The sequence below is a fragment of the Bacillus sp. Cr_A10 genome, assembly GCF_029222665.1.
Lineage (GTDB): Bacteria > Bacillota > Bacilli > Bacillales_A > Planococcaceae > Psychrobacillus.
The window spans coordinates 1-57,671 of record NZ_JARHXR010000021.1 but is presented as its reverse complement, the minus strand read 5'-3'; the positions used below and the strand labels follow the sequence as shown (position 1 = coordinate 57,671).

Here is a 57,671-nt window from a genome sequence, read left to right as displayed (position 1 = left end):
TTGGTCATTGTGCCTTCTCAAGAACTGGGCATGCAGATTGTGGAAGTATTTCGTGAATGGGTGGCAGGTACCGATATTACTGTAGCGCAACTTATTGGTGGTGCAAATATTCAAAGACAACTCGATGTACTTAAAAAGAAGCCAACAATTGTAGTTGGAACACCTGGACGTTTACAAGAACTTGTGAAATTAAAAAAATTAAAGATGCATGAAATCAAAACAATCGTACTAGACGAAGGAGACCAGTTGTTAAGTCGAGAAAATCGTACGACTGTTAAGGGGTTAATAGATGCAACTGTTGAAAGACAACTGGTTGTTACATCTGCCACAATTACGGAAGAAATTGAACTAGTTGCAGAAAGAATCATGAATAATCCTGTCCGCATTCAAGTTACAGCAGAGGAAATTCCTTCAAAGGGTGAAGTTATTCATAGTTTTGTCAAAACGGAAGTGCGAGACAAAACGGAATTATTAAGAAAGCTTTCTCACTTAGAAGGTATGAAGGGACTAGCCTTTGTAAATAGTTTAGATCAAGTTTTAATGAAGGATACAAAGCTCTCTTATAGAGATGCTCCTATTATTTCTCTACATTCAGAAATGAAAAAAGAGGAAAGAAAAAAAGCATTAGATGACTTTAAAAATGGTAAAGTAAATATACTTATAGCAACTGACGTTGCTGCTAGAGGTCTGGACATTTCTGGATTAACACATGTAATTCATGTTGATGTTCCGCATTCTATAGAACAATATTTGCATCGTTCTGGCCGTACTGGACGTGCTGGAAATGATGGAGAAGTATTGACCTTATTAACTTATGGGGATGAAAAAACGTATAAGAAATGGACAAAGGAGCTTCCGAGCAAGCCAGTTCAGAAAATATGGTATCGTGGGGAGTTAATAGAAGGTTCATCGAAAACAGTACAGAAAAAGGGGAAATAAACAATGAATTTTCAACAAAAATTAGAGGAATACGCTGAGCTTATCGTTAAAGTAGGTTTAAATATTCAAAAAAATCAACAGTTACTTATTAATACAACTACGGAAACGATTGAATTTACCAGACTTGTTGTAAAAAAAGCGTATGAAGCTGGTGCAAAGCGAGTAGATGTAAATTATTCTGATGGACCAAATACAAGATCATTTTATGATTTGGCTCCAGACGAAGCATTCCACGAATATCCGAAATGGGCTGCTATGCAACGAGATGAGTTAATTGAAAACAAAGGTGCTTTATTATGGATAGATGCGGAAAATCCAGATTTACTTGAAGGTGTTTCGGTTGAAAAAATATCAAACTTCCATAAAGCAAGCGGGAAAGCACTTGAAAATTATAGAAAAGCAGTGATGAATGATGTCATTACTTGGTCAATTGTTGCGATGCCTTCTGAAAAATGGGCAGCAAAGGTATTTCCGGATTTACAAGCAGAAGAGCAAATGCAAGCTCTTTGGAATTTAATTTTTCAAGTAGTAAGAATTGGTGAAGGAACAGCGGTTCAACAATGGAAAGAGCATATCGAAAATTTAGAAAGCCGTGCTTCACTATTAAATGCGAAGCGTTATAAAAAATTACATTACACAGCAGAAGGAACAGATATCCAAGTGGAACTACCAAAAGGTCATATTTGGATGTCAGGGGCTAGTAAAAATGCGCAATCCGTTCCTTTTATAGCTAATATGCCTACAGAAGAAGTTTATACTGCTCCATTAAAAACAGGAGTTAATGGCTATGTGAAAAACACTAAACCGCTAGCATATAAAGGGAATGTCATAGATAATTTTACATTAACTTTTGAAAACGGTGCTATTACGAAAGTTGAAGCAACTACTGGTGAGGAGCTTTTAAAAGAATTAACACAAACAGATGAGGGTGCAAAATATTTAGGGGAAATTGCGCTAGTTCCACATGAATCTCCAATTTCTGCATCTAATGTTTTATTTTTTAATACCCTATTTGATGAAAATGCTTCGAATCATTTTGCTATTGGAGAAGCTTACCCGACATGTGTGGAAGGTGCGCGTGGATTATCTCCAAGTGAGCTTGAAAACTTAGGGCTCAATACTTCCATTGTTCATGAAGACTTCATGATTGGTTCTGCTGATATGGATATTATGGGAGAATTAGAAGATGGTACAATAGAGCCTATCTTCAAAAAAGGTTCTTGGGCTTTTTAAGGAGTAAATCTAGATGAAAAAGTGGATAGTTATAATCTTACTCCTTGTGGTTCCTTTCACGTCTTTTTCTGTAAAGGCAAATGGTGCTGAAGTATATATCGCTTTAGGAGATTCTCTAGCTGCCGGCCAAACTCCGAACAGATCAATAGATACTGGTTATACAGATTTAATAGCACAAGAGTTGAAAAGATCTCATCAGCTTGCTTATTATTCGAAGGCACTTGCATTTTCAGGATATACAACAGCTGATGTGTTAAAAACAGTTCGCACAAATGAAGCAAAGGAATTACTTAAAAATGCATCAATTGTTACCATTTCAGCAGGGGCAAATGATTTACTAAGGCTTGTGCAATTAAATGCAGCGAATGGTTCAATTTCGTACAAGCAAATTCAAGTAAATTATGCCTTAAATATGGTACGCAAAAATATGGAAGCAATTGTGAAAGAAGTTCAAGTGACTGCACCAAACGCAAAGATATATGTGTTGGGTTACTATTTTTCCTATCCTCATTTACGAGATACACAAAAAGTAGGTATAAGAAAAGAGTTAAATGCACTGCATTCCATATTAAAAACGGAAGCGGAGGCCAATGGAGCAACATACGTATCAGTTGAGGAAGATTTTTCTAATAAAGAAAAAGAGTTGCTACCTAATGTATCGGATGTGCATCCTACAATGGAAGGATACCGTCTGATGGCTAATGCTTTTTTCAAAAAGTACAATGCGAATTTACAAGTAAATCCAAAGGAATTGCCTGCTCCAAATCCTTTAACTTTTGAACAAATCCTTAATAGTCAAAAGGAAAAAGCAGAGACTCCCGTTTCAAGAGTAGAGGGTCTTGATCGTTATTTGTCACTTACGGAATTAAAGCCATTGATATAATAAAGTCTCTATTATTGGGTAATTTTGAATAAAATTGACTGTTCAGTACTTAGAGATTAGAAACACGGTTGTTCGCGACGTATGAGCTCTCCGCAGGATGAGTAGCTCCTACGTCGCTCACATACTCGACTTTTATTTTGGACCCGTTAAATTCCGTTCCAGGCGGACGCGTTCCGCCGGCATGGCTTCAGCCGCTTCCCTTGCTCCTGCGCAAAGCTCGTCGCAAAAAACAATGCTCCTGCGCAAGCTCGTCGCAAAAATTAATTTCGCTACGCTCAGTCCAGGGTCTTTTTCCACCTGATACGAAAATCAACTATTATCCGCTTTTCAATTAGAAAACCATCATGCCATTAATAGAGCAAGTATTTATAGAAAATCGTTGAAAAAGGCGACACTCCTGCGGGAAAAGCGTTAGCCGAAGACCCCGCAGTTGAGGGGGAAGGCAATCTAAGTTCGCCGCATCCTGCTCCTGCGCATAGCTCGTCGCAAAAGAACTTTTGCGGCAACGATTGCATGACCAACATCGTGTTGGCCTAGGAGGCTAAGGCAACGCCCGCGCAAAGGGAGCCGTTTCAACGATTTTCTTATTTATCGGACGACATTATTTAGTAAAGTGAAATTCTATCTAATTTTTCAGTGCCCTCCAAGACATGCCGTATGAGACAGGCGAAATGTGCTAGCACATTTCACGGCTCATGCAGACGTGCGGCCAGCGCGAATGCTTATAGATAAGTAGAATTCGATTTAACCTATAACCTATTTAATCCCATTGCGAATGCGCATAGATTAGTGCATTAATATAAAATCTGCTCCCATAAAGTTATGTGGGAGCAGATTTTTTATTTTATCGTCTTTTTTGATTTCATTAATTTACGAATAATCGGATAGACTACAGGTGCCCATTTTATTGCAGTCTTTGCTATGGTTTTTATATTCATTAGTATCGCTCCCAAGTTTAATTAGTACTAATTCTTTTCCCGTTTTAACGATAGTATAAACATTATCTTAGTACCTTTACACCTTGGATAATATTCCATACAAGGATAATAATATAACTGACTAAGTACAATAATATGAACAAAAACGGTGCTGATGCCATAAAAAGCGATTGCTCATTAACAGCTGCATTCATAAATACTGAAAAAAAGCTTGAGAATAGAGCTATAAACAATATAATCATAAATCCAAAGGGTATCAGATGCGAAATTAGCGAACGTTTCGCATGATGTTTCACTTCGGTATCCTGAGAAACAAAAAATACAATAATCGGAAGTATAAAAGGCGCAAACAATACACTAAAATAAGACAGTGCAGATAAAATTCGGTTGTTTTCTATTTGAATACACTCCTTTCCGATTAGATATCTAATATACGTCTCTTTACATAATTAGTTTCAACTTTTGGCAAAGGAGACTAAAATATCTTTATATGTTTCTACGGATGAAATAGAGACATACTCTTTTTCTCCATGCCAATCCGCTCCTGACGGACCAAACTCTACAGCTCCTGCTCCATTTTTTGCATAGAAACGGGTATCCGCTGATCCGTGTTGTCCAAATAAGTTAGTATCTCGTCCTGTTTTTATAGTAGTTTCGGATTGTAGCTGAATAATATAGGGATTATTGTCGTTAGTTGTGACCGCTGGCTCAGAGGCATAAATGAGCACTTCATTTCCAGGGAAATGTTTGTGCGCAACATCTGTTATTTCTTGAATTATCTCTGCAGGGTCTTGTCCAGGCACATAGCGAATATCGTAGCTTATGATACACTCATCTGGAACGATATTGTATCTTTCACCTGCATGTATTTTAGCCAAGTTTAAAGAAGGATAATCATAAAATTTATTACTAGCAGTTAAAAAAGAGAGTTGTCGAATTTCTTTATCTAAAGCAATTGCTTCTTCTATTGCATTTATACCTTCCCAAGGACGACTGCCATGACTGGATTTGCCTTTCATTTTAATATCCATTTGGACAATTCCTTTTGCTTGGAGGCCAATATGAAGGTGAGTTGGTTCTCCGCAAATAACGAAATCACCATGATATCCTTGTTCAACTAAATACTCGGACGTTTCTCCATTTGTTTCCTCATCGGTAACAATATGTAGTTGGACTCTCTTCGTTAGTTGATCTGACGCTTTTGAAAGTTCATAGAATGCTTGCATCATAGCAGCAACTCCCGCTTTCATGTCTGCAGAGCCACGACCAAATAATTTGTCACCTTCTATAAAAGGATTAAACTGCTCTTTGTTGCCAGGAACCACATCAACATGGCCATTCCAAATGATGCATTCCTTTCCAACGCCGATTTCTGATACAAGCATAAGCTTTGAATTTTTTTGATGTAAAGTTGTACCAATTCCCTTTTCTTCCAGCCAATTTTGACAAAATAAAAGTGCTTCATTTGCTCCATCCACATCATCACTTTTTATACGAATTAAGTCTTTCAATAAATCTATCATGCATGAACCTCCATTTACATATACTATTTTCATAATTATAACAATGTACGAGGTCACTGAAGAAGTACTTAGAATTTAATTTTACTAAATAATGTCGTCCGATAAATAAGAAAATCGTTGAAACGGCTCCCTTTCCGCTGGCGTTGCCTTAGCCTCCTCGCTGCGCTGCGGGGTCTTCGGCTAACGCTTTTCCCGCAGGAGTGTCGCCTTTTTCAACGATTTTTCTATAAATACTAATTGAAAAGATTTAAGTGATAAAAACTTGCTCTATTAATAGCATGATGGTTTTCTAATTGAAAAGCGGATAAAAGTTGATTGGAGTGGAAGGCGGCGACTCCAGCCGGAATAGCATGAGGTGAAGACCCTGGACTGAGCATAGCGAGGGAAGCGGCTGAAGCCATGCCGGCGGAACGCGTCCGCCTGGAACGTAAACTAACGGATCCAAAATAAAAACGAATATGTGACCAACTTGTCGTTCACATATTGTTATAAAATCTCATGGAGGACTTTTTCAGTGCCCTCACAATGTACAGTGGGGGGTTGCATAACTTATTTCATTGGGCTACAATGAACTCGAACTAAATAATTTATCACCACAAGGGGCGTCGCTTATGCGGCTGAGATAGTACCCTTCGAACCTGTAAGTTCATGCTTGCGTAGGGATGTGGATGGAAACTGACAATCGCGCGATGTCTGGGTCTATCCCGACGTCGTTTTTTTGTGGTCGAAAAAGGAGATTACTATGAAAAATCAACGCGTTTTATTGTTAGTGGAAATCGCAATTTTTGCGGCTCTTGGATATATTTTGGATATTATAGGATTTGGTATGCCACAAGGTGGTACAGTCACATTTGTGCTTGTTCCTGTAATTTTAATAGCATTTCGTCGTGGGATAGTCGCAGGCATTATAACAGGATTTTTAATAGGAATGCTGCAAGTAGTAACAGGCCGTTTTTATGCAGCACCATTATCATTGGAAGTTGTCATTCTACAAGTGGGAATTGATTATTTTATTGCTTTCATGGTAGCAGGATTTGCAGGATTACTTAGACCTGCCTTTTTAAAGGCATATGAAAACAAAGATAAAATGAAAATGGCTACTGCGGTAATTATTGGAGCTTTTATTGCAGCATTTCTTCGCTATCTTGCACATGTGACTTCTGGTATTCTGTTTTTTGGTGAATTTGCTGGCGATCAAAACGTTATCCTTTATTCATTAATCTATAATTCTACTTATATGATTCCAGTATTTTTACTAGCAGCATTCGTTTGTATGATACTATTCCTAAAGGCTCCTCGCCTTATACTGCCGAATAAAGCATAAATATGATATGATTGTTGTACAGTTTAACCAGTTTTAGAATATGCTAATACAGGTTAAGCCTTCGGTGGACGTCACAGATTTTTGGATAGGGACTTAATCGTTCGTCATGATATAATATCTAGACGCAAATACTCCGGGGCGCATTAGATATGAGAAGGGATCTTATAAAGATGATTGTACAAACAAATGAAGAATTAGAAGCTTTAAAAAAAATAGGTCGTATTGTTGCTGAAATTCGGGATGCAATGAGAGCTGCAACGAAGCCAGGTATTACAACAAAGGAACTGGATGAAATTGGTGGTAAGCTCTTCAATGAGCACGGAGCAATTTCAGGTCCAATGGGTGAGTATGATTTCCCAGGATACACTTGTATAAGTGTTAATGAAGAGGTTGCTCACGGTATTCCAGGTTCCCGTATCATTAAAGATGGTGATGTTGTCAATATTGACGTATCAGGCTCATGTGATGGTTATTTTGCTGACACAGGTATTTCCTTTGTTGTTGGTGAAGGTTATGAGGAGAAAGAAAAGTTATGTGCAGTGGCAGAAAGCGCATTTAACCGGGCAATGTTAAAAGTAAAAGTCGGTTCTAAATTGAATCAAATTGGAAAAGCGGTTGAAAGAGAAGCAAAAGAAAATGGTTTGCACGTCATTATGAATCTTACTGGTCATGGAATTGGTAAATCACTGCATGAAGCTCCGCAGCACGTGCTCAATTATTATGATGCTTGGGATCCGACAATTTTAAAAGAAGGTATGGTGCTAGCAGTAGAGCCATTTATTTCTCAAAAAGCTGAACATATAGTGGAATCAGGAGATGGTTGGACATTCGTGACACCAGACAAATCGTTAGTTGCCCAAATTGAGCATACGATTGTCGTAACAAAAGAGGGCCCGCTTTTATTAACAAAATTAGATTAAGAAAAATTAAATAGTAAAATGCCTCGGAAATTATGATTTCTGAGGCATTTTTTTTATAAATAATATTCCTACTATAAGTACACAGCTTAAAAAAATGGATGCGGCAGTTATTAATAATTCATCTAACATATGTCGACAGGCAATCCCTAAAAACGCCCAAATAAAGACTAACACGATTGTCGGGTCATTATAATGGTAGCGAAAATGTAAAGCAATTGCTGTAGCAATTGTTAGGAAAATAACAGCCCAGAGTGATTTCGTCATGCCCCAACCACCAAATTCTACATAAGTAAGATAGTAGTCGATATTTGCAAATGTAGCGACGAATATCCATCCTAAATAAATAGAAATAGGGAGCCGCTTTATCCATAATTGCTCTTCAGAAGAATACGTTTTATAAAATAAAAACAAGACTCCTAATAAAGCAAATATATCTATAAGCGATAATAAAAATAACTCATAATGCCACAAGAAAATCCAAAGAATATTTAAAATGGAGCTACAAACAAATAATATAACTCTTATCGTGGATATGGACTCTCCATTTTTAAATTCTTTAACATTATTCCAAATCCAATATGCTAGTAATAAATATATGGGGATCCATATGAGAAATACGTAGCTTGCGGGAGTAAATAATGAAGGTAGTCTATTTGAAATTTCTCCGGTTGTATGATGATTAATCGGTAGAGTATTTGCGAGTAAATTTACCAAGATGGTAGAGAACAAGCTTATAATCAAAATGATTATTTTAATCATACGCATCCCTCCTATTATTATAGTATACCTTTGAAATTTTATTGCGACAAATTGATTTGTGAATGTTTCATGGCAAATACAGAATAAACGGAACATAAAAATCATGATATAATATAATTCGAACTAGTATGAATTTTTAAGGGGGAAAAATAATGAGAGAAGTAGTATATCCAATTACATGGGATTTAGATGTGTTCTTTGAAGGTGGAAGTGAATCTAAAGAGTTACGAAACCATTTAGATCAAGTGAAAGAAAAATTAAAGGATTTTGGAGAAAGATTAGAAAGTTTTACCACTCCGACATCAGTTCAGGAAGCAAGTAAAATCGTTAGTATCATTGATGAATTAAAGGACATTGCGACTAACTTATCTCAAGCTGGAGCAGTTATTGGTTGCTTTCAAGCACAAGACACTACAGATAAAAAAGCTTCTCTTTTGGAAGGAGAGATAGGAAGTATCTATGCAAAGTTTTCTTCCTTGCTGTTAGGCATACAACAAACGATCAGCAAGACACCAGATGAGGTATGGGCAGAATTAATAAAAACAGATGAATTACTCGAATTTTCTTTTGTTCTAAATGAGTGGAGAGAAGAAGCAAAGAGAATGCTTTCTGAAAAAGAAGAGTCTATGATTACAGCCCTTGGTGTAGATGGCTACCATGCATGGGGGCAGCTATATGATTTGTTGGTAGGGGATATTAGAGTAAAAGTTAAAGTGGATGGAGTAGAAAAAGAACTTTCAGTAGGTCAAGCTAATAACTTAAGCTCTCACGAAGATGCTACTACACGTAAAGAAGCATTTGAAGTATTAGAAGCAGCTTGGACAGAGAAAGAAGAATTTTTTGCTAAAACTTTAAATCATTTAGCAGGTTTCCGTTTGTCTATTTATGAAAAAAGAGGCTGGGAATCTGTGCTACAAGAACCACTTGAGATAAATCGTATGAAGCAGGAGACATTAGATGCGATGTGGGGTGCTATTTCCAAAAATAAAGCTCCTTTCGTCGAATATTTAAATGTAAAATCGACAATGCTAGGAAAAGAAGGTATGCATTGGTATGATTTGGATGCACCGGTAAGTGCTTCAACCGAGAAAATGGATTACCAACAAGGTGCAGAATTTATATTAAAGCATTTTAAAGAGTTTGGACCAAAATTAGAATCCTTTTCAAGAAATGCCTTTGAAAAAGGGTGGATTGAAGCAGAAGACCGCCCAAACAAGCGCCCAGGAGGGTTTTGTACAGGAATGCCGGTTTCAGAAGAATCCCGTATTTTCATGACGTACAGTGGAACTATGTCCAATGTTTCTACACTTGCACATGAATTGGGACATGCTTTTCATTCATATGCTTTAAGACCAGTACATTGGATGAATCGCCAGTACGCAATGGGGGTAGCGGAAACGGCATCTACTTTTGCGGAAATGATTGTAGCAGACGCAGCGGTAAAAGAAGCAAAAACGAACGATGAAAAGATTGCTTTACTAGAGGATAAAATCCAAAGAAGTGTTGCTTTCTTTATGAATATTCATGCTCGCTTCTTATTTGAAACAAGATTTTATGAGGAACGTAAAAATGGGATCGTTTCAGCTACAAGATTAAATGAGTTGATGGAAATTGCTCAAAAAGAAGCATACGGTGAGGCACTAGAAACAACACATCCTCATTTCTGGGCTTCTAAATTGCATTTCTATATTACAGGGGTACCTTTTTATAACTTCCCATACACATTTGGTTATTTATTTTCATTAAGTATATATGCGAAAGCAATTAACGAAGGTGCAAATTTTGAAGAAAAATATATTGCACTTCTTCAAGATACTGCCGTAATGTCAGTAGAGGATTTAGCGATGAAGCATCTTGGTGAAGATATTACTGAAGAGGAATTTTGGATTAAAGGGATTAATCTTTGCATTCAAGATGTAAACGAGTTCATTCAATTAACTAATGCAAAAGGGTGACGATGTTTGATCTATTTAGAAGGTGACAGATGTTATTTACGGACATTAAATGTAAAGGACGCACCCAATCTTGCAGATCTTGTTTATAGAAACAAAAAATATTGGGCTGTATATGAACCATTGCATCGAGATGATTATTATACAACCTCTGTGCAAAGAGAGAAAATTCGAGAGTCGCTATTATTAATGAATGAAAAAAGAGAATTCAGCTTTGGGGTATTTCAACATGATACCGATCGGATGATAGGTAGTATTTCATTGTATAGCTTAAAAAGAATGCCTTTTTCTAGTGGACTAATCGGCTATTCAATAGACGAAAATTTAACGGGTAAAGGTATTGCATCGGAAGCTGTACACCTTGTTAAATTGTTTGGGTTTGAACATGCTCATTTGAATCGTATAGAAGCTTATGTATCACCTAGAAATCTTGGGTCAATTAAAGTCTTGGAGAACAATGCATTTCATCGAGAAGGATTACTTCGAAGTCTTCTCTATATTAATGGGAAGTGGGAAGATCATTATATTTATGCATGCATTAGTGAGGACTTCTGAAAGGGTAAGAGTATTTATAAAAAAATTCTTTCCAAAACGAAAAGCTGGTTATTCATCAATTGATGGATAACCAGCTTTTGTCGATTTCCCGGGAAATATTCTATTTTACGTCGAGATTGCCATCTTTCACTAAATCTAATCTACCAGTATTAGGATCAATGATGAGCCCATGAACAGGTACGCTACCTAGCATTAGTGGGTGATTTCTAATCATATCGACGCTATGTAAAACACTGTCTTTAACATCAGAAAAACCTTCTAACCATTTTTCTACTTCTACCCCGGAATTCTTCAATACATCAAATATTTTTGGATCTATACCTCTTGTAGTCATTTTGCCGATGATTTTATCTGTTTGAATAGCACTCATACCGCAATCATAGTGACCAATAACGTATATTTCGTCCGCTTGAAGTTCATAAACTGCTACGATTAGACTGCGCATGATGCCACCAAACGGATGGTTTATAACAGCGCCAGCACTTTTTACAATTTTAACATCACCGTTTTTAAAGTTCATGGATTTAGGAAGCATTTCTACGAGCCTTGTGTCCATACATGTTAATATTACAATTCGTTTATTTGGAAATTTTGTCGTTAAAAATGGTTCATACAACTTATTTTGTACAAAGGATTCATTGTAAGATAATATTTCTTTTAAACTAGGCATGTAATTCCCCTTTCAATTTTCTACATTATTATTTTATATGAAAGTAATTGATATTTCCTCTATTATGTATTTTAGTGTAATAACTATTAATAAATTTTCATGAAAAAAACCACTCAGGAGAGAGAACTTGAGTGGCATTTTTTATTATTTGGCACTATTAATATGATTGTCATTTTTATTGTCGTGAAAATTAGCGAGACTTCTGTGGAAAGCGAGCGAAATTTCGTCAATGACAACTTGTATGTTAACAGCGCCAATTTTTTATTTTGCTACTCTTTGTTTTCTCTCAGAGATAAAAAATGATTTTCCTGTACCGATAGCTACTGATTGTAGAGGTTCAGGGGCAATATGAACAGGTACTTCAATAACTGTTGAAAGCCACTCTTTCATATCTTTTAATAGAGCGCCTCCACCTGTTAATACAACGCCATGATCTACAATATCACCAGCCAACTCAGGAGGACAAATTTCTAATGTAGCCCTAATAGTTTCTAAAATAGTTTCCAGTGATTCTGCTAAAACTCCCTGAATCTGTGTAGATGAAAGATGTATTGTTTTTGGTAAGCCTGTAACAACATCTCTTCCTCTTACATCCATTTGTTCTACTGAATGTGGCACCAATGCATGTCCGATTGTTTTCTTAATTTCTTCAGCAGTTGGTTCTCCAATTAAAATATTATATTCTTTACGAATAAAATTGATAATAGCTTCATCCATTTTATCTCCAGCAGCTTTTACAGTGTTCGAAGCAACAACTCCACCAAATGAGATAATTCCAACCTCTGTAGTACCACCACCAATATCAACCACCATGCTTGCAACTGGTTCATTTACAGGAAGTCCTGCACCAATTGCTGCAGCTACCGGCTCTTCCATCAGTTGGACCTCTTTTGCTCCACTTTGTCTAACCGCATCTTGGATTGCTCTGCGTTCAACGGATGTAGCACCAGAAGGGGTACAAACAATAACAGTCGGTTTTCTTAAAGCAGTGCCTAGCTTCTTGCCAGCTTTTTGCATTATCAGTTTTAATAATTCTGTCGTAACATCAAAATCCGCAATGACACCATCTTTTAAAGGTCGAATAACTTCAATAGAAGCTGGGGTTTTACCGATCATTTGTTTTGCTTTCTCACCAAATGCGATAATTTCTTTTGTTTTAGTGTTTATTGCGACAACAGTCGGTTCATTTAAAAGTAAGCCTTTGCTTTTTGTATATACTAATGTATTTGCTGTTCCTAAATCTATTCCAATATGAGTATTTGAAAACATATATTAAACCTCCCATTCAATCATACTTATATAGTATAAAGGATAAAGGAGGGATTGCCATTTGTTACTTTTTGGAAGTTTACAATTGTTTCAAAAGATAATAGTGCGTTTATCCTGTTAGTTTTGTTTAAAATAAATAGATAGACCTTGTTGGTCATTGATTTGACATAAAGTTGTATTGAAAATGAAAAGAAAAAGAGAAATAGTATCAACTTTAAACTATTCACCCATAAAAAAACAACCGCAATATAATTGCGGTTGTTTGAATTATTTTGAAGGTTTTGGATCAACTGTAATTGAATCATGTGAGTTCATTGCTTTTGCAAAGTAGCTAAGAATTACGTAGCCTACTACTCCTATACCACCAGCAACTCCAAGAACTGTAACTGTGAATAAGCCCATTATTAAACACCTCACTAGTCATGATATTATCATTATAACTTATAATAGTATAAAAAGTAAGTAGAATATTATAGAAATTTAGTTAGGTAGATTAAAAAGCCCAATTTCCATTGCGGAAGATTGGTTCAATCGTTCCATCTTCTTTGATTCCGTCGATATTCATTTTTTCTGATCCAATCATGAAGTCTACATGAGTAATACTTTCATTCAGTCCGTTTTGTGCAAGTTCTTCTCGACTCATTTTCTTACCACCCTCTATGCAAAATGCATATGCACTTCCGATTGCTAAGTGGTTAGAAGCATTTTCGTCAAATAACGTGTTATAGAATAATAAGTTTGAATTAGAAATAGGTGAATCATGTGGGACTAACGCTACTTCTCCTAAATAGTGAGAGCCTTCGTCTGTCGCAACAAGATTCTCTAACACAGTTTGACCTTGTTCAGCTTCCACTTTCACAATACGACCTTTTTCAAATGTTACTGTGAAATTATCAATGATATTTCCTCCGTAACTTAAAGGTTTTGTACTAGCTACGTACCCGTCTACTCCAGTTTTTAAAGGAACTGTGAAAACTTCTTCTGTAGGCATATTTGCCATGAAATCGTTTCCTTTTTCATTTACACTACTAGCTCCACACCATAGATGACCTTTTGGAAGCTCGATCGTTAAATCTGTCCCTGGTGCTGTATAGTGTAGTTTTTTATAGTTCTTATCATTTAAGTAATCTACTTTAGTATGAAGTAATTCGTCATGCTCTTTCCAAGCTTCCACTGGATTCTCTAAATCTGCACGTACCGCTTTAAAAATTGCATCCCATAAAGCAGAAACTTGTTTTTCTTCGGCAACCTCTGGGAACACCTTACTTGCCCAAGCCTTAGAAGGTGAAGCGATAACTGTCCAGCTTACTTTATCAGATTGTGTGTATTGACGATACTTGCTTAATGCAGTACCTGCCGCTTTTTGGAATGCCGCAATTTTATTTGTGTCCACTCCTTTTAAAAGATCTGGACTTTGACTTATAATGCTCATGAAAGCAGCACCTTGTTCAGCTAATAATTCTTTTTCTTGTGCTTTCCATGATGGGAAGATGTCAAATGAATCTTTAGGAGCTAAATCATAACGTAAGCGTGTAATTTCATCGTCTGAAAAATCTACAAAAACTTGGTTAGCGCCAATTTCATATGCTTTTTTCGTAATTAATCGAACGAGTTCTACGCTATCAATTGATGCAGCGATAAATAAATTTTGACCTGGTTGAATATTAACTCCAACTTCTACAGCCAAAGCAGCGTACTTATTTAAGTTTTCATTAAAAGATGACATATTTCGACTTCCTTTCTGTATTTAATTTCATAATATCAGTTTTTATGACGTATGAACACAAAATATTCCAGGCCAAAAGACATAGATAGTACATATTTTATGAAATTATATTATGCAAAAGGAAGTTTAATATTAAAAAATATATAAATTTGCCGAAATAAATGACAGATATAGAATGTGGGGGTAAATGAATGGATAAGTCTACCGTAATTGGTCTTGTACTAGGATTTGTTGCTTTATTAGTTGGGATAGTTTTAAAAGGGGTTCCATTAGTTGCTCTTTTTAATCCTGCAGCTATTTTAATTATCATTTTTGGAACAATCGCTACAATTGTTATAGGTTTCCCGATGAATGAGTTAAAACGCGTTCCAAAGCTTTTTGGAGTTATATTTAAAGAGACTAAGTTATTGCCTGATTATGAGGTTATTAAAATGTTCTCTAGCTGGGCTGATTTAGCTCGAAGAGAAGGATTGCTTGCATTAGAAAGTAAGACAACGGAAGTAGAAGATCCATTTTTAAAAAATGGTTTGACACTTGCGATTGATGGTCAGAATGCAGATTATATACGTGATGTATTAACGGAAGAGATAGATGCATTGGAAGAAAGACATGCAGGTGGAGCACATATTTTCTCACAGGCTGGTACTTATGCACCTACTCTAGGGGTTCTAGGAGCCGTAGTTGGATTAATAGCTGCTTTGGGTGATTTGAACGATATAGAAAAACTAGGGCACGCCATTTCTGCCGCTTTTATAGCAACCTTGCTAGGGATTTTTACTGGGTATGTTCTTTGGCATCCATTTGCAAATAAATTAAAACGTAAATCTAAGCAAGAAATACGTCAAAAAACAATGATGTTAGAAGGTATTCTTTCTGTATTAGAAGGAGATTCTCCACGAGTAATCGAACAAAAGCTAGCTTCATATCTTTCTATGTCGGAGCGAAAAAAAGTTTTAAATGAAAGCGGGGAGGCTGGCCTTGGCAAAGAAGCATAAGAAACATAAAGAAGAAGAGGAAATGAGTGAATCATGGCTTCTTCCTTATGCGGATATCTTAACTTTATTGTTAGCTTTGTTTATCGTTTTATTTGCATCTAGTACAGTGGATCAGGAAAAACTGGAGCAGATGTCCCAAGTTTTTAGTCAAGTGTTTGATGGCGGAGTAGGATTAATGGAAAATCCTTCTCCTTTAGACGTACCGGTTACACCAAATAAAACAAATGGTAATGAGCAGAGTTCGGCTTACATTGAGGACCAACAAGCATTGTCAGAGATTCAAGATAGTGTAGATGAATATATTGCTGTGAATGCATTAGAAAAGCAATTCGCTACACAATTAACGGATGAAGGCCTATTAGTAACAATTCGAGATAGTATTTTGTTTGATACAGGTGAAGCGGAAGTAAATCCACAGTATCGCCAAATTGCTGAAGATATATCCGATCTATTAGTGTTTGATCCCCCTCGACATGTTGTCATAACAGGACATACGGATAATGTTCCAATTTCCAGTAGTGAATTTTCTTCTAACTGGGAACTAAGTGTTATGCGTTCAGTGAATTTTTTGAAGATTTTAGTAAATAATAATACAATTGATCCCCTATATTTTAGTGCAAAGGGGTATGGTGAATTTAAACCAGTAGCAAAAAATGATACTGCTGAAGGTCGGGCAAAAAATAGACGTGTAGAAGTTTTAATTCAACCACGCGTATTGGAAGATGGAACTTTAAACGACGAACCAAAATAATATCGGTCGAAAAGCCTGAAGTGACATCTTGGAATGTTAATCTGACTAATCAAAGCTTACAACTTTATTATATTAAGTTGTCAGTTTGGGATTGTAGACAAACTCGATTTTATTTTTTTCCTCCGATAAATAAGAAAATCGTTGAAACGACTCCCTTTCCGCGGGCGTTGCCTTAGCATCCTAGGCCAACACGATGTTGGTCATGAAATCGTTGCCGCAGGATGCGGCGAACTTAGATTGCCTTCCTCTCAACTGTGGGGTCTTCGGCTAACGCTATTCCCGCAGGAGTGTCGCCTTTTTCAACGATTTTCAATAAATACTATTTGAAGTGATAAAACTTGCTCTATTAATGGCATGATGGTTTTCTAATTGAAAAGCGGAAAATAGTTGATTGGAGTGGAAGGCGGCGACTCCAGCCGGAATAGCAAATGTTTTCTGCACCCAAAGCGAAGCGTCAGGTGCATGAGCTGAAGACCTTGGACTGAGCGTAGCGAAATTAATTTTTGCGACGAGCTCGCGCAGGAGCATCGTTTTTTTGCGACGAGCTTGCGCAGGAGCAAGGGAAGCGGCTGAAGCCATGCCGGCGGAACGCGTACGCCTGGAACGGAAATGAACGGGTTCAAAATAAAAATAGAGTATATGAACAACTTGTCGTTCATATATACTCTAGAAGAATAATCTTGAGTATATAGAAAATGGGGACAAAAAATCAAAATAATTAGCGAGGTCAATTAGCCATCTGACTTTTGTCTAAAATCTAGCTGACAACTTTTTTATTAAGTTGTCAGTTTTTGTTTTGACTTTTTCAAACAAAAGTTTATAATTAAAACAAAAGTTTGTATTTGAGGGAGGGTTGAAATATGCAACAGAAGGAACTTCAAGTTTTTCAGTACCTTAAAAATAATCCTTACGCATCTCAACAAGAAATAGCTGATAATCTTCAGATGTCTAGACCTGCAGTAGCAAATACGATTTCTCAATTAATTAAAAATGGGAAAATCACAGGGAGAGCATATATTATTCCTGAAAACAAAGAGGTTATTTGTATTGGAGGTGCTAATGTAGACCGAAAATATATAGTGAAAAGTAAATTACAGATGGGTACTTCTAATCCGACAATAAGCATGCAAAGTGTTGGAGGGGTAGCAAGAAATATCGCTGAAAACATAGGTAGACTTGGGCATAGTGTTCGATTATTATCTGTAGTCGGCAATGATATGGAATATCAAATTATTGAAAAAGCATCTAGTCATTGGATGAACCTATTTTCAGTAGAGAAACTTGCCAACTATTCAACGGGAACGTATTCAGCCATATTAGATAATGAAGGTGAAATGCTATTAGCATTAGCCAATATGGAAATATATGATGAATTATCCGTAGAATATATAAAAAGACAAGAAGCTTATCTCACAAACGCTCAATTAATAATTGTAGATATGAATTGTCCAAAGGAAGTCATTGAATATTTACGAACGTTATCGATTGGCAAGAATATTCCTTTAGCCATTATTCCGGTCTCATCTCCTAAAATGGAGAGAATGCCAGATGAATTAGAAGGAATAGAATTACTTATTCTGAATAAGGATGAGTCGGAAGCCTATTTACAAATGGAGATAACTGATCAAGAGACATGGAAACAAGCTGCTCAAATTTTTGTGCAGAAGGGTATTAAACATGTTGTTATCACTCAAGGTAACAAAGGAGTTATGTATGCTAGTAGTTCTAACGATGGGATAATCGTACCCGCGATAGAAGTGAGCGAAGTTGTTGACGTCACTGGCGCTGGAGATGCTTTTGTTTCTGGTACGATTCATGCTTGGTTGGAAGGATTAACAATGGAGTCAGCATTGAATGCAGGAATGGTCAATGCAAGTAAAACATTACAATCTCCTGAAACAGTTCGAACAGAGCTTTCAAATGTAATTTTAAATAATGAATTGGAGGAATATTTATCATGAGAGAATTTTTAACATTTTCAAAAGAAGTAGAAGAAGGAATGTCAGCAGGCAAAGCTATTGTTGCTTTAGAATCAACTATTATTTCACATGGTATGCCTTACCCACAAAACGTTGAAATGGCTAGAACTGTAGAACAGATTATTCGTGATAATGGTGCAGTTCCTGCCACAATTGCAATAATGGAAGGTAAAATCAAAATTGGACTATCCGATGCGGAATTAGAAACTTTAGGTACTAGTAGCAATGCACGAAAAACATCACGAAGAGATCTTCCTTACGTGATAGCTTCGGGAGAAATCGGAGCGACAACTGTTGCTACAACAATGATCTGTGCTGAGCTAGCGGGTATTAAAATGTTTGTTACTGGTGGCATTGGTGGAGTGCACAGAGGTGCTGAAACAACAATGGACATTTCTGCGGATTTGGAAGAACTAGCTTCTACGAATGTTGCGGTTGTATGTGCAGGAGCAAAATCTATTTTGGATATTGGACTAACACTTGAATATTTAGAGACTAAAGGGGTTCCTGTTGTAGGTTACCAAACGGACAAGTTTCCAGCATTTTATTCCGCAACAAGTGCATTCAATTCAAACTTCCGTTTGGATGAGCCGAAGGAAGTAGCAGAAATGCTAAAAGTGAAATGGGAATTAGGGTTAAATGGAGGAGCAATCATTGCGAATCCAATCCCAGCAGCAGATTCTTTGGACGAAGCGTATATTACCAATATCATTGAAAAAGCTTTAACAGAAGCAGAAGAAAATGGTATTAAAGGGAAAGACGTAACACCATTCTTACTTGGAAAAGTAAAAGAATTAACAGAAGGTAAAAGCTTAGAGTCGAATATTGCACTTGTTTATAACAATGCAAAAGTTGGAGCGAAGATCGCAGTTGAATTGAATAATCTTTAAAATAAAGAATCCTTCACCTTAATATGGGTGAAGGATTCTTTATTTTATTTTCTTAAATTACCTAATTCAGCAGCAATAGCTTGCATTTCACTTGGAGAGAAAGAGTCTCTTTTACTAACCATTTCGTATAGGTAAACTAAATCTTCATATTGGCTAGCATTAAAATGTTCTGATTTCATTGCATCAACGTTTACCATGCGAAGCTTTTCTTTTATTGTTTCAATCATATACGTAACATTTTCAACCGAAGGCTCAGATAAATTCATTTTTTTGTACCTACCTTTCATACATTAAGTATCATTTCACGCTACGCAACGATTGTCAATTACTAAATAGATTTCGCAGATTTCTGCGCTAGTTTTTCTTCTTTTAATTTATCTTGAATCCGTTTTGTTTCATATATAACTACCCCAGATAGACCAAGTAATCCTATTAAGTTCGGAATTGCCATCAATGCATTGGTTATATCAGAGAAAGTCCAGATTAAATCTAGAGAAACAACTGAACCAATAAATACCATTATTACGAATGCAATACGGTAAACAATTAATGATGAAGGACTTTTAAATAAGTACTGGAAACATTTTTCTCCATAATAAGCCCAACCAAAAATAGTAGAGGAAGCAAAGAAAACTAATCCGATTGCTACAACAATTGGTCCCCAGTCACCTAAGAAATGTCCGAAAGCAGCAGAAGTCAATTCATTTGCTGCAAGATTTGGATCCTGGTAAAGTCCTGACAATACAATCGTAACTCCAGTAATTGAACAAATTAAGAAAGTATCTAAAAATACTTGAGTCATAGAAACTAGTGCTTGTCGTCCTGGTAAATCTGTTTTTGCAGCAGCAGCAGCAATAGGAGCAGAACCTAAACCAGCCTCATTTGAGAATACACCACGAGCAATACCGTAACGAATAGCGGCACCAATTGCTCCACCAGCAGCAGCTTCACCAGAGAATGCCATTCTAAAGATAGTAGCGAATGCTTCTGGTATAGCAGTGATATTTGTAACCATAACTATTAAACCGGCTAATAAATAGAATAATGCCATAACTGGTACGAATACCGCAGTAACATTACCAATAGATTTAATCCCACCAAGGATAACAAGTGCAGTAAATACAGTAAGTATAATTCCAGTAATCCATGTATCTATACCAAATGTTGAATCTACAATTCCGGCAACGGAGTTAGATTGTGTTCCATTTCCAATACCGAATGCTGCAATCGCACCAAAGATTGCAAATAAAACTGCCAGCCATTTTTGTTTTAGTCCGTGTTCTAAGTAATACATCGGACCACCAGCCATTTGACCGTTTGCATCTTTTACACGATATCTTACCGCTAATATGGCTTCACTATATTTCGTAACCATACCAAAAAATGCAGAGAACCACATCCAAAAAATTGCACCAGGTCCACCGAGAACTACAGCTGTAGCAACTCCGACAATATTCCCTGTCCCTACAGTTGCAGCAAGCGCAGTTGTAAGTGCTTGAAATTGTGAAATATCTCCTTCCGCTGACTTATCATGCTTTTTAGAGAATACTAGTTTCAAAGCTACAGGTAAAAGCCTAACTTGTAAAAATCCTACTCGAATTGTTAAATAAATGCCTGTCCCTACGATTAAGATTAAGAGCGGTATGCCCCATAAAAAAGATGATACACTTCCTAAAAACTCATTTAACTTCTCCATCGATTATTAACCCCCATTATAATTTTACTTTCTAAGTCTTGCTCCCTTTCTATATTGTTTTTTACTTATTACCAATGTTCTTAAAATTCAGAGATATAGTCAAGACTATTTTTCAATTAATTTGTTTTATTCTATTATGACAAGGGTATAATTGAATACAGATATAGCGAAAAATGGAGGTAAGAATATGAGTGAAAATAAATTATTTAAAGGAATTATGTATGGTGCACTACTTGGTGGTGCAATAACAATGATGGATAGAAAGACTCGAGATTCTGTTATGAACAAATCAAGATATATTAGAAATGAAATTGTATACTACAGTAAAAACCGTGAAGAATTAAAAACTAACATTGAATCCCAAGTGACAAAATGGAAGGCATTTTATGATCAATTTTCTTCGGATGCTAAGTATTTATCTCAAAAAGTAAACGAGGTAAAAGAAATGACTCCTCAAGTGAAAACTTTACTGACTGACACGAAAGATGCATTTTCACAATCAAAAGACGAGTACAAATCAATTGTTGTCCCGGAACCGGAATATACAAGTATTTATGAAGAAAAAAAGTAATAAATCATAAGAAAGGTGGGGATGAGGTGGAACATAATCATTTAAATAAAGAAGTATCTGAAACAAACACTTCGTCCTCCACTAAATGGTATGAAAAGAAAGAAGAGAAAAAAAGTGAGAAGCAAGACTTAACTACATGGTCAGGATACGTGAAGCATCTGATTAAACATATTCAGGAAACAGATATTACTGGTCTTGCTGCTCAGCTAGCTTATTTTTTCTTATTATCATTATTTCCAATGATTATCTTTCTAGTTACCTTATTGCCATATTTAAATTTGGACGAGGCACAAGTTTTTCGCTTTCTAGAAAACTATGCTCCAGAAGATGTTTATATTCTAATTGAAGATACAGTTTCGGATGTTTTGCAATACCGAAATGGAGGACTATTATCCTTCGGGATTATAGGTACTATTTGGTCAGCATCCAATGGGATGAATGCAATTGTTAAGTCATTAAATAGATCTTATAATCTAGATGAAACGAGACCTTTTTTTATTGTGAGAGGTTTATCGATTGTCTTCACATTACTTTTAATATTTTTATTGGTTATTGCACTTGTTCTACCAGTTTTTGGTCAGCAAATCGGAACTATTCTATTTTCTTATTTCGGTTTTGAAGAGAGTTTTATAAAGCTATGGAATAATATTAGATGGACAATAAGTCCGATTATTATGTTTTTAATATTAGCTGCTCTTTACTGGATTGTACCAAATAAAAAATTATTTTTAAGAAGCGTTTTTCCAGGAGCAGCCTTTGCAACTTTTGGATGGATCGTTGTTTCGTTAGCATTCTCCTATTATGTTAGTAACTTCGGAAATTATTCTTCTACGTATGGAAGCATTGGGGGAATCATCGTTATGATGCTTTGGCTATATATTTCCGGAATAATGCTCCTTGTAGGTGGGCAAGTGAATGCGGTGATGCAAGAGAGAAAAATTGTACTGGAACAAAAAGAAGCAGAGGGGCAGCATTAGCCCTTCTGTTTTTTTTGTCTCAAATAATTGGTAAATGTCATGATCATTTAATTTGCTGCATAGTGCAAATTAGGAGAACTTCTTTATACATAAAAATATATTAACTTTCGTAACGGAAAATCATTTTGTTCATAAAATAAAGAAAAAGTAAAAAGGGGTACAATTATTGATTATCTCTCTTAGAACTGCAAAAGCACTATTAGAAGCTGCAGAAAAACAAGCAATGGCGATGGGTATTACAGAGGATATAGCAATTGTTGACGAAGGAGGAAATTTGATAGCCTTCCATCGAATGGATAATGCTAAAATCGCCGGGATCGATATAGCAGTTAATAAGGCATGGACCAGTGTTGCTTTGCAAGTACCAACAGCTAATCTCGTTAGTGCAGCACTTCCTGGAGGGCCATCCTTTGGAATTAATACAACAAACCAAGGGAGAATTGTCATATTGGGTGGAGGAATTCCGCTTATATACAATAAAAGAATAGTTGGGGGTATAGGAGTAAGTGGAGCAACAAGCGCACAAGACATTGAAGTAGCAACTGCAGCAGTTCGTTTATTTGAAAGCATGACATTTACTCGAACAAACACAAATGATCAATAATTTTGTCTTAATATAGGAATGTAAAGAGGCTATGTACAATGGTATACCCACTATACATAGTCTCTTTACATTTTTGGTTATTGTTTGCTGTCTGTTTGGCTAAGCAATAGGTGGTGCAACTTTTTTATTTCCCCAGCAGTGCCATTAAACCTTTAAAAATTAGGAAAAGAGAGAAAATAATAATTGCTAAAATACCTATTAAGTTAATTATTTGCTCTAAACCTGCTAAGAAAGTACCTTCTAAGGGAACCTTTAACAATGCAAAACCAGCTAATATACTAGCTAACATTAAAAGAATTAATCGATCCATTTTATTTCGCCTCCTCTTTAGTACAGTATATGTACAAGGGAAAGGTAAGTTGAACCAATTGCGATTCACGAGGGTAATTCGAATACAATACCGTTTTGAGTGAAGACAATAACTCCCTTGTTCAACTACGGAGGCTTTTGTTCAAGAACAAATCAAAAAAGGACTATAAGAAGTCCTTTTTGAGTTCTACGATTATTTAGGAGTGTTTTTTAAATGTTTCTATTTAACATTCTTAAACCATTTAAGATTACTAGAATAGTGCTTCCTTCATGACCTATTACTCCAAGGGGAAGATCAACTGCTTGGAGAAAGTTTGAGATAATTAGTACGCCTATAACTGAAATAGAAAAGACGATGTTTTGTTTTACAATTCTTTGCATTTTTCGAGACATTTTAACTGCATATGCGATTTTCGATAAGTCATTTTTCATTAACACTACATCAGCAGTTTCAAGTGCTACATCTGTTCCTTCACCCATAGCAAATCCAGTTGTTGCAGTCGCTAGTGCTGGAGCATCATTAATGCCATCCCCAACCATTCCGACGAATTTGTACTCTTTCAATAATGCTTTCATATGTTCTACTTTCGTTTCAGGTAGACATTCAGCGATATATTGATCGATTCCTGCTTCTTTAGCAATCACTTTCGCTGTTTTTTCATTGTCTCCTGTTAGCATCACTGTTTTTATTCCTAGTGACTGAAGTAACTTTATGGCTTCTTTTGCTTCTTCCCGTACTGTATCTTTCAAAGCGGCAGCAGCTGCAATTCCTTGTTGATCTCGCATGAAGATGACAGTCTTTCCTTCATCAGCTAATGTAGCTGCGATACCATTTTGGAAAGCAAATGCATCCTTTTTGTTCACAAATTCAGGTTTTCCCACAATGATTGTTTGACCGTCAATAGTTGCTTCTAACCCAAATCCAGGTTTATCCTCAATATGAATAAGGGGAAGTTGACCAATTCCTTCTGATTTGGCATAGGAAGTTATTGCTTGTGCAAGTGGGTGATTCGACTGCGTTTCAATAGTTGCCAGTAATGTTAGAGTTGCTATCCGATCTAAATCTTCTCGAACAAAAAAATCTGTTACAACTGGTTTGCCTTGTGTTAATGTACCTGTTTTATCTAAAGCAATTGCTTTAATTTCACTGACATTTTCTAAGTGGACTCCACCTTTAAATAATATCCCACTTTTGGCTCCATTTGAAATAGCTGCGAGTGTTGCAGGCATAATAGAAGCTACAAGAGCACAAGGTGATGCTACTACCAATAAAACCATCGCTCTATACAACGTGGTCGTCCAGTCCCAACCAAGTAAGTAATGTGGAAGAAACATCATAACTGCCACGCCAAGCAATACGAATTTTACATAAGTACCTTCAAATTTCTCAATAAATTGTTGTGCGGGAGATTTTTCATCTTGGGCAGATTGAACAAGTTGGATAATCTTTTGGAAAAGTGAATCCTCATTTGCTTTTGTGATCTCCATAGTAATAGCGCCACTAATATTCACGGTACCAGCATATAGTTCATCTTTTGTTTGTTTGGAAACAGGAATGGACTCACCGCTAATAGCAGCTTCATCTACAGCAGTAAAACCATTTACAATGATGCCGTCTGCAGGTATTCTTTCTCCAGGTTTGACAACCAATTGATCTCCGACTACAAGTTCGTTTACGGAGACACGGATTGTAGAGCCATCACTGTTTAGTTTCCAGGCTTCTTCCGGTTGTAATTTCATGAGGGAAGAAATTTCTTTTTTACTTTTGTTCATTGTATAGGTTTCAAGTGCACCACTAACAGCAAAGATAAAAATTAATATAGCACCTTCCGTCCAATAACCAATAATAGCAGAACCAATCGCTGCTAAAATCATTAGCATTTCCACATTCAATTCTTTATCTTCAATGGTTGCTTCTATTCCTTCTTTTGCTTTAGCGAAGCCTCCAATGACAAATGCTAACAAATAAAATACGATAGAAGCTGTCTCTTGGCCAGCATTACTTAGCAACCAAGCACCGAGAATTAATACTCCAGAGAAGAGAGCGGCAATTAGCTCCATATGGGGAAATAGGGATTTTAAAAATGATGGATTCTCATTTGTTTCCTTTATAGTAGACATGTAAATACCTCCTTGATAATGAATTTCACTATTAATAAGCTTATAAAATGACGAAAATGGATTCCCAGTTGGAAATCCATTTTATATTCATTACTACTTTATAATTATTATAATTTAGAAGTTATTTAATGTCAATCGATACGTTTAGTTGAATACAGGTTCTTTGTATGCAGATAGTTTTTCTAACGAAGACTTATCTACATCCGCATGTAAACTATTGCCGTGTGAGTCCATTGTTACGACAGCTGTGAAGTTTTCCACTCGTAAATGCCACATTGCTTCCGGAATGCCGAATTCCATTAGGTCAACGCCTTCGACGCCTTTAATACAGTCTGCATAGTATTGAGCTGCTCCGCCAATCGCATTTAAATATACTCCACCATGTTCGGATAGTGTAGCAAGTGTTTTAGGTCCCATACCACCTTTACCAATTACCGCACGAATACCGAATTTTTTCATAATATCGCCTTGGTATGGTTCTTCTCGAATAGAAGTAGTTGGTCCCGCAGCACGTACATGCCATTTACCTTCATCGTCTTTCTGCATTACTGGACCACAGTGATAAATGATCTGTCCGTTTAAATCTACTGGAGCATCATGACTCATTAAGTGATGATGGATTGCGTCACGGCCAGTATACATACGACCAGTGATTGATACAACATCACCTACTTGTAGGGAGCGTATTTGTTCTTCCGAAATTGGAGCCTGAAGTTCCACCACTTTTTTAGGGGCTTCTTCAGTAGCTTCTTCCTTAAATTCAATTTTTTCTCCATCTTGGTAATGCCAATCTATGATTTCACCTGTAGTTGGGTGAATGTTAATTGCCATTCGACGGTATGCCCAACAGTTGTAAGCAACAGATACATAGAAGCTTGCTGGAATACGGTGCATCACACCAATTTTACAGCCTAGCAGAGTTGCTTCTCCACCGAATCCCATAGTTCCTATACCCAATGTATTTGCTTTTTCAACAATATACTCTTCTAATTTTGCTAGATCTGGATTAGGATTTGTATCTTCTACATGACGGAATAATTGTTCTTTTGCAAGGTCATAACCTGAGGAACGATCTCCACCAATGCCCACTCCAATAAAGCCTGCAGAACATCCTTGCCCTTGTGCTTGATAAACAGAATGTAAAATACATTTACGAATTCCGTCTAAATCACGTCCAGCTCGGCCCAAGCCTTCTAGTTCTGTAGGAAGGCTATACTGAATGTTTTTGTTTTCACAGCCGCCACCTTTTAGGATTAGCTTCATTTCAATATAATCTTTTTCCCATTGCTCAAATTTCATTACTGGGACACCTTCGCCAAGGTTGTCGCCGCTGTTTTTCCCTGTTAATGAATCAACAGAGTTAGGACGAAGCTTCGCATCTTTAGTAGCGCTCACGATCGCACGCTTAATCGCTGCTTTAATTTCTAGTTGGTTAACTCCAACAGGAGTTTTAATTTTGAATGTTGGTAACCCAGTATCTTGGCAAATAGGGGATACGTTGTCATCCGCCATCTGAATATTATTTGTAATGGTGTCTAAACTCATCGCCGCTCGTGTACCAGCATTTTCAGCTGCTTTCGCTTTTTTAATTGCTCGACGGACGTCTTTTGGTAAATTTGTCGATGTTTCGGTTACTAAGTCATAAATACTTTTTTCTAATTGCTCCAATTGCATGGGTCAAACGCTCCTTCTATGTATATGTATCTTAAACATTACAAGTATACTATTTAATCACTTCGAAAAAAAGAGAGGATTCATGTAAGTTTTATGTAGAGCCTTAACGTATCTTCATATGTAATTATCCAATTGATTGATTGGAGCGTAGGGAAGGAAGCGGCTCTGCCCCGCCCGCTGAATGAGTGTTGATCAGTTTGCGGACGATTTACTAATCTGGTTCTTTAAATTGACAAAAGGTATCGTGAGGAGGCCTCTCGATACCTTTTGTCGACAATCTGAGCGTTCGCAATGTGATGCATTTCGAACTTCTTTGACATGCGAATTAATCGTTTGAACTTTTAAATTGTTCCATTTTCAACTCTAAGTCATCCATCATTTGAATAAGTCGATCTATATCTTCCAGTTCAGTCGTTTCAGGTTCAATTGAATCTAATACCTCTAAAAACATTTGCAGACGATCTTTTAAATAAGATACTTGTTGTTCTGGATTTGAAATTTGTTTACCCACAGAATAACACCTCACTTTATGATTTAAGAATAAATGAAAATAGGTATAAAAGATAGGTCCAAAGAGTTATTTTAATAATTATTGTATTTAGAATATTTACTCTTTTATCGTTATGTGTTAAAGTTTCTTTAAGGCATACATAGAAGGGAGGCCGTAGTGAATAGTCGAAAACCATTCAATCGAGAGAAGGAGGGGGTTCAGACATTTCACCGGCATAGACGCCGCAAATGCAGTTATGAATATACAAGTGAATAATAGTTATATGTAAAAGGCTCAGTCAGATCTCACGTAGATATCGACTGGGCCTTTTGTTGATGTCTGCTTTCTATAGCTTACCCAATTTTTAAGAAAAATATATATAATGTGATCGATTTGTCTGCTACACTACTGTTTAGAACAACTTAGAATATATAAAAAGAGGTAGCATATGCAGCAATTTACAGCAGTTGAACGTAAGAGATTTTGGATACTTGTCACGATTGTATCTATATCAGGTTTTTCACAAGGGATGTTATTGCCACTCATCTCCGTAATATTTGAGCAAGACGGGGTAAGTGCGACTTTAAATGGATTAAGTGCAACAGGTCTTTATATAGGTACATTATTAATATCTCCATTTATCGAGCCTCCACTTCGTAAGTTTGGGTACAAGCCCATTATTGTTATAGGTGGGCTACTCGTAATTGTCTCACTAATGCTTTTTCCGTTATGGAAGAGTGTTGCATTTTGGTTTGTATTGCGATTGTTGATAGGGATTGGGGATCATGCCCTTCATTTCTCCACACAGACTTGGATTACTAGCTTCTCCCCACAACATCGATTAGGAAGAAATATAGCGATATACGGGCTTTCATTTGGTGTGGGTTTTGCAGTAGGACCTTTGTTTGTCCAACTTGTAGAAATCTTTGAAGGGCTGCCGTTTATCGTATCTAGTCTTCTCTGTTTAGGAGCCTGGTTGTTAGTCTTTTTTGTTAAAAATGAAAAACCAGAAATTCATACTAGCTCATCAGCTCACACAGGAACATGGAAACGATTTGGAGCAGCGTTCGCTGTTGCTTGGGTAGCATTTATTCCTCCGTTTTGTTATGGATTCTTGGAATCTTCTTTAAACGCCATTTATCCGGTTTATGCACTTCGAAATGCTATAGAAGTTACAAGCTTGTCGTACATACTAGCAGCATTTTCTATTGGAGGAGTTGTCTCTCAACTGCCACTTGGCGTATTAAGTGACAAAATAGGAAGACGAAAAGTGTTAATCATAATGCTTGGCCTTGGCGCAATTACATTTGGAATTGCCAGTCTTTTTGAAACTTCTACCATGATAATAGCCATATTATTTTTTATAGCTGGAATGTTTGTAGGGTCGACATTCTCATTGGGGATTTCTTATATGGCTGACTTAACACCGAAAGAACTGCTTCCTACAGGTAATTTAATTTGTGGTATTTTCTTTAGTCTTGGAAGTCTCTCTGGTCCCTTTTTAGGCGGTCTTTTTATTCAGCTATTTGAAGGTATTAGCTTTTTAGTATTAGTTGCCTTACTACTTGGCATTTTATCGTTTATTATCTTTGTATCGAATCCTCAAAAGAAAAGTTTTGTTTGAAGGAGTGTGAGGTGAAATATGAATAATAGAGTGAAAGAAACCTACAATCAGCTTGCGGATGATTATGAACATAACGTGGATACTAATAGTCCATTCAACACGCAATATGAACGACCTGCGATGATGAACCTTTTGCCATCCGATTTAAGAAATAATAAAGTTCTGGATGCAGGATGTGCGGCTGGGTGGTATACAAAACAATTGATCCATTTAGGAGCAGATGTAACTGCCACCGATATTAGTCCTAAAATGGTAGAGGCTACTAAAAGAAGAGTTGGGGAAGCTGCAAGTGTTTTTTGTATAGACTTGGGAGAAAAGCTTCCTTTTGAAGATGAAACATTTGATTGGATCATTAGCTCTTTAGTACTTCATTATATAAAGGACTGGAGCAGCACTTTCAAGGAGTTTCAGAGAATATTAAATCCCGGTGGAAAACTGTTATTTTCCGTCCACCATCCCTTTATGGATTTTAGATTATCCGAAAATGGAGATTATTTTTCAAATGAATTCATTATCGACCAATGGGAAAGAAAAGGGAGAGTGATTGAAGTTCCATTCTACCGGAGACCTCTTCAACAGATACTAAATGATACACTTGTGCATTTTTTTATTGAGCGGATAATTGAACCTCAACCTACAGAAGAATTTAAAATGAATGAACCTGAAAAATATGAACGTCTAATGAAAAATCCACATTTTATGATTGTAAAAGCGATTAAAAAAGGAAACACTCGGGATTAAATCACCAAGTGTTTCCTTTTTCATTGTTTATTGTAGTTCCAACCGCCATCTCCATTATAAATCATTAGCTTGGACATACCGCCATCAATTGTAATATTTTCTCCGTTGATAAAATCGTTTTTGGGATCACATAAGAAAATAGCAGCTCTTGCTATATCAAGTGGATTTCCTATTCGATGAGATGGATGTTGAAGTAAATCTTCATCAGAAGCATTATAGCTTTCATTTGATTCATGATATTCAGTAGTTTCAATCCATCCAGGGCTGATTGCGTTCACACGTACCTTTCCTGCTAAGCTAATAGAAAGAGCATGAGTTAGTGCTGATATACCTCCCTTTGCGGAACTATAGCTCTCTGTGTCCGCTTGGGACATAAGTGCTCGAGTGGACGACATATTGACGATAGCAGCATGATTGCTAAAATGAGTCAGAAATAGCTTTGTCAACATAAAAGGTGCTGTTATTCCTACATTTAATACTTCAGTAAAATCCTCATAACTGCAATCGCTTATAATTCCCTTATTGCTAAAACACGCATTATTAAGCAAGAAATCAATTGAGCCATATTTTTGAATAACTTGATTGGCAAACTTCTCAATATCTTCTTTTTTAGCTAAATCCCCAGCTATAAATAAATGATTGCCAGATAAGTTGGTAAGCACTTTCTGACCTGCATTTTCATCTTTATCAATAAAAGCAATAGAGCATCCAAGCTTTGAAAACTCTTCTACAAGACATCTGCCAATTCCTTTGGCTCCACCCGTTATGACACATACTTTTCCTTGGAACATATCATCACCCATTTCTTTTATATACTCCATTTTAGCTATAAAACCAACGACAATTCAAAGAGTATGATCTTAAAACGGAAAATTTTGCAAAAAATGAAACTAATTTTCAATTAAAAACGTATGATATAAAAGTGCTCTTAGAAACGATTATGATAGGGGGATTTCATATGCGTACTAATTGGTCGAATTACGCTTGGAAATTATGTTGGGTCGTTGGTTTAATTGCTTTGACATTATTAAGTTCCTTTTTACGGCAAAGAATTCGAGATAATAGCGCAATAACGTTCGACATGCTTCCTTATTTTTGGTTCAGTGCAACTATATTTTTAATATTTGGCTTATATATATCAATACTATTTATCAAAACTTGGACAGTTAATATAAATTGGCCATTACTATTATGTGTAAGTTTACCAAGTTTGCTTATTGCATTTTATAGCCCAGTTATATTCACTATTGTAAAATATACAACTCCTGATTTATCTAATTTTACTGTTCCTATTCCTTATTGGTTACACCGGATAAATGAACTAGGTATTCCAGCAATTGTCGCAGGGTTATCCATAATGATTGGAATGTTTGAAAATAGGAATACTAATAACAGCAATTAATAAATGACACGAGGTAAGTTTAATGGAATTATTCATTGAAAAAGTGAACAGAAAGAAAAGTTCTAAGCCCATTTTGTTTACGAGATTTTTTATACTCTTGGCAATGGTTATCTTTTTAATAATGGCAATAGTTAACGACTTGGATATTTCTTTACTAAGCTTTGTCTTTGTTATGGGAGGTATTGGCTCTACAGTAGACGGTATTGAAAGTTATTATCACAAAGCTAAAAGAAAGGTTGTACTTACGGAAATAGGATTAGGTATTGTATATTTTGTTATTTCATTTATTCTATTTTTCTAATACCGCAGTGTCGAAGGGTTGAATAACTATGAGAAAAATAAGTGTAATAATAGGAGCTACTAGTAGCCTTGTTTTGTTCTTCTATATAATGTATTTTTTAATGACAAATGATACAATGACTACTGTTTCATTTTTTCCAGTAATTATAGGAATGGGAGGGTTTGCTTCGTTTATAGGCGGGCTTATAGAGCTAAAAAAAATAAGTGTGGAAGAAAAGAGTGGAACGACGAACAGGAGGTAACAATTGATAAAAATTAGTGCCAAATCGATACATTCAGAACAAAGGCAGCTTCTGTCTTTTGCGACTTCTGTGGATAAGATTAATCAAGAATATGAAAAATACGTGTCTTCAAATGAACGAAATTTATATGGGCTTGAGTTAAAAGAAAGAATAATTGGTTGTATTGGGATTGAAATTATAAGCTCAAATACTATTGAAATAAAACACATCGCTGTATCACCTAGTGAAAGAGGAAAGGGAATAGGGAGCCAAATGATTAATTTTATTTGTGCTCACTATTCTTCTTGTTCTATTCATACCGAAACCGATAGGGATGCAGTTGAATTTTATCGAAAGTGTGGATTTGAGATTACGAGTTTAGGAGAAAAATATCCAGGCGTTGAACGTTTTATGTGTGAGTTTACTAATGATAAAAGAGTAGCTAACGACTAAATTTAGTTGGATATTTGACTTATCGACCCATTAAATTCCGTTCCAGGCGGACGCTTTCCACCGGCATGGCTTCAGCCGCTTCCCTCGCTACGCTCAGTCCAGGGTCTTCAGCTCATGCTATTCCGGCAGGAGTCGCCGCCCTCCACTCCAATTAACTATTATCCGCTTTTCAATTAGAAAACCATTATGCCATTAATAGAACAAGTTTTTATCACTTCAATTAGTATTTATAGAAAATCGTTGAAAAAGACGACACTCCTGCGGGAATAGCGTTAGCCGAAGACCCCGCAGCGCAGCGAGGAGGCTAAGGCAACGCCCGCGGAAAGGGAGTCATTTCAACGATTTTCTTATTTATCGGACGACATTGTTAGTTAGATCAAATTCTATAGATTTTTTCAGTGCACTCGCAACGCTCCCGCAGGAGTCGAGCGAACGCTTCTTCAAACCAATAAAGTGCTACCTTATTATTTTCTAAATACATAGGAAGAAGTTTATGGCTTCAAGACAAACTTAATACTTTCTTCTTCAAAATCGTGGAATGTTTTGTATGCATCGCTTGCTTTTTCTAGAGGAACTCTATGTAATAATTTCGCGTGGATCAATCTCGCCGTTCGCTATCATTTCATATAGCATAGGCATATAGTGAATAACCGGGGCTTGTCCCATTTTTAAAGTTACGTTTCGTTCAAAAATATTACCTAGTGGGAACATATTATAAAGAGATCCATAAACGCCAGTTAATTGGATAGTTCCAAACTTTCTTACTGAATTTAAGCCAATATCAATAGCGCTCAAAGTTCCACCCTGAAGCTTAAGCTTTTGTTCTACTTTTTCTATCATGGACATTTTCCCATCCATACCGACACAGTCTATAACAACATCTACTCCACCATTTGTAATTTCCTTAATGTGGCTTCCCATGTCATCAAAATCATCAAAATTATATGCTTCCACATTGTTCATTTTGATCGCATGGTTTAAACGATAAGGTACATGGTCAACAGCAATAACTCGCTTTGCACCTTTCATCCAGGCAAATTTCTGTACCATCAGTCCGATTGGTCCAGAACCAAGTACTGCAACAGTATCGCCTGCTTTCATTCCAGAATTTTCAATGCTCCAATAAGCTGTAGGAAGAACGTCCGAAATAAATAATAAGGATTCATCTTCTAATTCGCAGGATTCTGGAATCTTAAAAGGCATGTAATTACCATAGGGCACTCTTAAAAATTCTGCTTGTCCACCAGGATAATTACCATAGCGTTCGGTAAAGCCAAAATAAGCACCTGAATCTATAGCTGGATTTTCATTTGAATTGTCACATTGACTTTCCATTTCATTTTGACAATAGAAACATTCCCCACAGGAAATGTTAAAAGGAATAACAACTCTGTCACCTTTTTTAACTTTTGTAACATCAGGTCCTACTTCTTCTACAATTCCCATAGGTTCATGGCCAATCACATAGTCCTTACGTGTAGGCGTAGCACCTCTATAAATATGCAAATCAGAACCGCAAATGGCAGTAGTCGTAATACGTACGATAATGTCATCGCTCTTTTCAATTATTGGATCGGGTACTTCCTTTACCTTAATATCCTTTGCTCCTTGGAAAGTGACTGCTTTCAAAAAATCTCCTCCTTTAAAAGTGTCTCATTAATAGTAATAACCCAATTTGAAAAAACAAAACCAATAATTAAGAAGATGCTAAAAAGCCAGAGAATCTTAAACAGATTCTCTGGCTTATTTTTAGTTCTTTAATTCTAGTAGAGTTACTGCCTCAACATGTGAAGTTTGAGGAAACATATCTACTGGCTGAATATATTTCACATCGTAAAGATTTGTCAGCTGCTGAAGATCTTTTGCAAGAGTGGAAGGATTACATGAAGTGTATACAAAACGTTTTGGTTTGATAGCTAAAACGGTTTTGATAAATTCATCCTCAAGACCTGTGCGTGGTGGATCGACGGTTAAAACATCTGGAACAAAACCTTCGTTTTTCCATTTTGTTAGCCATTGTTTCGCAGTTCCGTGAACATACTTTGTATTAGTGAAGCCATTCCGTTTAGCATTCTTTTTAGCATCTTGAATAGATTCTTCTATTATATCCATTCCACGAACTTCCTTCGCATTTTTTGCAAGCCAAAGTCCGATTGTTCCAACGCCACAATAGGCATCTACTACTGTTTCATTTCCCGTAAGAGCAGCCGCTTTTTCTATTTCAGTGTATAAATTTTCAGTTTGCTCCGGATTTAGTTGGAAGAATGCTCTAGCTGATAAGTCAAAAGCCAATTCTCCAAGTTTTTCATGAATCGTTTCTTTTCCAAATAAATTGAATGTTGTATCACCAAAAACAAGTGATGTTTTTTCTGCATTAATGTTTTGACTAATGGACACAATATTAGAATCAATTCCACGAATTAGTTGAACAAGTTCCTCTTTATGAGGCATTTTCTTTTTAGTAGTAACAAGTGTTACTTGGATTTGCCCTGTTTTTACACCTGTACGAACAACAATCGTACGAACTATTCCATTTGGATTCTTTTCATCGTATATAGGAATGTTCAGTTTATGCAGGAAGCCTTTAATTTCATTTGTGATATGTGTAGTCACTGGGTGTTGCATAATACATTCATTGATATCAATTAATTTGTTTGAGCTTTCGGCATATAATCCAGCGATAACTTTATTTCCTACGCTTCTTACCTGAAACTGACTCTTATTTCGATAATTCAACGGGTTATCCATGCCAATAGTTTGTTTTACATCAATAGTTGGTGCTAAGTCTTTGACATAACGTTCTAGTGCTTGGATAACAAGATCTCTTTTTTCGATTAGCTGTCTCCCATAACTCATATGCTGAAGCTGACAACCACCGCATGCTTCATAAACTGGACATTGTGGAACTACACGATCAGGGGAAGCCTGACGGATTTTTTTGATTTTTGCTTCTGCATATTTTGCCTTAGCTTCTGTCACTTGAGCTGTTATTACTTCGCCAGGTAAAGCACCTTTAACAAAAATAACATTTCGTTTGAAAAAACCTACACCTTCGCCGTTTATTCCAAGTCTTTTTATCGTTAGAGGAAATTCTTGTCCTACTTGTATTACTGTTTGTTCTGTCATTCCTTCACGTCCTTTATCCGCTTTAACTAGCAGTAAAATCCCCACTTCATCACTCCGGTGGGGATTAACTAAAAGTAAAAGTCCGATTGTTTCAACTAACATTCCATTACTGTGAATGAAGTTTCACTTTATAATCTTGCTTCTATTATAAAGGACAATTTTAAGGTTGCAAATCAATCGGAATATCCAGATTATTCATATTTAATTCGTCTATTGTTCCAAATGTATATCCCATTTTTCTTGCTTCTTGAATGAACATAGGAAGACCTTCTGCATTATCAGGTGAAACAGTGTGCATTAGAATGATTGCACCAGGATGAATTTGAGACATTAATTGATCGTAAGCGTATTTACCGCCCTTCTTCACATCCTTATGCCAATCGATAAAAGCAATTGACCAAAATATATGCTGATGGCCAATTTCGTTTGCAGCTTGTAATACTTGTTCATTAAAGATTCCTTCTGGAGGGCGAGTAACGGTAGTTCTTTTTAGGGTGGTTAGCTCGCTTAATCGTTGGTCAAACTTTTGCAGTTCTTTCTTAACACCTTCTTTTGAAAGCTTAGCTAAATTCGGATGACCATAAGAATGGTTTCCAATTTGATGGCCTTCTTCAATCATTCGTTTAACTAGTGGGGTAGCACTTTCTAGATAATGTCCTGTAAGAAAGAATGTCGCTTTAATATTTTCTTTTTTTAGCGTATCTAAGATACTTTCTGTATATCCGTTTTCATAGCCATTATCGAAAGTGAAATAGAGAACTTTTTTATCTGATGGACCTTTGTAAATAGCCCCATTTCTTTCAAGCATTGCATCTAATTCTGAACCTGCTTCTGCTGGAATTTCGTTTGTCGCTTTCTTCAATCCCCAATGTATTTCTTTGGATTGCGCAGAGAAGGGTTGATAGAAGAGTCCCATACTGATGACAAATGCAGCTAATACTATTCCAAATACATGGTATTTCCACATGAAAAACACAACCTCCTTTTTTAAGTAGGTTGCGCTAGTGGTTTTTATTTATTCATGAATAAATATCTGTTAGTGCTTTACTCAGATTTGGAAAATCAAAAACAAATCCATTTTCTATTAAGACTTCCGGTAAGACATGTTGACCTTCCAAAACAAGTTGGCTTTTTTCACCAAGGGCAAGTTTTAACGCAAAAGAAGGTACTGGGAAGTAATAAGGTCTATCTAATACGCTCGCTAATATTTTGCCAAACTCATTCATTCTTTTTGCATCTGGTGCTGCGACATTAAAAGGGCCATGTATGTTATTTTCTATGGCAAATAGTAGAGCTTTTGCAACATCTCTGACATGAACCCACGACATCCAATTTTTACCCAAGCCGATAGGTCCTCCAACAAATAGTTTATACGGAAGAGCCATTAGTGGAAGTGCGCCTTCACTTTTCCCTAAAATGATTCCAAATCTTCCATAAGCAACTCTAATTCCTAGTTGTTCAGCTGTTTGTGCTTTAACTTCCCAGTCTTGAACTGTTTTCGCTAAAAAGTCTGTTCCAACTACGAGTGAGTTTTCGGTATATGTTATATCTTCCGAGGTAGGATAAATGCCAATTGCACTAGCATTTACAAGAACTTTTGGTTTATGCTCTAATGCATGTAGTATTCGAATAACTTCATCTGTTGCTTGCATTCGACTTTCGTAGATTTTCTTTTTTTGTTCAACGGTCCATCTTCCATTATTTATGGACTCACCAGCAAGATTTACGATTGCATCAATTCCTTCCAGCTTTTTTTCAGGTAAGGAATTGCCTGATAACCATTTTACAAATGAAACATTATTTATGCCTTTATTGGGTGAACGAGTTAAAATAAATACCTCATGTCCCATTTGGAGGAGTAGGTTAGTTAGTTCACTACCTACAAATCCAGTACCTCCAGTAATAGCTATTTTCATATTCAGCCCTCCTTTATGGAATATCTTAACATTCTCCAGAGTTATCACCTATTAAAATATACGGTATAATAGTAGGGATGAATGGAGAGGTTTACTAAATGCCGATTATTACAAAAATAGGTCGTCAAAAAAATAATAAAGAACGATATAATTTATATTTGGATGAAAAATATGCTTTTAGTGTAGATGAAGCAGTTTTGATTAAGTATCAGCTTACAAAAGGGAAAGTAATAGAAGCTTTTACAATCGATGAAATCGTTTTTGATGATGAAGTAAGAAAGGCTTATAATAAAGCAATCAACTTTTTAAGTTATCGTATGAGAAGTGAGCATGAGGTAAAGAAAAAATTATTAAGTAGTGATTTTGGAGAAGCAGTAGTGTTAGAAGCAATTCGAAAGCTATACGAGCATGGCTTTTTAAATGATGAGAGTTTTACGAAAGCATTAGTCGCGACTCAAAAGAAAAACAGTAAAAAGGGTCCTTCAGCTATACGCCAAGAATTAAAGAAAAAAGGAATTGAAAAAGACTTACAAGAAGAGGTTTTAGCAACTTATACAGAAGACGAACAATTGAAAATTGCTCGAACACTGACTGAAAAAATAATTAACCAAAATTCCGATAAAACACCAAGGCAAATTAAACAAAAGGTGCAAGAGGCATTACAACGAAAAGGCTACAACTTCTCGATTATTTCCCAAGCAATAGAATCTTTTGAACTCGAAAAAGAACAGGAAGAATGGGAAGATATTATTTCAACTCAGGGTGACAAGGTTTGGAGAAAATATGTATCGAAATATACGGGATATGATTTGAGGAACAGGGTAAAACAAGCACTATACTTAAAAGGATTTCCCGGAGAGCAAATCGATTTATTTATAGAGAAAAAGGAGCTGGAACAACAGGATGATTGAGAAAAAATATAGTGATATGACAGAACAAGAATTACGAACTGAAATCGCTAGACTGAAAGAGAAAGCAAGAAAAGCAGAACAATTAGGTATTGTAAATGAATATGCAGTATATGAAAGAAAAGCTACAATGGCTCAAGCGTTTCTAACTGATCCAGCTTCTATTAAACCAGGTGAAATGTACCGTATCTCAAGTGATCCAGGAATATTTTTTCAAGTGGAGTATCTTAAAGGAAGATTTGCCTGGGGATACAGATTAGGTGGAGACAAGTATGAAGAAGCATTACCAATCTCGTTATTATTGCCTCTAAAGGAAGGAAAATAAGATGCAGGATAAAATAGATACTTTAACCCAACAGCTAATTGAAAAAAACGATAAACTTTCTGCTGCAAAGGCAAGAGCATGGATTGAACTGCTTTGGTCAGATTTTGAATCATCTTATGCGAAAGCAGGATATGATTACAAAGGTGCAGCAGTCACTGAAATGGTCATCAAAAAATGGATAGAAGGTTATGGTGACCAATTGCATGAATTTGCTAGCTCGAATGAAAAGTATAAGCATCTTTTGGAAGTAGATGATTTCTTAAATTAAAGGCTCTGTTATTTATTACGGAAAGTTTTTAAATTGAGAATACAAAAAACACTGATTCTTACAATGAGTCAAACAAAGCCAAAATAAAAAAAGCTAGGAAATTAATTTCCTAGCGTTTCTATTTTATTTCATCAATAGGCATAAAGTCTAATTTTTTTCGAAGTTTATCTTCACTAAATATCCAACCCGTATAAGAATTGACGATCTCAAGATCTTCATTCAAATGTGCTACTGCCACAAATGGATAATAGTCATTACTACGATATCTCAAATCAATCAGGCGTACTTCGTGTAATTGATCAAACTTCGTGATTTCCCAACGATAGATTGGTGAAAAAGAAAGAAAAGCGCTTAAGTTTTTATCTTTTAAGGCTGCCTTTACCAATTGGGAGTCAGGTATGGGAACTCGTTCGAATTTATCGTAAATGGTAATGGAGCGTCCATATGCTCGTCCAACATAATGGTGTGTTTTGGAGAGAGCAGCTACACGCCACTGGAAGAAGCGCATGGTTGGAGCGGTTATTATTTGATCGGCATCCGGAATGGTATGTTTGACTGCATTTTTAACCGCTGCTTGTACTGCAAATCGTAAAATATAATAACAAACGATTACTGCGTACATAATAAGAAAGGTTGGAACTGGATTAGCACCAAACATCCATAGTAGCAAGCCTAGTACATGTAAGCCAAAAATTATCGGATCGAAAGTATTTATAACACCCAGTGCTACCCATTTCCTTGAAAAAGGCCGGATTGCCTGTGTACCATAGGAATTAAAAATGTCTACAAACACATGTAGAAAAACAGCTAAAAATGTCCACAGCCAAAGGTGCAAGAAATTTGCTTCTTGTATAATCAACCAAAGTACGGATGAAATTAGTAAAGGCCATAAAATGACTGCTGGTATGGAATGAGTAATCCCACGGTGATGTCTTATATATACCGCATTATTGCGTAATTTTAACACTGTATCAATATCTGGTGCTTGGGAACCTATAATAGTTCCAGCAATCACAGCAGTAGTAGTAAGGGAACTACTAGCAACTACGGGGTCGGCAAGTGCTAAGCCTCCGAGAGCTATACCCATTACAATATGTGTACCTGTATCCACTTAACCATCTCCTTTTTGGACAACAAGTTGAATTAATCATAAAATAAAATCGAATAAATAACAAAGCTCACACTAACATATACCCGATTATAAATGACAATAATCGCAAGGAAGGAATTTACATTGAACGAATTATACAAAAAACAAGTACGAAATGCATTAGTTTCTTGGTTTGAGGTAGAAAAACGGGACTTACCTTGGCGTAAAACAAAAGACCCTTATAAAATATGGGTTTCAGAAGTTATGCTACAGCAAACAAAAGTGGATACCGTTATTCCTTATTATGAAAGATTTATTGCAAAATATCCTTCACTGGAGTCATTAGCGAACGCAGATGAAGAAGAATTATTAAAGGAATGGGAAGGTTTGGGGTATTATTCCAGAGCCCGTAACTTACAGGCTGGAGTAAAAGAGGTGGTGGAGTATTATGATCGTAACGTTCCCTCCACTAGAAAAGAAATATCTAAGTTAAAAGGTGTTGGCCCATATACAGCAGGAGCAGTATTAAGTATCGCGTATGGCGTACCTGAGCATGCAGTAGATGGAAATGTTATGAGAGTGCTTTCCCGTCTTTTATTGATAAAAGAAGATATTGCCAAACCAAAAACTAAAAAAGTTTTTGAAGAGGCTGTCATGGAGTTAATCGATAGGGAGAATCCTTCTGCATTCAATCAAGGATTGATGGAGTTAGGAGCAGTGATATGTACACCAACTAAACCAAAATGCTTACTTTGTCCTGTAAGAGAATATTGCTCAGCATTTTTTGAAGGAATGCAAGAAGTACTTCCAGTTAAAACAATTAACAAAAAATCTAAAATACATAGAATGAAAGCAGTTGTCATTGAAAAAGATGGGAAAGTCCTTTTGGAAAAGCGTCCAAGTAAAGGATTGTTAGCGAACATGTGGCAGTTCCCGATGGTAGAGCTACCTACTACTAATCATACAGTAGAAGAGGTAATCGAGCATGATTATCGAATTAGTATTATAAAAGGGAAAGAAATACTTACCTTTAAGCATATCTTTTCACATTTAACGTGGGAAATGGAGAGTTATGCAGCACAGTTAACAAAAGATAAAGGACTACCAACTAACTGCAAATGGTTTACAAAGGTAGAAGTAGAAAATCAACCAATGCCAGTTCCAGTTTTGAAAGTATGGAACGCATGGAAAGAAAGGGATTTGGAACAATGACAACAAGAAAAGTTGCACTAGTTACGGGAAGCAGTAGAGGTTTAGGAAAAGCACTAGCTATTGAACTTGCTAAAAATGGATATGATATTGTTGTTAACTATGCAAGAAGTAAATCGGCAGCACTTGAAACAGTACAAGAGATTGAAGCATTAGGAAGAAAAGCGCTTCTTGTTCGTGCAAATGTGGGAGATATAGAAAAACTACGAGCAATGTTTCAAACTGTAAAAGAAGAGTTTGGCCGTTTAGATATCTTTGTTAGCAATGCGGCTTCTGGCGTATTACGACCAATTATGGAATTGGAAGAGTCTCATTGGGATTGGACAATGAATATTAATGCGAAAGGAATGCTTTTTGGGGCACAAGAAGCGGCAAAATTAATGGATAACGGTGGGAAAATACTTGGGATTAGTTCACTTGGTTCGATTCGGTATCTCGAAAATTACACGACAGTTGGCGTTTCAAAAGCAGCAATCGAATCCCTTACAAGATATTTAGCTGTTGAATTAGCCCCAAAGGGAATTTCTGTAAATACGGTTTCTGGTGGAGCATTAGATACAGATGCACTAAAACATTTTCCTAATCGTGAAGAGTTATTAGAAGATGCGCGAATAAATACTCCTGCTGGGAGAATGGTGGAAATCGAGGATATGGTGAAAACGGCGATGTTTTTATTATCTGATGATTCCATGATGATTAGAGGACAAACGATAATTGTGGACGGCGGAAGATCGATAAAAATGTAAATAATCATATGAATATTAACACCTAAAGAGCACATGATATATGTGTACGGAGGTGAAATCCATGAAAAAGAATAACAGTAACCAATCAAACAAGAGTCAAGAGTTTGCGGCAGAAACTGATATTCAAAACGTAAAAGAACAAAACCGTCAAGCGGAGATGAAAAAACAACAAGCTAGCGGTCCAAGAGCAAATCGTTCTTTTAACACAAGTAAATAAGTGGATTCACCAAAATCAGCGAAGGCATTTTGCCTTCGCTGATTTTTTTACTACAGTTTTTTTGTATGGATTGCTATAATAAGTAAATAAGTTAAAATTCTATATTGCGCTTGATGAAAAGAAGGTGGCTAAATCATGGCGATTCCAACCGAAGGAGAAATTATTCAAATTCACAGCTACAAGCATAATGGCCGCATCCACCGTGTCTGGCAGGAAACGATGGTTTTAAAAGGCACCAAAAATATTGTAATAGGAGCAAATGAGCGAACTCTTGTAATTGAGGCGGACGGAAGAACCTGGATTACACGAGAGCCATCAATTTGTTACTTTCATGCAGAACATTGGTTCAACATTATTTGTATGCTTCGAGAAGATGGTGTATATTATTACATCAATATGAGTTCGCCATTTGTCTATAATAATCAACGGTTAAAATACATTGATTATGATTTAGATGTAAAGGTCTTTCCAGACATGACCTATACGATTCTAGATGAAGATGAATACGAGCAGCATAAAAAAGAAATGAATTATCCAAAAGAGATTGATGGGATTCTTGATCGGAATATAGAGAAACTAATTTCTTGGATAAAGCAAAGAAGAGGTCCATTTGCTCCTGATTTCATCGAAGCGTGGACAAGTCGTTATCATTTTTATAAACAGTTAAATGAGTAGACGGAAACCTGTTGAGAGATACAACAGGTTTTTCCAATTTTGAAAGGGAGTAATTCTATGAGTTCGATGAAGCGGTATATGCAATTTGTGAAACCATATAACCTTCAAATATTATTAACGATTGTCATCGGTATTATCAAATTTGCTATACCTTTATTTATACCAATACTTATTAAAATAGTGATTGACGATATTATTGACGAGAACATGGCCTATGAGGAAAAGATGAAGCAGTTGGTTTATTGGCTAGGAGGGACTGCATTAGTATTTTTAATAGTTCGTCCACCAATCGAGTATTATCGACAATATTTGGCTCAACTAGTGAGTAATAAAATACTATATGATATACGTCAAAAACTCTATATTCATCTGCAGAAACTAAGTTTAAAGTATTACTCGAATACACGAGCTGGAGAAGTTATTTCCAGAGTTATAAATGATGTAGAACAAACAAAAAACTTTGTCATGATTGGTTTGATGAATGTCTGGTTAGATTTAGCTACTATTCTAATAGCAATCGGAATAATGCTCACAATGAATGTAAAGTTGACTATTGTTACTTTATTAGCATTTCCATTTTACGCATTTAGTGTGAAATACTTTTTTGGCAGACTACGCGATCTCACAAGAAAACGTTCGCAGGCATTAGCAGGAGTCCAAAGCTATTTACATGAACGTGTACAAGGTATGAGTATTATTAAAACGTTTACTTTGGAGAAGCATGAACAAAAACTATTTAACGAAGCAAATGGGGAGTTTTTAGATAAAGCGGTCGACCAAACGATATGGAATGCGAAGGCATTCGCTGTTGTGAATACAATAACCGATATTGCACCATTACTAGTGATAGCATATGCAGGATATGAGGCAATCAACGGAAGATTATCTGTGGGAACGATGGCTGCTTTTATTGCATATATTGAACGTTTGTACAGCCCATTGCGACGATTAGTTAATTCATCTACAACGTTAACTCAATCATTTGCATCTATGGATCGAGTCTTTGAATTGATGGATGAACAATACGATATTGTTGATAAAAAAGGAGCGACCACAATAGATCGCTCACTTGGCAATGTTACATTCTCTAATGTGTCATTTCAATATGATAAAGAAGGAACTACCATCTTAAATCACGTAGATTTTCACGTCAACGCTGGTGAAACAGTAGCATTTGTCGGAATGAGCGGTGGAGGGAAATCTACTATTATTAGTCTTATCCCTAGGTTTTATGATGTGACAAGTGGCAGTGTCCAAATTGATGGACAAGATGTTCGGGATGTAACTATTGAATCCTTAAGGAAGCATATCGGTATCGTATTGCAGGATAATATTTTGTTTAGTGACTCGGTAAAATCAAATATATTAATGGGTAATCCAAATGCTACAGATGAAGAGGTTATTGAAGCGGCTAAGGCTGCTAATGCACATGATTTCATCATGGAGTTACCAGAAGGCTATGAAACAAAAGTTGGAGAACGTGGAGTAAAACTTTCCGGTGGACAAAAACAGCGTGTAGCAATTGCACGAGTGTTTTTAAAAAATCCTGCAATTTTAGTTCTAGATGAGGCGACTTCTGCATTAGATTTAGAGAGTGAGGCTTTAATCCAAGACTCATTAGAACGACTTGCGAAAGATCGAACTACTATTATCGTTGCTCATAGACTTTCTACTATCACTCATGCTGATAATATATTTGTAATTGAAAATGGTGAAGTAGTTGAAAATGGAAATCATCATAACTTAATGAATCATAAAGGTGTATATTATAACCTTTTTCAAATACAACATTTAGATACAGTAAATTAAATAAGGAAACACCCTATAAGTGAATATTAACTTATAGGGTGTTTTTTGCTATAAAAGATAGTCGAATGGATATTTATATAATTGTATGAAAATACAGATTAAATTGGAAGTTATATATGAGTAAGGATACATCAACTTTAATAAAGGTATTGCATACTAACTTAAATTGTGTAGAATATTTAATATAGTAAGATAAGATAGAAAAGTAAGACTATTTAGAAAGGGGGGAGCACAACATGCAAAATCGTCAAGTAATTTTAGAAGTGAAAGATCTTCAAACTTCCTTTTTCACTGATGATGGTGTTATACCATCCGTTGATTATGTAGATTTTCATGTCAGAGAAGGAGAGATATTAGGAATCGTAGGCGAATCGGGTTGCGGTAAAAGTGTCACTTCTCTTTCAATCATGGGCTTGGTGCCTAGTCCTCCAGGGAAAATAACAAACGGACAAATTCTATTTAGAGGAAAAGATTTAACTAAATTTACGGAGAAGGAAATGCGAAATGTTCGTGGAAATGATGTTGCGATGATTTTTCAGGAGCCTATGACATCATTGAACCCTTTATTCACAATAGGAAATCAGCTAATAGAAGCAATAACATTACATAAAAAGGACTGGAGCAAAAAGCAGGCGAAAGCTAGAGCGATTGAAATGTTGAAGTTGGTAGGATTGCCGAGGACAGAAGAATTGATGCGAGATTATCCTCACCAACTCTCAGGTGGTATGAGACAGCGGGTTATGATTGCTATGGCATTAGTATGTGATCCAAAGGTACTCATTGCCGATGAACCAACTACAGCATTAGATGTAACGATACAAGCGCAAATATTAAAGTTAATGAGAGACTTGAATGAGCGATTAAATACGGCAGTTATATTAATTACACATGATTTAGGAGTTGTAGCAGAAACTTGTGAGCGAGTTGTTGTTATGTATGCTGGAAAGGTAGTAGAAGAGGGATCGGTTGAGACTATTTTCAATAATCCACAACATCCATATACGAAAGGTTTAATAGCATCAGTTCCCGATATGCGTTTCAAAAAACAACGACTTTATTCAATTCCAGGAAATGTGCCAAAACCTGGGACGATTAAAGAAGGATGCCGGTTTGCTGCACGTTGTGAATCAGTGTTCGGTCGATGTACGGTAGAGAGTCCTCCTTTATATGAAACCTCCGAAGGTCATAAAACAAGATGTTTCTTATACGATGAAAAGGAGGTTGGAGTACATGACAAAACCGCTGCTACAAGTTGAAGGATTGAAAAAGTACTTTCCTACTCATTCGGGATTATTAGGAAGACAATCGGGTTACGTAAAAGCAGTGGACGATGTATCTTTTTATGTTAATGAGGGTGAAACACTCGGTATTGTAGGGGAGTCTGGTTGTGGCAAGTCTACTACTGGTCGAATGCTTATGAGATTACTAGAGCCGACTGAAGGTAAAGTAACTTTTGATGGAAAAGAACTTACGAATATTTCTAGTTCAGAAATGAGAAAAGCACGTAGAGAGATTCAAATGGTTTTTCAAGACCCTTATGCATCATTAAATCCTCGTCATACAGTTGAGAAGATTTTAATGGAGCCTCTCATTGTCCACAACATTGGCGATGCTAAAAGCCGTAAGAAGAAAGTTTATGATTTTTTAGAAATCGTTGGACTAAGTAGTTACCATGCAAAAAGGTATCCACACCAATTTAGTGGAGGGCAACGCCAAAGGATTGGGATTGCTAGAGCATTAATGACAAATCCAAAGTTAATTATTGCAGATGAGCCGGTGTCCGCTCTTGATGTTTCTATTCAAGCGCAAGTACTTAATCTCATGCAAGATTTACAGAAAGAACTAAAGCTAACGTACATCTTTATCGCACATGATTTAGGGGTGGTGCGGCATATAAGTGATCGCGTTGGCGTTATGTATTTAGGTAAAATGGCTGAGCTTGCGACAAGTGAATCTCTTTACGCAGAGCCACTACATCCATATACAAAGGCGCTGCTTTCTGCAGTTCCTGTTCCAGACCCAGAGTTTAAAAGGGAACAAATTATATTAGAAGGAGATATTCCGAGTCCTTCAAATCCACCGACAGGTTGTACGTTTCACACAAGATGTCCTTATAAGATGGATGTTTGTACAACCGTTGTACCGAAGTTAGAAGAAGTAAAAACAGGTCATTTTGTTGCCTGCCATTTATATAAAGAGGCAGTCCAACATTGATAATATATTTTACGGAGGGGTTAATATGGGAAAGAAGAAAATATGGTCATTTTTGTTGCTAATGTTAGTAGCTCTAACAGTAGTTCTTGCAGCATGTTCTTCAGGTGATTCATCAGAAGGCACTAGCAAAACAGACAAAGAGAATGAAGGTGCTACTGAAGGGGAATCAGCATCTACTGGCAACAAAGTACTTATTTTTGGACGTGGTGGAGATTCCGTTTCATTGGATCCAGCCGCAGTAACAGATGGGGAATCCTTCAAAGTAACACAAAACGTGTTTGAAACACTTTTGAACTTTGGGGAACAAGATACAACGATTAATGAAGGATTAGCTACAAAATGGGAGCCTTCAGAAGACGGACTTACTTATACATTTACTCTACGTGAAGGGGTTAAGTTCCACGACGGAACAGACTTTAATGCAGAAGCTGTAGTAAAAAACTTTGAACGTTGGGCAAATGGTTCGGAAGAAAAATTCCCATACTATGCTTCTATGTTTGGTGGTTTTGTAGGAGATGAAAGTCATGTAATTGAATCTGTAACTGCAGAAGGTGATTACACAGTTATCTTTAAATTAAAACGTGCACAAGCACCGTTCTTAAAAAATATTGCAATGAGTCCTTTTGGAATTGCTAGTCCGACTGCATTGGAATCTGCAGGAGATGCTTTTGGAGACAATCCAGTAGGTACAGGTCCATTTAAATTTGTTGAATGGAAACGTAATGATTCAATAACTGTTGAAAAATTTGAGGATTATTGGGCTGAAGGACTTCCAAAGCTTGATAAAGTTGTTTTCCGCTCTATTCCAGATAACTCTGCTCGTTTAAATGCGCTTCTTACAGGTGAAATTGATTTAGCTGATGGAGTAAATCCAGCAGATGGTGCAACAGTTGAAGGTGATTCAACTCTACAACTATTTGAACGCCCATCTATGAACGTAGGATATCTAGGTCTTACATCTACACGTCCTCCATTTGATAATGTAAAAGTTCGACAAGCGATTAACCATGCAATTGACAAACAAGCTATCGTAGATGCTTTCTTCGAGGGTCGTGCGGAAGTTGCGAAAAACCCAATGCCATCTTCTATTAGTGGATACAATGATGACATTCCAGGTTATGAGTACGATCCAGCAAAAGCAAAAGAACTTTTAGCAGAAGCAGGATTTGCGGATGGCTTTGAAATGGAATTATGGGCAATGCCTGTACCAAGACCATATATGCCAGATGGAACTAAGGTGGCTGAGGCTATTCAAAAGAACTTAGAGGATATCGGTGTTAAAGCGAAAATCGTTTCCTTTGAGTGGGCGACTTATTTAGAAAAAGCTCGTAACGGAGAAGCGGATGCATTCATGTTAGGTTGGACTGGTGATAACGGAGACGCAGATAACTTCCTTTATGTATTACTGGACAAAGATAATATTGGAAGCAATAACTACACTTACTATAGCAACGACGATCTACACAACATCCTAATTGAAGCACAAACAGAAGTTGACGAAGATAAACGTAATGAATTGTATAAGCAAGCTCAAGAAATCATATTTGCAGATGCTCCTTGGGTACCACTTGCACACTCAACTCCATTACTAGCAGGGAAAGCAGAATTGGTAGACTTCTTACCACATCCTACTGGATCTGATAAATTAACGAAAGTCGACTTTAAGTAATAAGCTTGAAGGGGAGAGGTCTTCGTGATTTCTCCCTTTTCTATATTAATTTAGAGAGAATAGCCTTACTACTTAGAAACTAACTAGATTCCAGTGCTTTTATTTATAAGGAGAGGTGAAGACAATGCTTCACTATATCGGAAAAAGATTATTACAATTAATCCCTGTTTTGCTTGGTATGACATTTGTTGTCTTTATGATTATACGGGCTATCCCTGGGAATCCTGCTCAGGTTATATTAGGGCAATTAGCATCAAAAGAAGCGATAGAAGCATTAGAAATAAAACTCGGATTAAATAATCCATGGTATACGCAATACTTTGATTACTTATTTGGTCTCCTAAAAGGAGATCTAGGAGAATCGATGCGAACAGTTCAACCAGTTGCAAAAGAGATCTGGCCATACTTAGCGGCAACATTTGAATTGGCTCTGTTTGCCATTATTATTGCGGTCATTATTGGAGTGAATGCTGGAATTATCTCTGCTTGGTTCCAAAACTCTTGGTTTGATTACTTTGCAATGATCTTAGCGTTAATAGGTGTATCGATGCCAATCTTTTGGTTAGGTTTGATGGAACAATGGATATTTGGAATAGAATTTCAATGGCTCCCTACGACAGGTAGAGAAGATGTTAGGAATCCAGTTTCATCTGTCACGAACTTATATGTATTAGATACGATTTTGAATGGTCGTTTTGATCAGCTGGGTGTCGTGTTAAAACATCTAGTATTGCCGGGTATTGCACTTGCAACTATTCCAATGGCCATTATTGCACGAATGACTCGTTCTAGTATGTTAGAAGTAATGAGAGCTGATTATGTTCGAACTGCTCGAGCAAAAGGGCAAAAAATGTTTTGGGTTGTTTATAAGCATTCGTTGAAGAATGCCATCATTCCAGTATTAACAGTTATCGGCTTGCAAATGGGTCTGTTACTTGGTGGAGCGATATTAACAGAAACTATTTTTGGGTGGCCTGGTATTGGACGTTATATTTATGATGCAATTCAGTTCCGTGACTATCCTGTCATACAATCTGGAATATTAATTGTTGCGTTTATTTTTGTCATGATTAATCTATTTGTTGATATTTTATACGGTTTAATTGATCCAAGGATTAAATACGACTAAAGGAGGAATGAGGATGTCCGAAATGGTTCCAAACACGATAAATGAAGCAGTAGGTACTGTAAAAGAAACGTCAACTGGCCCTTGGCGTGATGCTTGGCGAAGCTTTAGTAAAAACAAAGTAGCGCTAGTTGGAGCAGTGATAGTTCTTTTCTTCGTGTTTTTAGCTGTATTTGGTCCGTGGTTAGCACCCCAAGGGATTAATGAACAGTCCATAAAAGATCATCGATTGCTTCCGCCATCCAGTGAATTTTGGTTTGGGACAGATGATTTTGGTAGAGATATTTTTTCACGTATTATACACGGAGCAAGAATTTCACTTGGAGTAGGCTTTTTCTCTGTTATTGGTTCCGTAGTGGTAGGTAGTATTCTTGGGATTATTGCAGGTTATTATGGAAAATGGGTGGATATGATTATATCCCGAGTTTTTGATGTAATGCTAGCATTTCCAAGTATATTATTGGCTATTGCAGTTGTTTCTGTATTAGGTCCTTCCCTACGTAATGCATTGATTGCCATCGCAATTATTAATATTCCTAACTTTGGTCGACTCATTCGCTCAAAAGTTTTAAGTATTAAAGAGGAGGAATACATAACATCTGCCAAAGCGATAGGGATGAAAGACATAAGAATATTATTTTCTCATATTCTTCCGAACTCGCTAGCTCCTGTAATTGTTGCAGGTACATTAGCCATTGCATCGGCGATTATTGAAGCAGCAGCTTTAGGTTTTCTTGGTCTTGGAGCGCAGGCACCTGCACCAGAATGGGGAAAAATGTTAGCGGATGCTCGAATGTTTTTACGTAATGCACCATGGACAATGATTTTCCCAGGCCTTGCGATTATGCTAACAGTACTTGGTTTTAATTTAATGGGAGATGGACTCCGAGATGCTTTGGATCCTCGAATGAAAAACTAAAAAACGTGTCACCTAGATAAATAGGTGACACGTTTCAAACCGTTGACAAACTTGAATTTATGTTTAAATAGGGTAGATCCGTTTATCCGAAGCCGAGGGACTGAAAAAGTCCTCACTGAGATTTCTATAACAGTATGTGAACGACAAGTTGTTCACATACTCGATTTTTATTTCGGACTCGTTAATTTCCGTTCCACGCGGACGCTTTCCACCGGCATGGCTTCAGCCGCTTCCCTCGCTACGCTCAGTCCAGGGTCTTCAGCTCATGCTATTCCGGCTGGAGTCGCCGCCTTCCACTCCAATCAACTATTATCCGCTTTTCATTTAGGAAACCCTTATGCTATAAAAAAGGTTTTTATCACTTACATTTTTTCGATTAGTATTTATAGAAAATCGTTGAAAAAGGCGACACTCCTGCGGGAATAGCGTTAGCCGAAGACCCCGCAGCGCAGCGAGGAGGCTAAGGCAACGCCCGCGGAAAGGGAGACGTTTCAACGATTTTCTTATTCGGAGGCCATTATTTAGTAAATACAATTTCTATAGACTTTTTCAGTGCCCTCGCTAAGCGCCTGCTTTTTCCACTGTTGCAAGGAAACTTTGTCAATGCAGGTATGTGTGCTTTTGAGAAAAACCTAATATGGTGTTTCTTCTATTTGTACAGTAAGTTCAGAGCTGTGAAAGTTTTGATACGAAGTAATTAGTGTATCGATGTGTTCTAATTGCTCTTCATATTTTAAAATATTGGATAGTATATGAAGTAAGTGATAAGTTGAAAATTCCTCTTCAATTTTAGTAACCGCAATTTGTTGGACAAAAATATCCATAACTTCTTGTCTTTGAATGAACGCTTGTGAACCATTCCATTCTATATGCTCTGGTTTTAACTTCCCTATAAACTTCAAATGAAGCTGTTCATGATAAGTTAGGAGAGAATCTAAACGTTCCTTGATCATCATTCGAAAATGTTCGGGAAGTTCTAATAACTCGTTCTCATGGAGATGAAGTCTTTTTAAGACATCCAAGCTTTTATAGGAAACGGAGATTAGTTCTCTATAGATAACTAATTTTCTTCCTTTTGTATATGTTGCTTTTTTAGAATAGCCACGTTCTTCTTTAAAAAATGAATAAATCTGATCTATACGAGTTAATCGATCTTGTATTTGATTAATTGCTTGTTTTGTAGAGCTATGATCGGACGCATGTCTTACAGCAATTCGTATCCATCGTATAATCTCATCTTGCGTATAGTGAATGGCATTAAACAATTTCGTTTCGAATTTAGGAGGTATAAATATTAAATTCACCACAAATGCAGATACGACTCCGACAAGAATTGTTAAAAATCGTATTAAAGCAAATGTTAAAAAGTCATCACTTTGAACTTCCATTATCGCAATAACGGTTACGAGAGCTAAAGAAATTGTTTTTTCAAGTTTAAACTTCAGCATAATCATAATAGCAAATATTGCAGCAAAACCGACTGCAATAAAGTGATTTCCAAATACTAAGGCGAAAATAACAGCTATTGCAGCTCCGATTAAATTCGATTGTATTTGTTCAATAACAGTCAAATAGGATCTATATATTGAAGGTTGAACTGCAAATATCGCAGCTATTCCCGCAAAAACAGGGCTAGGAAGCTGGAGTAAATCTGCGATGAATAATGAAAAAACAATCGCTACTCCAGTTTTGAATACGCGAGCTCCTAATTTCATTTAATCCTATCCTTTCATTTTTGCAGGTTTCATGTAACTTTTACTTTAATTGTGCGAAAGCCTTGTTAACTGCAGCAATTGTATTATTAATATCTTCTTCTGTGTGTGCAGTTGTAATAAACCACGCTTCGTATTTAGAAGGTGCAAGATTAATACCTTCATTGAGCATAAGTTTGAAGAATTTGGCGAACATTTCACCATCTGTCGCTTCTGCTTGGTCGTAGTTTTCTACTTTTACATCGGTAAAATAAACAGAAAGTGCACCTTTTATTCGATTAATGGTGATTATTATATTATTTCTTTCTGCGGCTTCTAGAATACCTTCTTCTAATATTCCACCCAGTCTATCTAATTCTTCATATACACCGGGTTGTTGTAAAACTTCTAAACAAGCAATCCCTGCTTGCATAGACGCAGGATTACCTGCCATTGTTCCTGCCTGGTAAGCAGGTCCGAGTGGAGCTACTTGTTCCATGATTTCTTTTTTCCCACCGTATGCTCCAATCGGAAGGCCTCCACCGATTATTTTACCAAGTGCAGTTAAATCCGGAGTCTGATTTAACATAGTAGAAGCAGCTCCATAATGGAAACGGAAAGCTGTGATTACTTCATCATAGATGACAAGTGTACCTTTGTCTTTTGCAATCTTGTGAACAAGTGGTAAAAATCCTTCGTTTGGCTCTACCATACCAAAGTTTCCAACAATCGGTTCAACTAAAATACAAGCTAATTCTTCACCCCATTTTTGCATAGCTTCTTCATAAGCTTTTGGATCATTAAATGGAATAGTAATCACTTCTTCAGCAATAGTTTTAGGAACTCCTGCGGAATCTGGTGTACCAAGTGTAGCTGGCCCCGAACCTGCTGCCACTAAAACTAAATCTGAGTGACCATGATAGCAACCAGCAAATTTCATCACTTTCGTTCTTCCTGTATATGCACGTGCTACACGTATGGTAGTCATTACTGCTTCTGTACCTGAGTTTACAAAGCGTACTTTATCCATAGAAGGTATTGCTTCTTTTAACATCTTTGCAAACGTCACTTCATGTTTTGTTGGAGTACCATAAAGCAGTCCAGTTTGTGCTGCTTTTGTAATTGCTTCAGTAATATGTGGATGCGCGTGTCCAGTAATAATAGGTCCATAAGCTGCTAAATAATCGATATATTTATTACCGTCTACGTCATAAAAATAAGCGCCTTCTGCTCTATCCATGACAGTTGGTGCTCCACCACCAACGGCTTTATATGATCTAGATGGGCTGTTTACGCCACCTACGATATGTTCAAGTGCTTCACTATGTATTTGTTCAGATTTAATTCGTTCCAATTGTAAAACCTCCGCTTGATTTGTCTTGCTTTACTGAAATGAAAGTATAACGTTATGAACGAGCCACTGTCCAGTCACCTCGGCAAAGCTGTCCATTTTAATTGTAGTAAATTTTTATGAAAAAGGCTAAAGAAAATTGAACTTACTGGAAAACTTCGATACTATAAAGGCAATACCAAGGGGAGGAATCGATATGCAAACATTAGAAGGTATGATAGCACCAAAATTTTCATTAAAAAATGAAGCAGGAGAAATAATATCATTAGACAATTTTGCTGGTAAGAAGTACGTTGTTTTGTATTTCTATCCGAAAGACTCTACTCCAGGCTGCACTACAGAAGCTTGTGATTTTAGAGATACACATGAAGCCTTTGCTGATTTAAATGCGGTTATTCTTGGTGTAAGTGCAGATAATGAAAAAGATCATACGAAATTTATTGAGAAACATGGTTTACCATTCTCTTTGTTAGTTGACGATACTCATGAAGTGTCGGAAGCATATGGAGTATGGAAATTAAAAAAGATGTTTGGTAAAGAATTTATGGGAATTGAAAGATCTACATTTCTAATTGATCCAACGGGAACTGTTATAAAAGAATGGCGTAAAGTAAAGGTAGATGGTCATGTAGAGGAAGCGTTGGATATATTGAAACAAATTGTGACAAGTGGAGAATAAAAATGAACATATTATTTTCTTTTCTACCTAAACCAGAGCAACAAGCAAACTTAATACAAAGATTCCCACATGAAAAATTTTATTTTCAAAAACCATTTGATGAAGAAACCTTGCGAAATGCTGATATATTTGTAACGTATGGTGAAGATTTAAATGTATCTCATATTGAACTGGCAGATAGATTAAAATGGATTATGGTAGCTTCGGCTGGATTAGAAAAGATGCCTTTGAAGGAAATAGCAAGTCGTAATATACTTGTGACGAATGTTAGAGGCATTCATAAAATACCGATGGCAGAGTCAATTGTCGCGCATATATTATCCATAAAAAAATCACTTCCGATTATTGCTCAAAACCAAAGGGATAGTTTATGGTCAAAGAAAGTGTCTTCATCAGAGCTATTTGATTCAACTGCATTGATTTTAGGACCTGGTGCAATCGGAGGTGAGGTGGGAAGAATCCTGCAGGCTTTCGGCGTCCATACAATAGGGTGCAATCGTAGCGGAGAACAAGCCGATTTTATGAATGAAATGGTTTCTTTTTCTTACCTAAAAAAAGCACTGCCCAAAGCAGATATTGTTATATCTATACTACCAAGTACTGTAGAAACAAGGAATTTATTAACCTCTGAGCATTTTCATTGTATGAAACGTACAGCTATCTTTATGAATTTCGGAAGAGGAGATGTAGTGAAAGAGGAAGTGCTTTTACAGGCATTACAAAATAACTGCATTGCATACACAGTGTTAGATGTTTTTGAAAATGAACCGCTAAAAGAAGATCATCCTTTTTGGAAAATGGAGAATGTAGTCGTTTCTCCCCATGTTTCCAGTCATTCTTCTCAATATGTCGTCCGTGCACTCGATATTTTTACTGAGAATTTAACGAAGTGGCTTAATGGTGATACTTCATTTAAAAACGTTATTGATTTGGAAAGAGGATACTAATAGTAGTACATATTCCCTTTAATACTGTAAAGTTTGACATTCAATGCTCTTTTTCCTTATACTTATTGTAACAATTACAAACTAAGAATAAATATGAAGAGAGGTGCATTGCGATGACGGAAGTACATTTAAGAGATGCTTTAGATACATTAAAATCTACTGGTGTACGTATTACACCTCAACGCCATGCGATATTGGAATTTATTATCCAATCAATGTCCCATCCAACTGCGGACGATATATATAAAGCACTTGAAAGTAAATTCCCTAGCATGAGTGTTGCAACAGTGTATAACAACTTACGTGTATTTAGAGAAGCTGGGTTAGTTAAAGAACTTACTTATGGAGACTCATCTAGTAGATTTGATTTCATAACAAATGATCATTATCATATGATTTGTAATTCATGTGGGAAAATTGTAGACTTTCATTACCCTGGATTAGATGAAGTAGAGCATTTAGCTTCCCATTTAACTGGATTTGAAGTTAGTTCACACCGCATGGAGATATATGGAACATGCCCAACGTGTAAAGAGCAGGCAACGAATGTACAATAAGAAAACCGAGCGAAAACATTTCGCTCGGTTTTTTATTTTATCTATAGTTATCTCTTTCTATTTAAAGATTGATCGAATTCTTGACCCTCGAGTGATGGGTCCAGTGTCAATGGTTCTTTACAATACATACACATATCAACTCTCCCTAACACCTTTGTATGTTTTCCGCAATTCGGACAAACAACTTGTACAGCTTTAGTAGATAGTAAACCAATCCACCCATAAACAGCTGTGCTTGCTATAATAGAAATTAATCCAAGAGTCATAAAAATAGTTACTAAAATAGCATTTTCTCGAAAGAATATTGCTCCATACATAATGATGAATCCGAAGAAAATTAGTCCCAAAGCAAAGGAACGTATTCGGTTTATTTTGTTTTTATAAGGTTTCATTTTCATCCTCCTAATTTCTAAATCCACTATATCATATTTTGTTATGAACTACTCCCCTTTTACTTCAAGTTACTTATCTTAATATCCCATGATAACTCATAACTATGTTAGACTTCTTGACGTTAATGTTAAAATAATATTTTGAATGAACTAATAGAAGGAGATATAAAATAGTTGTCGAAAAACTATATAATGAAATAAAGGAGGCTCAATTTTGGAAGCACTTTTGAGACCTATTTATCAAGAAAGAGCAAGTGATCCTAATACACTAGGTATTATATTTGTAGAAAAACGTGAAGAGGTTAGTCCGATAACAGATACATTTGATTCTATTTTATTTATATTGACTAAAGAAGCAGAACATCCTATTTTTACAAAGCATTATACGTTTAATGATAAAAAAGCTGCTATGCATGTAATCACTGAGAGACAGTTAAAAAAATGGTTACTGCTAGGAACAAATCCTAAATTAGTAGATTGGCTACTTAATGGCAGAGTAATCTTCGATAGAAATGAATATATAGAAGAATTGAAAAAAGAGTTACAAGAGTTTCCGATTAACGGAAGAAAAGTAAGGATGGGTATAGAATTCGCTAAATTAAGTAAGAGATACTTAGAGGGTAAACAGTTTTTTGAGCAGTTGAATTATTTAGATGCTTATAATCATATAGTAGAGTCTTTACATCATTTAGCTCGTTTGGCTGTGTTTGAACATGGAATGCATCCAGAAGTGATGGTTTGGAAACAAGTGAAACAGTTAGATCCATCCATCTATAAATTATACGATGAGCTTGTTTCAAGTGAAGAGTCGTTAGAAAAGAGATTAGAACTCTTATTTTTAGCAAGTGAATTTTTAATTCATTCTAGAATAAAAGAGGGTGCACAACATATATTAGAGGTGCTAGCTTCAAAAGATTATTGGACAATCCAAGAGATTCATGAGCAAGAGGAATTAAAAAATTACTCTGTGGATTTAGAAGTCTTTATAGAATTTTTAGTAGAAAAAGGTTTTATATCTATTGAAAAACAACCTACCAAAAGCAATGAAATCATGCATAGATACTATAAAGTTAATTGATTTTTAAATGATTGAAAAAAACGGACAAAGATTTGTTCGTTTTTTTGTTGACAAAACTATCGAGATAGTTGTATTATAATAAGCGTCGTCAAAAACGAAATAAAAAATATTGACGAAAAAGTTTTTTGAAAAACTTCTTGACTCTTCGCTCGAGTGGTGATAAATTAGAGAAGTCGCAAAAAACGACATAACAAAATGAACATTGAAAACTGAACATGCAAAACGTTAAGACATATAGCTTGATAGACTAACTTCGGTTAGTCGGATAGC

The 57,671-nt window shown here is 36.3% G+C and carries 58 protein-coding genes, 1 pseudogene and 1 riboswitch (1 of these 60 running past the window's edge); of the genes and pseudogenes, 37 read left to right on the top strand and 22 right to left on the bottom strand.

Annotated elements, in window-relative coordinates:
• The 3 genes in view from P2Q73_RS18450 to P2Q73_RS18440 are tightly spaced (at most 13 nt apart) and all read left to right on the top strand, a layout consistent with a single transcriptional unit that may run on beyond the window.
• Nucleotides 1-939, top strand: the 3' portion of a protein-coding gene (locus P2Q73_RS18450) for a DEAD/DEAH box helicase (protein WP_056833225.1). The gene continues 213 nt to the left of window position 1, outside the view; only the last 939 of its 1,152 coding nucleotides appear in the window; its start codon lies beyond the left edge, outside the window; the stop codon is at nucleotides 937-939.
• A 3-nt stretch (nucleotides 940-942) separates the two neighbouring features.
• Entirely contained in the window at nucleotides 943-2,172 is a 1,230-nt protein-coding gene (locus tag P2Q73_RS18445; RefSeq protein WP_275789868.1) for an aminopeptidase, read from the top strand.
• A gap of 13 nt (nucleotides 2,173-2,185) precedes the next feature.
• Entirely contained in the window at nucleotides 2,186-3,055 is an 870-nt protein-coding gene (locus P2Q73_RS18440) for an SGNH/GDSL hydrolase family protein (RefSeq protein ID WP_275789865.1), read from the top strand.
• Nucleotides 3,056-4,055: 1,000 nt separating this feature from the next.
• Here the strand turns inward: P2Q73_RS18440 and P2Q73_RS20355 are convergent.
• Both P2Q73_RS20355 and P2Q73_RS18430 read right to left on the bottom strand, forming a co-directional pair.
• The gene (locus P2Q73_RS20355; RefSeq protein WP_056833229.1) at nucleotides 4,056-4,391 is read right to left on the bottom strand and encodes a magnetosome magnetite crystal formation protein family; all 336 of its coding nucleotides are present in this window, start codon (nucleotides 4,389-4,391) and stop codon (nucleotides 4,056-4,058) included.
• A 57-nt stretch (nucleotides 4,392-4,448) separates the two neighbouring features.
• Entirely contained in the window at nucleotides 4,449-5,516 is a 1,068-nt protein-coding gene (locus P2Q73_RS18430) for a M20 family metallopeptidase (protein WP_275789862.1), read from the bottom strand.
• A gap of 588 nt (nucleotides 5,517-6,104) precedes the next feature.
• Nucleotides 6,105-6,196: riboswitch (TPP riboswitch) on the top strand.
• A gap of 62 nt (nucleotides 6,197-6,258) precedes the next feature.
• Here P2Q73_RS18430 and thiT point away from each other — a divergent pair.
• Nucleotides 6,259-6,840: an energy-coupled thiamine transporter ThiT gene (gene thiT / locus P2Q73_RS18425; RefSeq protein ID WP_275789861.1), complete on the top strand. Its 582-nt coding sequence runs from the start codon at nucleotides 6,259-6,261 to the stop codon at nucleotides 6,838-6,840.
• A gap of 170 nt (nucleotides 6,841-7,010) precedes the next feature.
• The gene (gene map / locus P2Q73_RS18420) at nucleotides 7,011-7,760 is read left to right on the top strand and encodes a type I methionyl aminopeptidase (protein WP_053591994.1); all 750 of its coding nucleotides are present in this window, start codon (nucleotides 7,011-7,013) and stop codon (nucleotides 7,758-7,760) included.
• Nucleotides 7,761-7,790: 30 nt separating this feature from the next.
• Here the strand turns inward: map and P2Q73_RS18415 are convergent, their stop codons facing one another.
• A complete protein-coding gene (locus P2Q73_RS18415; RefSeq protein ID WP_053591995.1) occupies nucleotides 7,791-8,519 on the bottom strand; it encodes a TspO/MBR family protein in 729 nt (242 codons plus the stop codon).
• 152 nt (nucleotides 8,520-8,671) lie between these two features.
• On the opposite strand from P2Q73_RS18415, the gene P2Q73_RS18410 reads away from it, so the two are divergent.
• Both P2Q73_RS18410 and P2Q73_RS18405 read left to right on the top strand, forming a co-directional pair.
• Nucleotides 8,672-10,474, top strand: a complete 1,803-nt coding sequence (locus P2Q73_RS18410; protein ID WP_275789857.1) for a M3 family oligoendopeptidase — start codon at nucleotides 8,672-8,674, stop codon at nucleotides 10,472-10,474.
• Between the two features lie 6 nt (nucleotides 10,475-10,480).
• Nucleotides 10,481-11,026, top strand: coding sequence for a GNAT family N-acetyltransferase (locus tag P2Q73_RS18405; protein ID WP_053591997.1), 546 nt, complete (start codon nucleotides 10,481-10,483; stop codon nucleotides 11,024-11,026).
• Between the two features lie 100 nt (nucleotides 11,027-11,126).
• On the opposite strand, the gene P2Q73_RS18400 is transcribed toward P2Q73_RS18405, so the two are convergent.
• The 4 genes from P2Q73_RS18400 to P2Q73_RS18385 all read right to left on the bottom strand — a co-directional run bounded on the left by P2Q73_RS18400 (nucleotide 11,127) and on the right by P2Q73_RS18385 (nucleotide 14,691).
• Nucleotides 11,127-11,696, bottom strand: coding sequence for a beta-class carbonic anhydrase (locus tag P2Q73_RS18400; RefSeq protein ID WP_056833239.1), 570 nt, complete (start codon nucleotides 11,694-11,696; stop codon nucleotides 11,127-11,129).
• A gap of 261 nt (nucleotides 11,697-11,957) precedes the next feature.
• On the bottom strand, nucleotides 11,958-12,965 hold the full coding sequence (mreBH, locus tag P2Q73_RS18395; protein ID WP_053591999.1) for a rod-share determining protein MreBH: 1,008 nt from the start codon (nucleotides 12,963-12,965) through the stop codon (nucleotides 11,958-11,960).
• A gap of 267 nt (nucleotides 12,966-13,232) precedes the next feature.
• Entirely contained in the window at nucleotides 13,233-13,367 is a 135-nt protein-coding gene (locus P2Q73_RS18390) for a hypothetical protein (protein WP_256363939.1), read from the bottom strand.
• Nucleotides 13,368-13,458: 91 nt separating this feature from the next.
• On the bottom strand, nucleotides 13,459-14,691 hold the full coding sequence (locus P2Q73_RS18385) for an aminopeptidase (protein WP_056833241.1): 1,233 nt from the start codon (nucleotides 14,689-14,691) through the stop codon (nucleotides 13,459-13,461).
• A 191-nt stretch (nucleotides 14,692-14,882) separates the two neighbouring features.
• On the opposite strand from P2Q73_RS18385, the gene motA reads away from it, so the two are divergent.
• From motA to P2Q73_RS18365, 4 genes are all read left to right on the top strand, one after another.
• Complete coding sequence (motA, locus tag P2Q73_RS18380; RefSeq protein WP_053592001.1) at nucleotides 14,883-15,686, top strand: flagellar motor stator protein MotA; 804 nt, start codon at nucleotides 14,883-14,885, stop codon at nucleotides 15,684-15,686.
• Nucleotides 15,670-16,437: a flagellar motor protein MotB gene (gene motB / locus P2Q73_RS18375; protein ID WP_056833243.1), complete on the top strand. Its 768-nt coding sequence runs from the start codon at nucleotides 15,670-15,672 to the stop codon at nucleotides 16,435-16,437. The genes motA and motB overlap by 17 nt, the downstream gene beginning before the upstream one ends.
• An 860-nt stretch (nucleotides 16,438-17,297) precedes the next feature.
• On the top strand, nucleotides 17,298-18,398 hold the full coding sequence (locus P2Q73_RS18370; protein WP_056833245.1) for a PfkB family carbohydrate kinase: 1,101 nt from the start codon (nucleotides 17,298-17,300) through the stop codon (nucleotides 18,396-18,398).
• Complete coding sequence (locus P2Q73_RS18365; protein ID WP_275789847.1) at nucleotides 18,395-19,306, top strand: pseudouridine-5'-phosphate glycosidase; 912 nt, start codon at nucleotides 18,395-18,397, stop codon at nucleotides 19,304-19,306. Before P2Q73_RS18370 ends, P2Q73_RS18365 begins: the two co-directional genes overlap by 4 nt.
• Nucleotides 19,307-19,350: 44 nt before the next feature.
• Here P2Q73_RS18365 and P2Q73_RS18360 read toward each other — a convergent pair whose 3' ends face one another.
• Nucleotides 19,351-19,572, bottom strand: a complete 222-nt coding sequence (locus P2Q73_RS18360) for a DUF1128 domain-containing protein (protein WP_053592005.1) — start codon at nucleotides 19,570-19,572, stop codon at nucleotides 19,351-19,353.
• A gap of 62 nt (nucleotides 19,573-19,634) precedes the next feature.
• Nucleotides 19,635-21,002 carry an alanine/glycine:cation symporter family protein gene (locus tag P2Q73_RS18355; RefSeq protein WP_056833249.1) on the bottom strand — a complete coding sequence of 456 codons (1,368 nt, stop codon included), beginning with the start codon at nucleotides 21,000-21,002 and terminating at the stop codon, nucleotides 19,635-19,637.
• Nucleotides 21,003-21,189: 187 nt separating this feature from the next.
• Here P2Q73_RS18355 and P2Q73_RS18350 point away from each other — a divergent pair, with 187 nt between their 5' ends.
• From P2Q73_RS18350 to P2Q73_RS18340, 3 genes are all read left to right on the top strand, one after another.
• Nucleotides 21,190-21,573, top strand: a complete 384-nt coding sequence (locus P2Q73_RS18350; protein WP_053592007.1) for a hypothetical protein — start codon at nucleotides 21,190-21,192, stop codon at nucleotides 21,571-21,573.
• 26 nt (nucleotides 21,574-21,599) lie between these two features.
• Entirely contained in the window at nucleotides 21,600-22,550 is a 951-nt protein-coding gene (locus tag P2Q73_RS18345) for a YihY/virulence factor BrkB family protein (protein WP_275789841.1), read from the top strand.
• Nucleotides 22,551-22,716: 166 nt separating this feature from the next.
• Nucleotides 22,717-23,154, top strand: a complete 438-nt coding sequence (locus P2Q73_RS18340) for a GlcG/HbpS family heme-binding protein (protein ID WP_082461115.1) — start codon at nucleotides 22,717-22,719, stop codon at nucleotides 23,152-23,154.
• Nucleotides 23,155-23,278: 124 nt separating this feature from the next.
• On the opposite strand, the gene P2Q73_RS18335 is transcribed toward P2Q73_RS18340, so the two are convergent.
• From P2Q73_RS18335 to P2Q73_RS18320, 4 genes are all read right to left on the bottom strand, one after another.
• The gene (locus P2Q73_RS18335; protein ID WP_056833251.1) at nucleotides 23,279-23,464 is read right to left on the bottom strand and encodes a hypothetical protein; all 186 of its coding nucleotides are present in this window, start codon (nucleotides 23,462-23,464) and stop codon (nucleotides 23,279-23,281) included.
• Nucleotides 23,465-23,673: 209 nt separating this feature from the next.
• The gene (locus P2Q73_RS18330; protein ID WP_275789836.1) at nucleotides 23,674-25,584 is read right to left on the bottom strand and encodes a heavy metal translocating P-type ATPase; all 1,911 of its coding nucleotides are present in this window, start codon (nucleotides 25,582-25,584) and stop codon (nucleotides 23,674-23,676) included.
• Nucleotides 25,585-25,728: 144 nt separating this feature from the next.
• On the bottom strand, nucleotides 25,729-27,258 hold the full coding sequence (locus tag P2Q73_RS18325; protein ID WP_275789833.1) for a fumarate hydratase: 1,530 nt from the start codon (nucleotides 27,256-27,258) through the stop codon (nucleotides 25,729-25,731).
• 325 nt (nucleotides 27,259-27,583) lie between these two features.
• Nucleotides 27,584-27,769: an SE1561 family protein gene (locus P2Q73_RS18320; RefSeq protein ID WP_053592011.1), complete on the bottom strand. Its 186-nt coding sequence runs from the start codon at nucleotides 27,767-27,769 to the stop codon at nucleotides 27,584-27,586.
• A 427-nt stretch (nucleotides 27,770-28,196) separates the two neighbouring features.
• On the opposite strand from P2Q73_RS18320, the gene P2Q73_RS18315 reads away from it, so the two are divergent.
• Together P2Q73_RS18315 and P2Q73_RS18310 are read left to right on the top strand one after the other, a co-directional pair.
• Nucleotides 28,197-29,372 carry an MFS transporter gene (locus tag P2Q73_RS18315; RefSeq protein ID WP_053592012.1) on the top strand — a complete coding sequence of 392 codons (1,176 nt, stop codon included), beginning with the start codon at nucleotides 28,197-28,199 and terminating at the stop codon, nucleotides 29,370-29,372.
• Between the two features lie 18 nt (nucleotides 29,373-29,390).
• Nucleotides 29,391-30,113 carry a class I SAM-dependent methyltransferase gene (locus P2Q73_RS18310; RefSeq protein ID WP_275789829.1) on the top strand — a complete coding sequence of 241 codons (723 nt, stop codon included), beginning with the start codon at nucleotides 29,391-29,393 and terminating at the stop codon, nucleotides 30,111-30,113.
• A 20-nt stretch (nucleotides 30,114-30,133) separates the two neighbouring features.
• Here the strand turns inward: P2Q73_RS18310 and P2Q73_RS18305 are convergent, their stop codons facing one another.
• On the bottom strand, nucleotides 30,134-30,916 hold the full coding sequence (locus P2Q73_RS18305) for an SDR family oxidoreductase (protein WP_275789827.1): 783 nt from the start codon (nucleotides 30,914-30,916) through the stop codon (nucleotides 30,134-30,136).
• A gap of 155 nt (nucleotides 30,917-31,071) precedes the next feature.
• Here P2Q73_RS18305 and P2Q73_RS18300 point away from each other — a divergent pair, with 155 nt between their 5' ends.
• Genes P2Q73_RS18300 through P2Q73_RS18285 form a run of 4 tightly spaced genes read left to right on the top strand, consistent with a single transcriptional unit; the run spans nucleotide 31,072 to nucleotide 32,489 of the window.
• On the top strand, nucleotides 31,072-31,515 hold the full coding sequence (locus P2Q73_RS18300) for a hypothetical protein (RefSeq protein WP_275789826.1): 444 nt from the start codon (nucleotides 31,072-31,074) through the stop codon (nucleotides 31,513-31,515).
• Nucleotides 31,516-31,537: 22 nt separating this feature from the next.
• On the top strand, nucleotides 31,538-31,816 hold the full coding sequence (locus P2Q73_RS18295; protein ID WP_275789823.1) for a hypothetical protein: 279 nt from the start codon (nucleotides 31,538-31,540) through the stop codon (nucleotides 31,814-31,816).
• Between the two features lie 28 nt (nucleotides 31,817-31,844).
• Nucleotides 31,845-32,057: a hypothetical protein gene (locus tag P2Q73_RS18290; protein WP_275789821.1), complete on the top strand. Its 213-nt coding sequence runs from the start codon at nucleotides 31,845-31,847 to the stop codon at nucleotides 32,055-32,057.
• Between the two features lie 3 nt (nucleotides 32,058-32,060).
• Nucleotides 32,061-32,489 carry a GNAT family N-acetyltransferase gene (locus tag P2Q73_RS18285; RefSeq protein ID WP_275789818.1) on the top strand — a complete coding sequence of 143 codons (429 nt, stop codon included), beginning with the start codon at nucleotides 32,061-32,063 and terminating at the stop codon, nucleotides 32,487-32,489.
• Between the two features lie 491 nt (nucleotides 32,490-32,980).
• Here the strand turns inward: P2Q73_RS18285 and P2Q73_RS18280 are convergent.
• The 4 genes and pseudogenes from P2Q73_RS18280 to P2Q73_RS18265 form a co-directional block, all read right to left on the bottom strand.
• Nucleotides 32,981-34,118 (bottom strand): annotated as a pseudogene (locus P2Q73_RS18280) (zinc-dependent alcohol dehydrogenase).
• A gap of 120 nt (nucleotides 34,119-34,238) precedes the next feature.
• Nucleotides 34,239-35,615 carry a 23S rRNA (uracil(1939)-C(5))-methyltransferase RlmD gene (gene rlmD / locus P2Q73_RS18275; RefSeq protein WP_056833310.1) on the bottom strand — a complete coding sequence of 459 codons (1,377 nt, stop codon included), beginning with the start codon at nucleotides 35,613-35,615 and terminating at the stop codon, nucleotides 34,239-34,241.
• Between the two features lie 160 nt (nucleotides 35,616-35,775).
• Entirely contained in the window at nucleotides 35,776-36,582 is an 807-nt protein-coding gene (locus P2Q73_RS18270; protein ID WP_056833268.1) for a polysaccharide deacetylase family protein, read from the bottom strand.
• A 52-nt stretch (nucleotides 36,583-36,634) separates the two neighbouring features.
• Nucleotides 36,635-37,531, bottom strand: a complete 897-nt coding sequence (locus tag P2Q73_RS18265) for a TIGR01777 family oxidoreductase (RefSeq protein ID WP_275789814.1) — start codon at nucleotides 37,529-37,531, stop codon at nucleotides 36,635-36,637.
• Between the two features lie 98 nt (nucleotides 37,532-37,629).
• Here P2Q73_RS18265 and recX point away from each other — a divergent pair, with 98 nt between their 5' ends.
• The 3 genes from recX to P2Q73_RS18250 are packed head-to-tail and all read left to right on the top strand — an operon-like array spanning nucleotide 37,630 to nucleotide 39,032.
• Complete coding sequence (recX, locus tag P2Q73_RS18260) at nucleotides 37,630-38,442, top strand: recombination regulator RecX (RefSeq protein WP_275789811.1); 813 nt, start codon at nucleotides 37,630-37,632, stop codon at nucleotides 38,440-38,442.
• Nucleotides 38,435-38,764, top strand: coding sequence for a YfhH family protein (locus tag P2Q73_RS18255; RefSeq protein WP_053592023.1), 330 nt, complete (start codon nucleotides 38,435-38,437; stop codon nucleotides 38,762-38,764). Before recX ends, P2Q73_RS18255 begins: the two co-directional genes overlap by 8 nt.
• A gap of 1 nt (nucleotide 38,765) precedes the next feature.
• Nucleotides 38,766-39,032: a YfhJ family protein gene (locus P2Q73_RS18250; protein WP_053592024.1), complete on the top strand. Its 267-nt coding sequence runs from the start codon at nucleotides 38,766-38,768 to the stop codon at nucleotides 39,030-39,032.
• 118 nt (nucleotides 39,033-39,150) lie between these two features.
• Here P2Q73_RS18250 and P2Q73_RS18245 read toward each other — a convergent pair whose 3' ends face one another.
• Complete coding sequence (locus tag P2Q73_RS18245; RefSeq protein WP_056833274.1) at nucleotides 39,151-40,143, bottom strand: metal-dependent hydrolase; 993 nt, start codon at nucleotides 40,141-40,143, stop codon at nucleotides 39,151-39,153.
• 123 nt (nucleotides 40,144-40,266) lie between these two features.
• Between P2Q73_RS18245 and mutY the strand changes: the two genes are divergently transcribed.
• From mutY to P2Q73_RS18195, 10 genes are all read left to right on the top strand, one after another.
• Nucleotides 40,267-41,334, top strand: coding sequence for an A/G-specific adenine glycosylase (gene mutY, locus P2Q73_RS18240; protein ID WP_275789806.1), 1,068 nt, complete (start codon nucleotides 40,267-40,269; stop codon nucleotides 41,332-41,334).
• Nucleotides 41,331-42,077: an enoyl-[acyl-carrier-protein] reductase FabL gene (fabL, locus tag P2Q73_RS18235; protein ID WP_053592027.1), complete on the top strand. Its 747-nt coding sequence runs from the start codon at nucleotides 41,331-41,333 to the stop codon at nucleotides 42,075-42,077. Before mutY ends, fabL begins: the two co-directional genes overlap by 4 nt.
• A 40-nt stretch (nucleotides 42,078-42,117) precedes the next feature.
• Nucleotides 42,118-42,294 (top strand): gamma-type small acid-soluble spore protein, encoded by a 177-nt coding sequence (locus P2Q73_RS18230; RefSeq protein WP_275789803.1) that lies wholly within the window; start codon nucleotides 42,118-42,120, stop codon nucleotides 42,292-42,294.
• 135 nt (nucleotides 42,295-42,429) lie between these two features.
• A complete protein-coding gene (gene ntdP / locus P2Q73_RS18225; RefSeq protein WP_053592028.1) occupies nucleotides 42,430-42,969 on the top strand; it encodes a nucleoside tri-diphosphate phosphatase in 540 nt (179 codons plus the stop codon).
• A 57-nt stretch (nucleotides 42,970-43,026) separates the two neighbouring features.
• Nucleotides 43,027-44,778, top strand: a complete 1,752-nt coding sequence (locus P2Q73_RS18220; RefSeq protein WP_053592029.1) for an ABC transporter ATP-binding protein — start codon at nucleotides 43,027-43,029, stop codon at nucleotides 44,776-44,778.
• A gap of 236 nt (nucleotides 44,779-45,014) precedes the next feature.
• On the top strand, nucleotides 45,015-46,034 hold the full coding sequence (locus P2Q73_RS18215) for an ABC transporter ATP-binding protein (RefSeq protein WP_056833281.1): 1,020 nt from the start codon (nucleotides 45,015-45,017) through the stop codon (nucleotides 46,032-46,034).
• On the top strand, nucleotides 46,009-46,992 hold the full coding sequence (locus P2Q73_RS18210; RefSeq protein ID WP_053592031.1) for an ABC transporter ATP-binding protein: 984 nt from the start codon (nucleotides 46,009-46,011) through the stop codon (nucleotides 46,990-46,992). Before P2Q73_RS18215 ends, P2Q73_RS18210 begins: the two co-directional genes overlap by 26 nt.
• A gap of 25 nt (nucleotides 46,993-47,017) precedes the next feature.
• Entirely contained in the window at nucleotides 47,018-48,661 is a 1,644-nt protein-coding gene (locus P2Q73_RS18205; RefSeq protein ID WP_056833283.1) for an ABC transporter substrate-binding protein, read from the top strand.
• Nucleotides 48,662-48,785: 124 nt separating this feature from the next.
• Nucleotides 48,786-49,790, top strand: coding sequence for an ABC transporter permease (locus P2Q73_RS18200; protein ID WP_053592033.1), 1,005 nt, complete (start codon nucleotides 48,786-48,788; stop codon nucleotides 49,788-49,790).
• A gap of 22 nt (nucleotides 49,791-49,812) precedes the next feature.
• Nucleotides 49,813-50,706 carry an ABC transporter permease gene (locus P2Q73_RS18195; RefSeq protein WP_156316875.1) on the top strand — a complete coding sequence of 298 codons (894 nt, stop codon included), beginning with the start codon at nucleotides 49,813-49,815 and terminating at the stop codon, nucleotides 50,704-50,706.
• A 632-nt stretch (nucleotides 50,707-51,338) separates the two neighbouring features.
• Here the strand turns inward: P2Q73_RS18195 and P2Q73_RS18190 are convergent.
• Together P2Q73_RS18190 and P2Q73_RS18185 are read right to left on the bottom strand one after the other, a co-directional pair.
• The gene (locus P2Q73_RS18190) at nucleotides 51,339-52,421 is read right to left on the bottom strand and encodes an FUSC family protein (protein WP_275789794.1); all 1,083 of its coding nucleotides are present in this window, start codon (nucleotides 52,419-52,421) and stop codon (nucleotides 51,339-51,341) included.
• 40 nt (nucleotides 52,422-52,461) lie between these two features.
• Nucleotides 52,462-53,751, bottom strand: coding sequence for a glutamate-1-semialdehyde 2,1-aminomutase (locus P2Q73_RS18185; protein WP_275789792.1), 1,290 nt, complete (start codon nucleotides 53,749-53,751; stop codon nucleotides 52,462-52,464).
• A 193-nt stretch (nucleotides 53,752-53,944) separates the two neighbouring features.
• Between P2Q73_RS18185 and bcp the strand changes: the two genes are divergently transcribed.
• The 3 genes from bcp to perR all read left to right on the top strand — a co-directional run bounded on the left by bcp (nucleotide 53,945) and on the right by perR (nucleotide 55,931).
• Entirely contained in the window at nucleotides 53,945-54,427 is a 483-nt protein-coding gene (bcp, locus tag P2Q73_RS18180; protein WP_056833287.1) for a thioredoxin-dependent thiol peroxidase, read from the top strand.
• 2 nt (nucleotides 54,428-54,429) lie between these two features.
• Nucleotides 54,430-55,374 (top strand): D-2-hydroxyacid dehydrogenase, encoded by a 945-nt coding sequence (locus P2Q73_RS18175; protein ID WP_275789789.1) that lies wholly within the window; start codon nucleotides 54,430-54,432, stop codon nucleotides 55,372-55,374.
• 113 nt (nucleotides 55,375-55,487) lie between these two features.
• The gene (gene perR / locus P2Q73_RS18170) at nucleotides 55,488-55,931 is read left to right on the top strand and encodes a peroxide-responsive transcriptional repressor PerR (RefSeq protein ID WP_056833291.1); all 444 of its coding nucleotides are present in this window, start codon (nucleotides 55,488-55,490) and stop codon (nucleotides 55,929-55,931) included.
• A gap of 47 nt (nucleotides 55,932-55,978) precedes the next feature.
• On the opposite strand, the gene P2Q73_RS18165 is transcribed toward perR, so the two are convergent.
• The gene (locus P2Q73_RS18165; RefSeq protein ID WP_053592040.1) at nucleotides 55,979-56,323 is read right to left on the bottom strand and encodes a YgzB family protein; all 345 of its coding nucleotides are present in this window, start codon (nucleotides 56,321-56,323) and stop codon (nucleotides 55,979-55,981) included.
• Nucleotides 56,324-56,537: 214 nt separating this feature from the next.
• On the opposite strand from P2Q73_RS18165, the gene P2Q73_RS18160 reads away from it, so the two are divergent.
• Entirely contained in the window at nucleotides 56,538-57,401 is an 864-nt protein-coding gene (locus P2Q73_RS18160) for a nucleotidyltransferase-like protein (protein ID WP_275789785.1), read from the top strand.
• Nucleotides 57,402-57,671 lie beyond the last annotated feature (270 nt).

Excerpts from the sequence above, each read along its gene's own strand:
- P2Q73_RS18190 (WP_275789794.1), bottom strand. The coding sequence starts at position 52,421 with ATGAAATTAGGAGCTCGCGTATTCAAAACTGGAGTAGCGATTGTTTTT.
- P2Q73_RS18270 (WP_056833268.1), bottom strand. The coding sequence starts at position 36,582 with ATGTGGAAATACCATGTATTTGGAATAGTATTAGCTGCATTTGTCATC.
- P2Q73_RS18195 (WP_156316875.1), top strand. The coding sequence starts at position 49,813 with ATGGTTCCAAACACGATAAATGAAGCAGTAGGTACTGTAAAAGAAACG.
- ntdP (WP_053592028.1), top strand. The coding sequence starts at position 42,430 with ATGGCGATTCCAACCGAAGGAGAAATTATTCAAATTCACAGCTACAAG.
- P2Q73_RS18310 (WP_275789829.1), top strand. The coding sequence starts at position 29,391 with ATGAATAATAGAGTGAAAGAAACCTACAATCAGCTTGCGGATGATTAT.
- P2Q73_RS18210 (WP_053592031.1), top strand. The coding sequence starts at position 46,009 with ATGACAAAACCGCTGCTACAAGTTGAAGGATTGAAAAAGTACTTTCCT.
- rlmD (WP_056833310.1), bottom strand. The coding sequence starts at position 35,615 with ATGACAGAACAAACAGTAATACAAGTAGGACAAGAATTTCCTCTAACG.
- map (WP_053591994.1), top strand. The coding sequence starts at position 7,011 with ATGATTGTACAAACAAATGAAGAATTAGAAGCTTTAAAAAAAATAGGT.
- P2Q73_RS18335 (WP_056833251.1), bottom strand. The coding sequence starts at position 23,464 with ATGGATCGATTAATTCTTTTAATGTTAGCTAGTATATTAGCTGGTTTT.
- P2Q73_RS18355 (WP_056833249.1), bottom strand. The coding sequence starts at position 21,002 with ATGGAGAAGTTAAATGAGTTTTTAGGAAGTGTATCATCTTTTTTATGG.
- P2Q73_RS18385 (WP_056833241.1), bottom strand. The coding sequence starts at position 14,691 with ATGTCATCTTTTAATGAAAACTTAAATAAGTACGCTGCTTTGGCTGTA.
- P2Q73_RS18215 (WP_056833281.1), top strand. The coding sequence starts at position 45,015 with ATGCAAAATCGTCAAGTAATTTTAGAAGTGAAAGATCTTCAAACTTCC.
- P2Q73_RS18250 (WP_053592024.1), top strand. The coding sequence starts at position 38,766 with ATGCAGGATAAAATAGATACTTTAACCCAACAGCTAATTGAAAAAAAC.
- P2Q73_RS18290 (WP_275789821.1), top strand. The coding sequence starts at position 31,845 with ATGAGAAAAATAAGTGTAATAATAGGAGCTACTAGTAGCCTTGTTTTG.
- P2Q73_RS18300 (WP_275789826.1), top strand. The coding sequence starts at position 31,072 with ATGCGTACTAATTGGTCGAATTACGCTTGGAAATTATGTTGGGTCGTT.
- perR (WP_056833291.1), top strand. The coding sequence starts at position 55,488 with ATGACGGAAGTACATTTAAGAGATGCTTTAGATACATTAAAATCTACT.
- P2Q73_RS18305 (WP_275789827.1), bottom strand. The coding sequence starts at position 30,916 with ATGGGTGATGATATGTTCCAAGGAAAAGTATGTGTCATAACGGGTGGA.
- P2Q73_RS18220 (WP_053592029.1), top strand. The coding sequence starts at position 43,027 with ATGAGTTCGATGAAGCGGTATATGCAATTTGTGAAACCATATAACCTT.
- P2Q73_RS18200 (WP_053592033.1), top strand. The coding sequence starts at position 48,786 with ATGCTTCACTATATCGGAAAAAGATTATTACAATTAATCCCTGTTTTG.
- mreBH (WP_053591999.1), bottom strand. The coding sequence starts at position 12,965 with ATGTTTTCAAATACTCATATTGGAATAGATTTAGGAACAGCAAATACA.
- P2Q73_RS18370 (WP_056833245.1), top strand. The coding sequence starts at position 17,298 with ATGCAACAGAAGGAACTTCAAGTTTTTCAGTACCTTAAAAATAATCCT.
- P2Q73_RS18315 (WP_053592012.1), top strand. The coding sequence starts at position 28,197 with ATGCAGCAATTTACAGCAGTTGAACGTAAGAGATTTTGGATACTTGTC.
- P2Q73_RS18350 (WP_053592007.1), top strand. The coding sequence starts at position 21,190 with ATGAGTGAAAATAAATTATTTAAAGGAATTATGTATGGTGCACTACTT.
- P2Q73_RS18400 (WP_056833239.1), bottom strand. The coding sequence starts at position 11,696 with ATGCCTAGTTTAAAAGAAATATTATCTTACAATGAATCCTTTGTACAA.
- P2Q73_RS18295 (WP_275789823.1), top strand. The coding sequence starts at position 31,538 with ATGGAATTATTCATTGAAAAAGTGAACAGAAAGAAAAGTTCTAAGCCC.
- P2Q73_RS18325 (WP_275789833.1), bottom strand. The coding sequence starts at position 27,258 with ATGCAATTGGAGCAATTAGAAAAAAGTATTTATGACTTAGTAACCGAA.
- P2Q73_RS18365 (WP_275789847.1), top strand. The coding sequence starts at position 18,395 with ATGAGAGAATTTTTAACATTTTCAAAAGAAGTAGAAGAAGGAATGTCA.
- motA (WP_053592001.1), top strand. The coding sequence starts at position 14,883 with ATGGATAAGTCTACCGTAATTGGTCTTGTACTAGGATTTGTTGCTTTA.
- P2Q73_RS18390 (WP_256363939.1), bottom strand. The coding sequence starts at position 13,367 with ATGGGCTTATTCACAGTTACAGTTCTTGGAGTTGCTGGTGGTATAGGA.
- P2Q73_RS18360 (WP_053592005.1), bottom strand. The coding sequence starts at position 19,572 with ATGAATTTATCTGAGCCTTCGGTTGAAAATGTTACGTATATGATTGAA.
- P2Q73_RS18410 (WP_275789857.1), top strand. The coding sequence starts at position 8,672 with ATGAGAGAAGTAGTATATCCAATTACATGGGATTTAGATGTGTTCTTT.
- thiT (WP_275789861.1), top strand. The coding sequence starts at position 6,259 with ATGAAAAATCAACGCGTTTTATTGTTAGTGGAAATCGCAATTTTTGCG.
- P2Q73_RS18330 (WP_275789836.1), bottom strand. The coding sequence starts at position 25,584 with ATGTCTACTATAAAGGAAACAAATGAGAATCCATCATTTTTAAAATCC.
- P2Q73_RS18265 (WP_275789814.1), bottom strand. The coding sequence starts at position 37,531 with ATGAAAATAGCTATTACTGGAGGTACTGGATTTGTAGGTAGTGAACTA.
- P2Q73_RS18230 (WP_275789803.1), top strand. The coding sequence starts at position 42,118 with ATGTGTACGGAGGTGAAATCCATGAAAAAGAATAACAGTAACCAATCA.
- P2Q73_RS18205 (WP_056833283.1), top strand. The coding sequence starts at position 47,018 with ATGGGAAAGAAGAAAATATGGTCATTTTTGTTGCTAATGTTAGTAGCT.
- P2Q73_RS18415 (WP_053591995.1), bottom strand. The coding sequence starts at position 8,519 with ATGATTAAAATAATCATTTTGATTATAAGCTTGTTCTCTACCATCTTG.
- P2Q73_RS18255 (WP_053592023.1), top strand. The coding sequence starts at position 38,435 with ATGATTGAGAAAAAATATAGTGATATGACAGAACAAGAATTACGAACT.
- P2Q73_RS18445 (WP_275789868.1), top strand. The coding sequence starts at position 943 with ATGAATTTTCAACAAAAATTAGAGGAATACGCTGAGCTTATCGTTAAA.
- fabL (WP_053592027.1), top strand. The coding sequence starts at position 41,331 with ATGACAACAAGAAAAGTTGCACTAGTTACGGGAAGCAGTAGAGGTTTA.
- P2Q73_RS18165 (WP_053592040.1), bottom strand. The coding sequence starts at position 56,323 with ATGAAACCTTATAAAAACAAAATAAACCGAATACGTTCCTTTGCTTTG.
- bcp (WP_056833287.1), top strand. The coding sequence starts at position 53,945 with ATGCAAACATTAGAAGGTATGATAGCACCAAAATTTTCATTAAAAAAT.
- P2Q73_RS18430 (WP_275789862.1), bottom strand. The coding sequence starts at position 5,516 with ATGATAGATTTATTGAAAGACTTAATTCGTATAAAAAGTGATGATGTG.
- P2Q73_RS18440 (WP_275789865.1), top strand. The coding sequence starts at position 2,186 with ATGAAAAAGTGGATAGTTATAATCTTACTCCTTGTGGTTCCTTTCACG.
- P2Q73_RS18175 (WP_275789789.1), top strand. The coding sequence starts at position 54,430 with ATGAACATATTATTTTCTTTTCTACCTAAACCAGAGCAACAAGCAAAC.
- recX (WP_275789811.1), top strand. The coding sequence starts at position 37,630 with ATGCCGATTATTACAAAAATAGGTCGTCAAAAAAATAATAAAGAACGA.